Here is a 55,638-nt window from a genome sequence, read left to right on the forward strand (position 1 = left end):
CAGCACGAAGCCGCCTGATCAACGAAATCCAAAGCGGTAGAAACCGGGCGGTTACTTCATACCGGCTTTGATGGCCGACCATTCAGCGGGGGTCAGCTGTTCCTGACCCGTAATAACTTCGCTTGCACCTCCGACAGCACGGTTCGTACCCAGCACCGCACCCGCCACCGCCAGATAACATGCGCCTGCACTGGCCGCGCCGCAGTCGTCGTCGGTGGCCACAGATTACGTCCCGCAGGGATGGCCATCACCGCAATCCTCGCAGGGGCCGAGGCCGTCTACTTCACCAAGCAGAACCTCGGAAAGATCGGATTCCAAGATACCGTCCAGCTTATCAAAAACGACCGCACCAGCTATTGGTGCAGCCGCCAGGAGGCCCCAAACCCATACAGGACGCAACAGTCGGATATTTCTACCCCATCAGGATGGAGGGTTTTCAAATAGAATGATCAATCCACAAAGCGTGAAAGCCCCCTCGATAGGAAACCTGCTCCTCTACATCTTCTATTAAATGTGACATGTGTAAATGTGAGACCCCAGATGGCTCCGATACACCAAACCGTTCAAATAATGTTATCCCAGTCTCCGCAGTCCGCTCAGCAAACCCAGAAATGTCCACGTTGCGATACAGCAATTTATTCCACCTATCCGTTGATAAGACGATCCCGACTTCGGACCCCCAAAGGTTTGGCTCTGTAATGATACAATAAGTCCGGACAATTTCAGGAAAAGCACCCGAGGAAAACACCATTTCTCTGCCCTCATTGCTGATCGCTTCCATCTTGCAAATCAAGCACTGGACGCAGAATGCTCGAATGGCACGATTTTGATAAGAATCTTCAATAAGTTTATATGGGAATGGCAATTTCCAAGAAAAATAGTCAGGAGTCGCCTCTTTTATAGGCATACCTCCAATAGATTCAGCTGAAGAAGCCCAATCGAACAGGTTATTCATAAACGACCTAAGATCTGCGGCATGCCCGCCAAAGGCATCACTCACGGCAGAATCCGATCCGCTGGAAGATTTCCAAGATTTTTACCGGCAAGATCAACTTTAATCCTGGGATTTCCCCTCGCATCAAAAACCTCAAGATGATTCTTGTGTAATCCGTCAAGATAGAACTGATCGCCTTTACGAATCTTACTTCCATCTTGCAGAACGATGTCCGCATCAGCCTTATAAACTCTCTGCCCCTGATAGACCTTAGCAGTCCTGCTCGAGGCGGACTTAAACACACGACCCGTTATTGTATCAAAAAACGCATTGATATTATGAACAGGCACACTTGGTAAGTCTGCGCCAACCGATTTTGGAACGCTGACTGTCCTATTTGTTGCCACCTCCTTCGCGGCAATGACGGCTCCGCCTTTGGTAATGATGGCAACGCCTTGGACGATAGTAACCGTTGCAACGCCAGTTTCAACCCAGCCGATCAGCTGTCTTGCGTCTTCAGGCTTCATACCGGCTTTGATAGCCGACCATTCAGCGGGGGTCAGCTGTTCCTGACCCGTAATAACTTCGCTTGCACCTCCGACAGCACGGTTCGTACCCAGCACCGCACCCGCCACCGCCAGATAACATGCGCCTGCACTGGCCGCGCCGCAGTCGTCGTCGGTGGCCACAGATTACGTCCCGCAGGGATGGCCATCACCGCAATCCTTGCAGGGGCCGGGGCCGTCTACTTCACAAAGCAAAACCTCGATACCGCCAGCTTCACCGACGCAATCCAACGCATCCAAAACGACGATGACGCATTCTGGTGCAAACGCGCAGCGGCAAGCATCGTCCAGGACGCAACTGGCGCATACTTCTGCGCAATCAGAATGGAAAAATATCAGTCAGAGGAAGGCGGGGAGTGAAAATTACGTCAAGCCATCGGACAAACCAAAATTATCAAGAAAATCTGATAAATACTGGCGTTGAAAATCGTTGACCTCTGCCCCCACCATTTCTCGGATAATTGCCGCGAACCTTGCCAACTCAAGCCCTTCGATCTGCTGAAGGGATGCGCCAACACTTTCCATCAAAGCAACAGCATAGTCGCTGTTTATCTGTGAATCATCAGCCGTTTCCAGCTGAAACAACAGTTCGGAAAGCGTTCCCGTCAAAGCCCTTTCTAGTGAATCTGTCATTCTGGCACCACCCTCACGGTTATGTTCGAAACATTCAGATCGTTAAACATTCTGGTCGCACGATCCGCTTGCGCTTGCGTCGGTACTTCCCAACGTCCAGTTAGGCCATTTTGTTGTAGAGCCTCAGATTGCCGAAGAACTTGGTCTTTTGCTTTTTGCGTGGTGACGACGGACAACTTTCTGTCGATCAAAACGTCGCCATCAACACCATCGAAGCGCACAGACGTCGTCTGTCCGTCGGACGTAGTTCTTGATAGCGCCGGTGCCTGACCCTTGTGGGTTTCAATATTTGAACGAGACCCCATAGCGCCTTCATCATAAGCCCGAGCCCTCGGGCTCATACTGGCACCTTCATCTACCCAAGCAACCTTCTCGTTAGCCAAGCTACCGATTGGTCTATTTGTTGCCACTTCCTTCGCGGTAATGACGGCTCCGCCTTTGGTAATGATGGCAACGCCATGGACGATAGTAACCGTTGCAACGCCAGTTTCAACCCAGCCGATCAGCTGTCTTGCGTCTTCAGGCTTCATACCGGCTTTGATAGCCGACCATTCAGCGGGGGTCAGCTGTTCCTGACCCGTAATAACTTCGCTTGCACCTCCGACAGCACGGTTCGTGCCCAGCACCGCCCCCGCCACCGCCAGATAACATGCGCCTGTACTGGCCACAGGAATGGCCGTCGCCGCCCTGCTCGCGGGGGTCGGGGCCGTCTACTTCACCAAACAGAACCTCGACACTGCAAACTTCAACGACGCAATCGGGCTGATCCAGAACGATACCCGCGCCTTCTGGTGCGACCGCGCAGGGGTCGTCACGCCAATCCAGGACGCAACGGGCGGGTACTTCTGCCCAGTCCGAATGGAAAAGTATCAGGCGCCAGAGAAAGGTGATCAATGACACACACCCTAGTCAGGCGGCAGACTGTAGCCAGAGGTCCGCCATGCTGCACGCCTATCTGCCCGACAATGGCGGCCTTCGCCCGCTGACCGGCGAGGATCTGACCCCGGCGCTGTGGGTCGATCTGTATCGCCCGCTGGATCGCCAGACCCGCCAGGTCGAGGAACTGGGCATCAGCGTTCCGACGCTGGCCGATATGGAAGAAATCGAAATCTCGAACCGGCTGTATCGCGAAGACGGCGTGGAATACATGACGGCGGTGCTGCCCGGCGAACTGCCCGATGGCAGCCGCGTCGCCATGCCAGTCACATTCATCCTGACGCCGCAGCGGCTGATTACCGTGCGCCACCACGAACCGCGCCCGTTCAAGACCTTTCCCGACCGCGCGGGCCGGGCAACGATGGGCTGCGCCAGCCCCGACCGGCTGTTTCTGGGCCTGATCGAAGACATCGTGGCGCGGCTGGCCGATATTCTGGAACATGCCGGCAAAGAACTGGAACAGACCACATCCGACGTTTTCCATAACGGCGGCCATGCGCGCACCGAGCAGTTGCAAGCCGCGCTGGTGCAGGTCGGGCGCACATCGGATCTGATTGCCAAGGTGCGGCTGGGGCTGCTGTCGCTGGAACGGGTGCTGGCGTTTTATGTCGTCGCCGCGCCCGGACGGCCCGACAGCGGGCGGATCAAACCAGTGGTGAAATCCTTGCAGCGCGATATTCAGGCGCTTGAGGTTCACGCCGACTTCCTGTCCTCGCGCATCGGCCTGACAGCGGATGCCACGCTGGGGATGATTAACCTGCAACAGAACAACGCCGTGCGGATGCTGTCGGTGGTCGCGGCATTGTTCCTGCCGCCCACGCTGATCGCCAGCATCTACGGGATGAACTTTGAACATATGCCGGAACTGGCCAGCCGCTGGGGCTATTACATCGCGCTTGGGTTGATGCTGCTGACCAGTCTGGCGACATGGCTGTTGATGCGGTGGAAGCGCTGGCTGTGACGGCGCGTCCGGCTGTCATATTTCTGTCGCATTTGCGTCATTCTTTTGTCATACCTCGCCGGTAGGCCGTGCAGGTCAAAGCAACTCCGACGGGGAAAACAGATGACACGGATGTTTACGGCATCGGCCATCGCGCTGATCGCTTCGCTGACAGCCGCCGAGGCGCGGACCGAAATTCAGTGGTGGCACGCCATGGGCGGCGAGCTGGGCGAAAAGCTGGAGGCCATCGCCACCGCCTTTAACGAAAGCCAGCAGGATTACACCATCACGCCCGCCTATAAGGGCACCTATCCCGAAACCATGACCGCCGCGATCGCCGCATTCCGCGCGCAGCAACAGCCCGCCATCGTGCAGGTGTTCGAGGTCGGCACCGGCACCATGATGGCCGCCGAAGGCGCCATCGTTCCGGTTTACCAACTGATGCAAAACGCGGGCGAGCCGTTTGACCCGGCCAGCTATCTGCCCGCCGTCGTCGGCTATTACACCGATACCGATGGCAACATGCTGTCGCTGCCGTTCAACAGCTCGACCCCGATTCTGTATTACAACAAGGACGTGTTCGAAAAGGCCGGGCTGGATCGCGACACCCCGCCCAAAACCTGGGCCGAGGTCGAAGCATTCTCGAAACAGATCAAGGAATCCGGCGCGGCAAGCTGTGGTTTCACCACCGGCTGGGTGTCGTGGATTCAGACCGAAAACTTCAGCGCATGGCATAACCAGCCCATCGGCACCGGCCAGAACGGCTTTGACGGGCTGGATTCGCGGCTGTCGCTGAACGGCCCGGTGCAGGTCAAGCATTGGGGCAACCTGAAACGCTGGGCCGATGAGGGCATCTTCAAATATGGCGGCCCGGTGGGCGGCAATGACGCCCCGCCGATGTTCTATTCGCAGGAATGCGCGATGATTATGAACTCCAGCGCCAGCCGCGCCGGGGTCATCGCCAATGCGACTGACTTCGAACTGGGCTTTGGCATGTTGCCCTATTACGACGACGTCGAGGGCGCGCCGCAGAACACCATCATCGGCGGCGCAACCCTGTGGGTGCTGTCCGGCCGCCCCGAGGCGGAATATACCGGCGTGGCCAGGTTCTTTACCTATCTGACCAGCCCCGAGGTGCAGGCAAGCTGGCATCAGGACACCGGCTATCTGCCGATCACGCAGGCCGCCTATGACCTGTCGCGCGAACAGGGCTATTATCAGGCCAACCCCGGCGCGGAAGTCAGCCTTGAGGAAATCACCCTGAACGAGCCGACCGAAAATTCCAAAGGTCTGCGCTTTGGCAATTATGTTCAGATCCGCGGCGTGATCGACGAGGAATTCGAACAGATGCTGTCGGGCAGCAAGGATGCTCAGGCTGCGCTGGACGCGGTGGTATCGCGCGGCGATGCGCTGCTGCAAGAATTCCAGGCCCAGAACCAGTAACACGACAGCGGCGCCCGCGATATGCGGGCGCCTCCTTTCGGGACCAGCCATGAAACGCACCGTTTTCAACAACCAGCTTTTGCCGTGGCTGCTGCTGGCCCCGCAACTGGCGATTACCTTTGTGTTTTTCCTGTGGCCCGCCGCGCAGGCCGTCTTTCAGAGCTTTCTGCGGCAGGATGCGTTCGGCATCCGCACCACCTTTGTCGGGCTGGCCAATTACCGCGCGCTGCTGAACAGCCCGGAATATCTGAACTCGCTGCAAGTCACGGCGATCTTCGCGGTATCGGTCACGGCGCTGTCGATGCTGACCGCGCTGCTGATGGCGCTGGCGGTGGACCGGATGATCCGCTCGACCCGCATCTATACGACGCTGCTGGTCTGGCCCTATGCGGTGGCCCCGGCGGTGGCGGGCATCCTGTGGTGGTTCATCTTCAACCCCACGGTCGGCATTCTGCCCTATGTTCTGGGCGGCATCGGTTACAACTGGAACCACGTCAGTTCGAAAACCGATGCGATGATCCTTGTGGTGATCGCAAGCGCGTGGAAACAGGTCAGCTACAACTTTCTGTTCTTCGTCGCCGGGCTGCAATCCATCCCCGCATCCCTGCGCGAGGCGGCGGCCATCGACGGCGCAGGCCCGGTGCGGCGGTTCTTTGACATCACCTTTCCGATGCTGTCACCCACCACGTTTTTCCTGCTGGTGGTCAATATCGTCTATGCCATGTTCGATACCTTTGCGGTGATCGACGCCACCACGCGCGGCGGCCCTGCACAGGGCACCAATATCATGGTTTACAAGGTCTATTTCGACGGCTTCATCGGCCAGAACATGGGGTCCAGCGCCGCGCAATCGGTGTTCCTGATGCTGATCGTCATCACCCTGACCATTATCCAGTTCCGCTGGGTCGAAAAGAAGGTCGCCTACTGATGGTCGAAAACCGCCCCGGCCTGAACCTGCTGGCCCATCTGGTGCTGATCCTTGGCGTTGCCGCCGTCGCGCTGCCGGTATGGATCGCCTTTGTCGCATCCACCCATACCGCGACCGACTTCATGTCGGGCACGATCCCGATGTGGCCCGGACCGCATCTGGCTGAAAACTATGGCAGAATGTTGGATCGTGGCGTATCCACATCGGGCACGCCGCCGGTGGCCTCGATGATGTGGAACAGCCTTGTGATGGCGCTGTGCATTGCCATCGGCAAGATCATCATTTCCGTGACCTCGGCCTTTGCCATCGTCTATTTCCGCTTTCCGTTCAGGATGCTGGCATTCTGGTGCATCTTCATCACCCTGATGCTGCCGGTCGAGGTGCGGATCGTGCCGACCTTCAAGGTGGTGGCCGATCTGGGGATGCTGAACAGCTTTGCCGGCCTGTCGATCCCGCTGATCGCATCGGCCACGGCGACGTTTCTGTTCCGGCAGGTGTTCCTGACCATCCCGGACGAGCTGACCGAGGCCGCGCGCATCGACGGCGCAGGCCCGATGAAGTTCTTTCGCGACATCCTGATCCCGCTGTCGCGCACCAATATGGCGGCGCTGTTCGTGATCCTGTTCATCTATGGCTGGAACCAGTATCTGTGGCCGCTGCTGATTACCACCGATGCGAAATATTACACCATCGTCGCCGGTATCCGCCGCATGGCCGATGCGGTGGACGGGTTGCCGCAATGGCATCTGGTGATGGCAACCGCGATGCTGGCCATGCTGCCGCCGGTGATCGTGGTGGTCACGATGCAAAAGCTGTTCGTCAAAGGTCTGGTCGAGACGGAGAAATAACATGGCATCCATTACCCTGACCGATCTTGGCAAGGTTTATACCGGCGGCACCCGCGCCGTGGGCGATGTGAATATCGACATCGCCGATGGCGAGATGATCGTGCTGGTCGGCCCCTCGGGCTGTGGCAAATCCACGCTGCTGCGCATGGTGGCGGGGCTGGAAACCATCAGCGAAGGCACGGTGAAGATCGGCGACCGCGTGGTGAACAACGTCGAACCCGCCGACCGCGATATTGCGATGGTGTTTCAGAACTATGCGCTTTACCCGCATATGACCGTGCGCCAGAACCTCGCCTATGGGTTGAAAAACCGCCGCACGCCCCGCGCCGAAATCGACCGCCGCGTGGATGAGGCCGCCGCCATCCTGCAAATCGGCCCTTTCCTTGATCGCAAGCCCCGCGCCCTGTCCGGCGGCCAGCGTCAGCGCGTCGCCATGGGTCGCGCCATCGTGCGCGAACCGGCGGCGTTTCTGTTCGACGAGCCGCTGTCGAACCTCGATGCCAAGCTGCGGGTGCAGATGCGGCTGGAAATCCGCGAATTGCAGCGACGGCTGCGCACGACCAGCCTGTATGTGACCCATGACCAGCTAGAGGCGATGACGCTGGCCGACCGTCTGGTGGTGCTGAACGCGGGCCGCGTGGAACAGATCGGCACACCGATTGACGTTTACCGCCGCCCCGCCTCTGCCTTTGTCGCCGGTTTCATCGGCAGCCCGGCGATGAACCTGATCCCCGCCCGCGCCGTGCCGCACCTGCCCGGCAGCGCCCATGCCGGCCTGATCGGCATCCGCCCCGAGGATCTGGCCCCAACCCCCGGCGGCCCGATCGAGATGACCATTTCAGCGGTCGAGGAACTGGGCGCGCAGCGTCTGGTCCATGGCCGGGTCAATGGCGAGCTGCTGACCGTCACCCTGCCCCCCGGCGCAGAGCTGCCCCCGGTGCTGCACCTGTCCGCCGCCCCCGAAGCACTGCACCTGTTCGATGCAGAAACGGGCCAGCGCATCGGCCGGGACGGGGGCTGAACCGGGTTGGGCCGGATGGCAGGATCACCTTTCACCTGCCTGAACGCGACACTGGTTGCCTTCAATCAGGGGCGCCCCCTCACAAGATGACGGCAAGGCGATACGGAAACTGTCAGCCTGCCCGCCGCCGCCGTTGCAGCGCCCCCTTGGAAAGCCGGTCAAGCAGCAACGCCACCGCGACGATGGCCAAACCTGCGCGCAGGCCAAGGCCCATTTCCATCCGCGTCAGACCGCGCGTCACCTCGGCCCCCAACCCTCCGGCACCGACAAGACCTGCCAGAACCACCATGGCCAGCGACAGCAGGATGCACTGGTTCAGACCGACCAACAGCGTGGGCATGGCGGCCGGAAGCTCGATCTTCCACAGAATGGTGCGAGGCCGGGCGCCAATCGCCTCGCCCAATTCTTTCAGGTCGTTCGGCACGCCACGAAAGGCCAGCGTCGTCAGGCGCAGCATCGGCGGGATGCCATAGACAATCGTGGCAATGATGGCGGGAACCTTGCCCAAGCTGAAAATCATCACGGCCGGAATCAGATAAACCCACGGCGGCACGGTCTGCATCACATCGAGGACCGGGCGCAGGGCCGCTTCGACCCAGGGGTGTCGTGCGGCCATGATGCCAAGGGGAAAAGCGATGGCCACAGCAACTGTCACGGCGACGACGACCAGCGCGATGGTCTGCATCGAGCCAGTCCATAGCCCCATCAGCCAGCAGAACCCCAAACAGCAGGCCGACAGCACAGCAACGCGATAACCTGCGACGAAAAAGGCCAGCACAGCGACCACAGCGATCAGCGCATAGGGCGGCAGCAGCAACAGCACGCCCTCGATGCTGCCCAGCACCGTCTCGATCAATCGGGATACAGATGCAAAGAAGCCATGGAAGTTTCTGTTCAACCATTCGACAAGGGGGGCGAGGAAGGCTCCGGGATTAAAGGTCATTTCGCCCTCGCAAGGTTTTGGGTGACGCGATCCAGCACCATCGTCAGCACGACAATCGCGATCGACGCATTGATCGAAGTGGCGATGTCCAGGGTGCGGATAGCGCCGTAGATCGTCTGGCCAAGGCCCCCCGAACCGACGATCCCCGCGATCACCACCATGCCAAAGGCCATCATCAGGCTTTGATTCACGCCCGCCATGATCGAGGGCATGGCGAAGGGCAGCCGGATTTTCCAGAACATCTGTGCAGGCGTCACGCCGCTGGCATGGCCCAGTTCGATGAACTCATTGGGCGTCTGGCGAATACCCAGCGAGGTCAGCCGGATTGCTGGCGGCATCGCCACGATGACAGTCGCGACCAAAGCCGTCGCCGGACCAAAGCCCAAAAGCGCGATGGCCGGCAGCAGGTAGATATAGGGCGGCATGGTCTGGATCAGATCCAGCACCGGCACCAGCGCCCGGTCAAGCCTTGGCATCAATCCGGCCACCACGCCAAGCGGCAGGCTGATGGCCAGTGCGATGACGCTGGCCGCAACGACCAGCGCCAGCGTCTCCATGGTTTCGGGCCACAGCCCCATGGCAGCGCAGGCGACCAGCGCGATGACGGTGGCAATCCCCGCCCAAAGGCTCAGCACGCGCCAAACCAACAGCCCGGCGATCACGGCGGCAAGGTAGAACGGCGGCAGCATCAGCAACCACAGCACGCCGCCATACAACCCTTCCAGAACAGCGCGGGCACCATCGAAGATAAAGGCAGCATGATCGGTCAGCCAGAACAGCGCATTGTCAACGGCGGTGTCAAACGTGGTGACGAAATTCTCCATGACGCCCCCTTAATGCGCGGCGACGGCGGCATCGCCGCGCACACCCAGCAACAGATTGCGTATGGTGACGATGCCAACAGGCTTGCCGCCGTCCTCGACGCAAATCGCATCGCTGCCGGTCCGGGTGATCTGGCCAATCAGCGTGTCGATATCCGCCTCGGGCGAGCAGCGCGGCAACCCTTCGACGGCGCCCTGCCATTGTTCGTGCGGGACCATGACCGAATGCGCCTTGACCAGATGCAGGCGCGAGATACCGGCAACGAAATCGGCAACATACTGGTCGGCCGGATTCATCACGATCTCTTCGGCATTGCCGGTCTGGATGATGACCCCATCCTTCATGATCGCGATGCGATCACCGATCCGCATCGCCTCATCCAGATCGTGGGTGATGAATACGGCCGACTTGCCCAGATCCTTGGTCAGTTGCCGGAATTCATCCTGCAACTGCCGCCGGATCAGCGGGTCCAGCGCGGAAAACGGCTCGTCCATCAGGATGATTTCGGGATCAGAGGTCAGCGCACGCGCCAGCCCGACCCGCTGCTGCATACCGCCCGACAGTTCTGAAGGGTAGCGCAGCTTCCAGTCCGACAGGCCGACCTTGTTCAGCGCCGCCTCGGCGGCACGGTTGCGTTCGTCGCGCGGCACACCCTGCACCTCTAACCCGAAGGCCGCATTTTCCAGCACGGTGCGCTGCGGCAACAAGGCTACGCTTTGGAAAACCATGCCGATATGACGGGCGCGGGTTTCGCGCAGGGTGGCGGCGTCCATGGCGGCGATGTCGCGCCCCTTGACCAGAACCTTGCCCAGGCTCGGCTCGATCAGCCGGTTAAGCAGTCGGATCAGCGTGGACTTGCCCGACCCCGACAAGCCCATGATGCAAAAGATCTCGCCCCGCCGCACCTGAATGCTGGCATCAGAGACCCCGACCACGCAGTTGAACTCTTTCAGAACGTCCTGCTTGCCGATGCCCCGCCGGGTGATTGCCCTGATCGCCTCTTGGCTGCGGTTGCCGAATACTTTCCAGACCGACTGACAGTCGATAAGCACCTCGGTATTTCCCATGTCTTTCCCTGCCGCCTTACCTTCTGGTTACTGCCCGTGGTGTTTCGGGGCGGCCCGTGGGGCCGCCTTTCAGCCTTAGTAGGATTTGATGTTTTCCCAGCGTTTCAACAGATCCTCATGCGCGACGGTCCATTCGGCCACGGCCTCGTCCATGGTCTTGCCGTCGTTCACGGCGGCATTGATCCGGGCGATCTCGGCAATCGGAACATAGACGCTGGCAATAATTTCCCGCGCTTCGGGGTTCGCCTCGGCGAAACCTTTCTGGCCGATCCAGTAATAGCTTTGCGGCGGGGCAAAGATGCCCTTCGGATCGTCAAGAAACTTGGTGTCGAATTGCAGGGCCATCCATGTCGGTTCCCACAGCATGACGGCGATCCAGTCCTGACGGTCCACGGCAGATTTCAGCGCGGCAGTCATGGCCGCGGTGCTGCCTTCGACCAGTTGCAGCGTCAGCCCGTATTGATCGACCGCATCGGCGGCCTCGCGCATCAGCCCGGCCCCCGGTTCGATACCGATGATCTTTCCGCCAAAGCTGTCGGCATGTTCGTTCAGCTGTTCGACGGAATCGATCGGAACATATTTGGGCACGGCAATGCCCTGATAAAGCCCGTGCGACACAGGCGACAGCTTTTCCAGCCGGTTCATGTTTCTCTGCCAATAGTCGTGGGCGACGTAATCGGTCTGCGAGGCCATGATCTGGATGTCGCCCCTGGTCAGCGCGGCATAGGCGATCCCCCATTCGGAAAACTCGGTTACTTCGACGGTGTAACCCTTGTCTTCCAGCACCTTTCTGGTGATCCCGGTGATCGGGGTCAGGTCTTCCCAGATGATCGTGCCCATCTTGATGGTCCTGTCCTGGGCCAGGACCGGCGATGCAAGCCCCAGCGCGACCGCGCCGGCAGCAAGTGCCTTGAATATTTTACGCATAAGAGCCTCCGCTGTTTGTTTATTGGTTTCCGGCGAACCGGCTGGCGAACATCATCATTCCCCGGCCACGGCTGACGCCCTGGCGCATGGCTCGCCTCCGTTTCCAAAAGAATGAAAGGGATGGCCGGGCTTCAGGACGCCCCCACATCCCATAACAAGGATTTATCCAGCCTCGTCCGTTTCCGGGCAAACGAGAATTTGCTTCTATGCCGCATTAGCTAAACTGCGGCAAAACGCCCCGATCAGCCCGCATCAGCGCGCAATGAGCCTAAAAGATGGGCTACAAACCCCGCCACTGCGGGATGTTCCATGGATTTCTGTTTGCAATTCAGGAAATTCCCGCGCCCGGCGGTGATCGGTGCGGGATGGGCAAAGACCAGATGGCCCTGCGCTATGTCACGCTGAACCATGTGATGCCAGCCCAGCATCACCCCTTGACCCCGCAGCGCGGCATTCATCAGCAGGCTGACCTTGTTCGTCGAAAGGCTGGATGGCCCCTTGTTCCATTCTGCCCCTTGCGCCCGGAACCACTCGGCCCAGCCCAGCGGCTGCCAGCCGATGGCCTCGGCGCTCCAATGCCGGTCGTCCAGATGCAACAGGTTCACGCCGTTCAGGCTGACCGCATCATCAAACGGGCCGTGGCGGTCCAGAAATTCGGGGCTGCATACCGGCTGCGCGATTTCCGGGAACAGGAAATGCAGTTCTTCACCAACCTCGCAGCGTTCGTTACCGCAGAGGATGGCAATATCCACATCGGCATAATTGCGCAGCGCGTCATCGGCGTCAGACGCCAGAACCGCAAAGCCCACTTCGGGATGAGAGGCGCGGAAACTGTCGATAAGCGGCTGTAGCCAGAACAGCGCCATCCCGTCCGTCGCCGAGATGGTAACGGTTCGCGGCCCTTCCTCTCCGGTCAGCATCGTGACGGCGGCGCTGATCGTGTCCAGCCCCGCCGTCACGGCAGTGAACAGGCCCGCCCCCTGTGGCGTCAGTTCCAGTGCATTGTGTTTGCGGACGAACAGCGGCACGTCCAGCGCCCGTTCCAGCAGGCGGATCTGCTGACTGACGGCGCCTTGGGTGACGTTCAATTCCTTGGCAGCCAGCGTAAAGCTCAGATGTTTGGCGGCCACCTCGAATGTTGCGAATGACCCCAGTGATGGCAGATAGCGACGCTTGCTTGGCGGCATGGCTTCCCCTTTGACAACGGGGTTATTCTAGCCTTGCCTGCCATTCTTTCCAGCGCATATAGGCGTTTGCGCCGATCGTATCGAAAGGGTGCGGCGGCAGACGGCCCGGCTCGGTCTCGGCTGCGAAAAAATCGGTCACGTCGCTTGTCCGACCACAGGCCAGTTCTGCCGCACCGATTCCGGTCAATGTGCCGCGTGCGGTGCCCAATCCGTTCTGCACACAGGCAGCGTAAAGCCCCGGCTCCAGTTCGCGCATGACCGAAACGGCATTCCTCGACAGGCACAGGTGCCCCGACCAGGCATGTTCAAAGCGCACCCCCCGCAGCATCGGAAAGCGGTCGTCGAACTTTTTGCGCATGGCACGCACCAGCCGGGCAAGATCATTGGCGCTTGTCTGCATGTCGGGCCGGTAATACCCGCCTTGCCGGATAATGATGCGATGGCCGCCTTGCGCCGCGCCAATCCGGCGCACCGTGGTCCCCATCGGATCGGCAGGGGTGGCACCCCAGCATTCATGCCCGCCAAGTGCCCGCAACGCTTGGGGCGACAGTTCTTCGGTCATGCAGCCATTCAGCATGATGTGCATCAACCGGCCACGCCCAAAGCCAAAGCTTTCGAGATGTCCGTTATTTGCCATGACAAGCTTTTGCGCCCGCACCCTGCCCTGCGCGGTCGCCACCTCCCACCCTTGCGCCATGCTTTCGATGCTCAGCACCGGCGACCGCTCATGGATGCGCACACCGGCACGCTCAAGCCCGGCGGCGATCCCCTGCACATAGCCCGCAGGTTGCAACATGGCCGTGCCAGGCGTGAAAAGCCCGTTCTGGTAATAGGTCGAGCCGGTGATCTCGGTCATCTGCCGGGCATCGAGAACCTCATGCACCTCGCCCATCTGGCGCAGATGGGCGGCATAGCTGATATTGGCTGCGATGCCCGGTGCCGAAGCGGCGGCGTTGATCTTTCCCGACCGTTGGAAATAACCGGCGGGGACAGCATATTCCGCAACCGCCTGCGCCGCAAAGTCGATAGCGTGACGGTTCAGTTGCGTCAGTTGCCGGTTATAGCCGTCACCCGAACCGGCGTAATCGCTGGATGTCAGCTCATGCGGAAGATCAATCATAAAGCCCGAGTTGCGCCCGGTGCCGCCTTCGGCCACCTGTGCGGCATCCAGAATCACGACGTCCAGATCAGGGTCGATCTGTTTAAGACGCCGCGCAGCCGACAGGCCCGCAAAGCCGGCACCGATGATCGCAATATCGCACCCCGTGGCCCCCTCCAGCCGCGCCCGTGGCGGGACCGGGGGCAGGATAACGCTCCACCCTGCCGGGCCATTGAAGACCGGGGTGCGTATGGCCTTGTGCCGCGCCATCAGTCCAGCGACGTGTCGGAATGATCGGTCAGGTCCAGCCAGATGGTCTTAAGCTGGGTATATTGATCGTGCGCATGAATGGAATTGTCGCGCCCGCCAAAGCCGGATTGTTTATAGCCGCCAAAGGGCGTGCTGATGTCCCCTTCGCCAAAGCTGTTCACCGTCACCGTTCCCGCGCGCAGCATCCGCGCGCCCCTTAAGGCGCGCTTGCCATTGGCCGAAAAGATCGAGGCGGCAAGGCCATATTCGGTATCATTGGCAACCGAGATCGCCTCTTCGAAACTGCCGACCGGAACAACCGTCAGGATCGGGCCAAAGATTTCCTCGACTGCCAGCGCGGAATCCCGTGCCGCCTGAACCACGGTCGGCTCGATAAAGCCCTCGGATACGATCTGCCCACCCAAAAGGATTTTCTCGTTTTTGGCGATGTTCAGATAGGTGCTGACCTTGTTGAAATGCGCCTTGCTGACCAACGCGCCGATACGCACCTGCGGGTCCAGCGGATCACCAACGATCCATTCGCGGGCATGGGCGATCACGCGCTCGATCAAGGCGTCCTGAATGTCGCGGTGGACAATCAGCCGCGACCCGGCGGAACAGTTCTGCCCCATATTCCAGAAGGCGCCGTTGACGACATGTGCGGCGACGGCATCCAGATCCTCGGCGTCGTCCAGCACGATACAGGGGTTCTTGCCCCCCAGTTCCAGCACCACTTCTTTCAGGTTGCTGTCCGCCGCGTAATGCAGAAAGCGCCGCCCCGTCCCTGTCGAGCCGGTAAAGCTGACCATATCCACGTCGGGATGTCGGCCCAGCGGCTCGCCCACGTCCTCGCCAGAGCCGGTAACGACATTCAGCACGCCGCGCGGCAACCCGGCCTCGGCCGCCAGTTCGGCCACGCATAACGCGGTCAGCGTGGTCTCGGCGGCGGGTTTGACCACGACGGAACAGCCAGCGGCAAGCGCGGGGCCAATTTTCCACGCCAGCATCAGCAACGGAAAGTTCCATGGCAGCACCAGACCCACCACGCCCACCGGCTCGCGCACAATCATCGCGATATGGTCATCCGAGGCCGGGGCCACCTGATCGTAGATCTTGTCAATCAGTTCGGCATGCCACCGGATGACATGGATCGTTTCCGGCACATCGACGGTTTCGCAGTCATAAATGGTTTTGCCCGCATCAAGGCTTTCCAGAACTGCCAACTCGCGCGCGTTTTGTTCCATCAGCCTGGCAAGGCGCAACAGCACTTTCTTGCGTTCGGCAGGGGGAATGCGCGACCAGCGGCCATCCTCAAAGGACTCGCGCGCCCTGGCAACGGCAAGGTCCACATCCTCGGCCCCGCAGGCGGCGATCTCGGTCAGCGTCTCGCCGGTGGCGGGGTTCACAGTGGGAAAAGTCCTGCCCGAGATGGCAGGGCGGAAAGCGCCGTCGATAAAGGCATTCTGCGGCAAATCCAGCGACTGCGCGATAGCCTTGTATTCCCGAGTGGTCAGAAGATCGCCCATAGTCAGTTCCCTTCCGTGATTGCCTTGATGGCTGTTTTCAGTGTGCCGATCACCTGTTCCAGCGCGCGCTTTTCGTCCTTGTTCAGCCCGCGCAGCGGCGGACGCACCGGCCCGGCAGACACGCCCGAAACCTCGACGCCGTGCTTGACGCACTGGATGAACTTGCCGCCCTGTTCCAGCACCCGCATCAACGGCAGCATTGCCGACATGATGCGACGGCCCATATCGAAATCGCCCCGCACGACGCAGGCCTGATAAAGCGCCACATGTTCGTGGGGCAGAAAGTTGGAGCCGGCGCAAATCCAACTGCGCGCCCCCCATGCAAAGAACTCTAACGCCTGATCGTCCATGCCGCAGGACATCTGGATATGGGGATAGTCGCGTGCCAGCAGATGGACACGGTTAATATCGCCCGAGCTTTCCTTGATGCCGATGACATTCCTTGAACGACCGACGCGGTCCAGAAACTCTGGCCCCATCTCGACGCTCATCCTGCCGGGATAGTTGTAAAGGATGATGGGCAGATCCGCGGCACGGTCGATGGCCAGCGCATTCAATGCGTTCTCGCGCTCGGTCGGGACGGAATAGGGCGGCGTGCCCAGCAAAATCGCATCGGCCCCCATCTCGCGCGCGCCCTGCGCCAAAGCGATGGAATCGGGGGTGCGCATAGCCCCGGTGCCGACAATGACAGGCAACCGCCCCGCGCTGCGTTCGGTGATGAAACGGGCAAGCGTCAACCGCTCTTCGACGGTTTCGGCATAGTTTTCGCCGGTGGAACCGCCCGAAATCAGCCCATGGACCCCTGCCGCGATCAGCCGCTCGACAAGATCGGCCAGCGCGTCCAGATCGAACGATCCATCCTGTTTGAACGGCGTGATAAGCGGCGTATAGATGCCTTCCAGCTTCATGCGGGGGATCATGTCGCTACCTCCTGTCGAAAGATCGTCCTTGGCAACAGGGGTAAGTCCGCCTCGCCCGCACCGCAAAGGAGAAGTTTAACGGGTCAGGCATTAGAAAAACTAAGTGAGCTTTCCGCGATCTTCGCCCGATCCGATCTTTCGATCTTCTTGATGTCAGGCTGCCAAGGGGAAACGGGCAGGTATGATATTCCAAGGCCAGTATCTGCAAGCTGCGGCGGCGACCGGCCTGCACCGGCAGGACCGCAAGGCATCGCAGCAACAAAGAACCGGCAGATCAGCGGAAAGGCCGATCCTGCCATATGGCGGTTAATTGACAGCCCCTTGGGATCAAACCGTATCCAGATACAGTTCGACTGTTTCTTCGTCTGACAGTTCGGCCATATAGTGCAGTTCCTGCCGCTTGGTCATGACGAAATTGTCGATCAGATGCGCCGAAAAGATGCGGCGCATTTCGGGGCAGTCGGCAAAGGCGTCGATGGCGGCGGCCCATGTTTCCGGCAGTTGGTCCATCTGCTTGTCATAGGCGTTGCCACGAAAGGCCGGGGGCGGCTCGGTCTTGTCCTCAAGCCCGTTCAGGGCCGCGCCAAGAACCGCCGCGATGGTCAGATAGGGGTTCACGTCGCCCCCCGCCACGCGATGTTCGATCCGCCGCGCCTTTGGCCCCGATGACGGAATGCGGATCGCGCCGGTGCGGTTTTCATAGGCCCAGCCGATGCCGGTGGGCGCATGAGCGTTCGGCACCAGCCGGTCATAGCTGTTTTCATGCGGCGCAAACAGCAGCGTCGATCCGGGCATGGCGCGCAGGCAACCGGCGACGGCATGGCGCAGCTCGGCCGTGCCATCGTCGCCGCCGTTGTCAAAGATATTGCGGCCATCTTTGGTCAGGATCGAAAAATGCATGTGCATCCCGTTGCCGGACCACATGTCATAGGGCTTGGCCATGAAGCTGGCGGCAAAGCCGTATTCCCGCGCGATGCCCTTGACCAGCATCTTGAAGAACCAAGCGTCATCAGCGGCCTTCAGCGCGTCGCCCTGATGCATCAGGTTGATTTCAAACTGCCCCGGCCCGGCCTCGGATATGGCGGTGTCGGCGGGAATATCCATCGACTCGCAGGCATCATAAAGGCGGGTGAAGAACTGATCGAAGGCATCCAGCGCCTTGAGCGACAGCACCTCGCCGCCGGTGCGCCGCTTGCCCGAACGCGGGCTGGGGGGCACGCGCAACTGCCGACCGGAATCGTCGATCAGATAGAACTCCAGCTCGGTCGCGACCACCGGCACCAGACCGGCGGCATCGTATCGTTCGACCACGCGGGCCAGCGCCTGACGCGGATCGCCCTCATACGGGCGGCCATCGGGGTGGAACATCCACAAAGGCAGCAGCGCGGTCGGCGCATCCAGCCAAGGCATCGGCAGAAAGCCGCGTTCCGTCGGCAACAGCACCCCGTCAGGGTCGCCCGACTGAAACACCAGCGGGCTGTCCTCGATGTCTTCGCCCCAGATGTCGAGGTTCAGCACCGAATAGGGAAACTTGGTCCCCTCGGCCAGAACCTTGTCGGCAAAGCGCGCCGGAACCCGTTTCCCGCGCGCCACCCCGTTCAGGTCGGCGGCGGCGATGCGGATGGTGCGCACCTCGGGGTGATCCCTCAGCCAGTCCATGATGTTACCTTATCAGTTGCGGGCGGTATCTGATCCGCCGTGCTGCCCCCGGAAGATGCCGGTTCAGACGCCGGTTGACCAGCCCGAACAGCGAAATCAGCAGCAGAGTCAGCAAGATGAAATAAGCCGCCACAATCGGATAGGCGACAAAGGGGTTGAAGGTGCGTTCCGCGAAATAGCGCGCATAATACAGCGCATCGCCCTGTTGCTGAAACGCCGGAAAGCCGGAAAAGAACACCAGCGTCGTGGCGTGAAACAGAAAGATCGCCTCGTTCGTGTAAGAGGGCCACGCCAGCCGCATCATCGTCGGCCACAGCACGCGGCGGAATTTCGTCCAGCCGGACATGCCATAGGCATCCGCCGCCTCGATGTCGCCCTTGGGCACCGACATCAGCGCGCCGTGAAAGATCTGCGCGGAATAGGCGGTGGTGTTCAGGATCAGCACGATCAGCGCCCCGGCCCATGCCTTGGTCATCCAACTGGTCTGAACGGTGATCCCGAACAGATCAATTCCGGCGCGAGGCAACAGAACCAGCGCCTCATAGGCCAGAAAGAACTGGATGAATAGCGGGCTGCCACGGAACAGAAAGATAAAGCCCTCGGCCGGGGCACGCAGCCACGGGCTGGTGCTGGCCTTGGCCAAGGCGATGACATTGGCCAGAAAAAAGCCGGTCAGCAGCGCGAAAAAGGCGAAATAGACGTTCCAGATCAGCCCCGACCCGATCAGCACGACCTGCTGACACAGATCAATGTCAGCGCGGGGCAACAACCGTTCGCCCATACCGATGGACCGCAGGGCATAATCGGTGATGGTCTGGGTGCAACTGCTCATGCCGCGGCCCCCTTGCGCATCGCTTCGCCCGCCATCGTGGCCTGCCCGGTGGACAGGCGGCGGTTCAGGCTGGTGATGACCCGCTCTGACACCCAGGTCATCAGCAGATAGAACACCAGAATCGCCAGAAAATAATACAGCCGCCAGTCGGGGTGCGGATAGGCAAAGGCGCTGGTTTTCACCCCGCCCAGATCACGCGCCCAATATACAATGTCCTCGACCCCCAGCAGGAACAGCAAGGGCGTGGCCTTGATGAGAATCATCCACAGGTTCGACAGGCCGGGGATGGCATAGGTCCACATCTGCGGCACCAGAATGCGGCGCGTGACCTGACGCTGGCTCATGCCATAGGCTTCGGCGGTTTCCAGTTGCGCGCGCGGCACCGCCTGCATCGCGCCATACAGCACATTCGCGGCAAAAGCGCCGAACACCACCGAAAAGGCAATGATCGCCAGCAGCAGGCCATACGCCTGATGCACCCAGTCGGCGGCACTGGACAGCGGCACCTTGGCGGCGGCGCAGACCAGAAATTCGTTGCCCTGCCGCACCGGGATCGACGGATCGCAGTAAAACCGGCTTTTCACATATTCGATGCCCTGATCCAGCGCGATCGGCACGAACAGAAAGAACACAATGTCAGGGATACCCCGCACCATCGAGGTATAGATCCGCCCGAACCAGCGCAGCGGCGCAAAGCCTGAACGGCTGGCCATCGCGCCCCCAAACCCGAACAGCAGCGCCACCGGCGCCGTGATCGCCAGCAGCAACAGCACCGTGCCAAAGCTGGCATAGAACAGCAGATGCTTGCCCGAAGTCAGGTAGCACGACAGCCAGACCAGACCATCCAGCGATTTCGGATCGGCGCAGTATTGAAACATATGTCCCCGCAGACACCGCCCGGTTCAGGCCGGGCGGTGCGATCAGCCCATGGCGCGATTATTCAAAAGTTCCGGCGGCTTCGCCGAACCATTTGGTAATCATCGCGTTCAGCGTGCCGTCGGCCTTCATCGTTTCGATGGCGGCGTCGAATTTCGCCTTCAGCTCGGTGTCGGATTTGCGCATCCCGATGGCGATGCCCTTGCCCACGACAACCGTTTCCCCTTCTGCGACCCAGACCAGTTGCCCGCCGGATTCGTTCACGAAGGGGGCCAGAAAGTCCTTGTCGGCGAACACGGCATCAGCCTCGCCGTTGCGGACGGCGGCGATGGTTTCATCGCCCGTGGCATATTCCAGCAGCGTCGCACCGCTTTCGGCGACATAGCCCGCCTGAATGGTATTGGTCTGCGCCGCGACGATCCCGCCCATATCCGCATCGGCGGTCAGCGCGGCATAGGCGGACGGAGGCGGCGGAGTATAGGGTTCGGAAAAGGCGATGACCTGTTCGCGTTCGTCCGAAATGTTCATCCCGGCCATGATCGTGTCATAATTGCCCGAGACGAGGTTCGGAATGATCGAATCCCAGTCGTTGCGAACCCAGGTGCAGTTCAGCTCGGCGCGTTTGCACAGCTCGTTGCCCAGTTCGACCTCGAACCCGTCCACCTGCCCGGCATCATTGACGAAGTTATAGGGGGGATAGGCGCCCTCGGTGCCCATACGAACCACATCCTGCGCCATCGCCCCCCCGGCGGTCAGCGCCAGTGCGGCGGCTGCAAACATCAGTTTTTTCATTTTTCACTCTCCTGTTGGGATCAGGCCACCATGGTGGCGCTGAGAAACTGGCGCAGCCGTTCCGATTGCGGTGCGCCGAAAAGCTGGCCGGGCGGGCCTTGTTCTTCGATCAGGCCCTGATGCAGAAACACGACATGATCCGACACATCGGCCGCCAGCCGCATGTCATGGGTGACAAGAATCATGGTGCGATGTTCGGCGGCCAGATCCTTGATGACCTTGACCACCTCTTGCTGCAATTCCGGGTCCAGCGCGCTGGTCGGTTCGTCCAGCAACAGCGCATCGGGCTGCATGCACAACGCGCGGGCAATGGCGGCACGCTGTTGCTGGCCGCCCGACAGTTGCGCGGGCCATGCCCCGGCCTTGTCGCCGATCCCGACCTTGGCCAGCAAGGCGCGGGCGCGCGGTTCGACCTCGGCCGGGTTCTGGCGCAGCACGGTGACAGGCGCTTCCATCACGTTTTGCAGGATGGTCATGTGCGACCACAGATTGAACTGCTGAAACACCATCGACAGATTGGTGCGCAGCCGCGTCACCTGCGCACGGTCGGCAGGCGTGCGATCCCCGCCCTGACCGCGCCAGCGCACCGCATCGCCCTTGAACAGGATGTCGCCCTGCTGGCTTAGCTCAAGCAGATTGCAACAGCGCAGCAAGGTCGATTTGCCCGAGCCGGACGACCCGATCAGGCTGATGACCTGCCCCCGGCGCGCAGTCAGGGAAACCCCCTTGATTACCTCAAGCGGGCCATAGGATTTATGAAGATCCCGGATTTCAATGACCGGAGAATCGGAAAGGGCGTCAGCATTCATATCCATCGTGTCGCCATGTGGCGGCATTTGGATTTTGATTGCAACGGTTTCCTGACGGCGCACTGGCGGCATTTTCAGCAATTGCCGCCAGACCCGGCACCGATGCCGCCCCCGCTGGCAGGACGGGCAGTCAGAGAATCTCGACCCGGTAGCGTTCGATCACCGTATTCGCCAGCAGGCTTTCGCACATGCGGGCGACCTCGGTTTCGGCAGCGGCGGGATCGGTGGCGGTCAGGTCCAGTTCGATGACCTTGCCCTGCCGGACGCCGCTGACGCCCTTGTGGCCCAGACCGGCCAGCGCATGGCGGATCGCCTCGCCCTGGGGGTCAAGAACGCCGTCTTTCAACATGATGGTCACGCGGGCTTTCATCGCGGGGCGTCCTTTCAGTTAATCAGCGTCGGTTTGGTCAGCCCCGCGCCATTCGCGGGCATCAGACCCAGACGGCGCGCCACCTCGGTATAGGCATCGGTCAGATTGCCCAGATCGCGGCGGAACACGTCCTTGTCCAGCTTTTGGTTGGTTTTCACATCCCACAGCCGGCAGGAATCGGGGCTGATTTCATCGGCGACGATCAGGCGCATGAAATCGCCGTCCCAGATGCGCCCGACCTCGATCTTGAAGTCGATCAGCTTGATACCGACGCCATAGAACACGCCCGACAGGAAATCGTTGACCCGCAGCGCCAGCGATACGATGTCGTCCAGATCCTGCTGCCCGGCCCAGCCAAAGGCGATGATGTATTCTTCCGACACGAACGGATCGCCCAGTTCGTCGTTCTTGAAACTGTATTCCACGATGGGCCGGGGCAGCGGCGTGCCTTCCTCGATACCCAGCCGTTTCGCGATCGAGCCGGCGGCGAAATTGCGCACGATCACCTCAAGCGGGATGATCTCGACCTGACGGATCAGCTGTTCACGCATGTTGATGCGGCGGATAAAGTGGTTGGGGATGCCGATATTCGTCAGCCCCTGCATGAAATATTCCGACAGGCGGTTGTTCAGCACCCCCTTGCCCTCGATCACGGCCTTTTTCTGGGCATTGAAGGCGGTGGCATCATCCTTGAAATATTGCACAAGGGTGCCGGGTTCCGGGCCTTCATACAGAATTTTCGCCTTGCCTTCGTAGATTTTCTTGCGCCGAGGTGCCATTGGCCGCCCGTCCTTTCGACCGTGCTGTTCCTGCGGCTTATCGCAGATGCGGCGAAAGGGGGCAATACGGGGTTGCGGCACCGTCCCCGCGCGGGCATATCTGCATCAACTCAGTGTAATCTGCCGAGGGGAAGGGCAATGACCACTTTCGACGACCGCGAACGCGCCTATGAAACCAAATTCGCGCATGACGCCAACCTGCGCTTCAAGGCAGAGGCGCGGCGCAACCGCCTGCTGGGCGAATGGGCCGCCGAACTGCTGGGCAAAACCGGCGACGAGGCACAGACCTATGCCATGACCGTCGTGACCGCCGATTTCGAAGAACCGGGCGACGAAGACGTTTACCGCAAACTGGCCGCCGATCTGGACGGCAAGGCAGACGAACGCACGATCCGCACGAAAATGCAGGATCTGATGGATACAGCCCGCCAGCAGGTCGCGGCAGAATCGGAATAATCCGACACACCGGATCACCCGGCAAACCACAGACAACCCGGCAACGGCCCCAGGGCCTTTGCCGACCGATTTCTGAAAACCAGACGCGCTTCCTGTTTGCCCAAATACGCACCTTTGGGCACGCCCCCGCCAGCCAGACCAAGGCCGGTGGTTACAGGCCAGCCGCCGCCTCGGCGCGGGGGTAATAGCGCGCCATGGCCAGCGCCCGCGTCAGGTTCAGCACCATCAGCGCCGCCCACAGCCCGTGATTGCCGAATGCCGCAGGCAGCAGGATCAGCGCCGGCACATAAACCGCCACCGACTGCACCATCGCCGCCCGCATCTCGCGCGTCAGGGTGGCACCGATAAAGATGCCGTCCAGCATCCAGCTGCCCACACCGATCAGCGGCGCAATCGCCAGCCATGGCAGAAACGCCCGCGCCGACTGCCGCACATCGGGCGCAGTGGTCAGCAGGTCGATGATCCACGGCCCGGCCAGCAGAAACACCGCGCCCAGCATCAGCGCCCCGCCAAAGCCCCATTGCGCCGTCATCTGCGACGCGCGACGCACCCGCCCCGGCTGCCGCGCCCCGACCGCCTGCCCGACAAGGCTTTCGGCGGCAAAGGCAAAGCCGTCCAGCGCATAGGCGGTGATAGCCAGAAACTGCAACAGCACCTGATTGGCCGCCAGCGCCACCTCGCCCTGCCCGGCTGACAGGAACATAAAGCTGGTAAAGCTGAATTGCAGCAGAACCGAGCGGACCATGATGTTCCCGTTCACCTGCATCAGCCGCGCCATGCTCTCGGCCGCGAACAGCCCGCGCACCACAACGCGGCGCAGCACCGGGCGGGCCAGCCACAGCCCCAGCAGCAGCCCCGACCACTCTGCGATCAGCGTGGCCGCGGCCACCCCGCCGACGCCATAGCCAAGCCCCAGCACGAACCACAGATCCAGCGCCACGTTCAGCCCGTTCTGCACCAGTTGCAGCGCCAGCACCGCCCGCGTCCGCTCAACCGCGATCAGCCAGCCGGTGATCGCATACAGCGCGATGGTCGCGGGCGCGCCCCAGATGCGGATCGCCAGATAGTCGCGCGCAAGGGCCTCGACCTCGGGCGGGGCGGGGGCGATACGAAAAGCGGCCCAGAACAGCGGTATCTGCAACAGGATAAACACCAGCCCCGCGCCCAGCCCGATGGCCAGCGCCCGTGCCAGATGCGCGCCGGTTTCGGCCCGGTCGCCCGCGCCATGGCTTTGCGCGATCAGGCCGGTGGTGCCCATGCGCAGAAAACCGAACACCCAATACAGCGTGCTCAGAATCACCGCACCCAGACCCACCGCACCGATGGGCGCCGCCTGCCCCAACTGCCCGATCACGCCGGTATCGACCAGCCCCAGCAAGGGCACGGTGATGTTGGCAATCACGATGGGCAGCGCAATGGCCAGCACCCGCCGATGGGTCAACGGCTGCGGCGGCGATGGCGGCGGCACGATCTCAGCCACTCTGCCGCATCAGGAAATGCCCTGTCGCCTGCGCAAACAGGCGCGAGCGGTTGTCCTGCCACGCCTCGACATGAACCGAGGCATAGCGCCGCCCCGACCGCACCACCCGCGCCCGCGCAAAGGCGTCGCGCGGCAGGCCGGATCGCAGGTAATCCACGGTAAAGTCGATGGTCTTGGGCAGGCGCGGCAGGCTGTCGGGCACGGCGGCATCAGGGGCGATCCGGCCCGATTCCAGATCCTCCCACATGGCGGTCCAGGCCAGTTCGATGATGGCCGTCACCTCCAGAAACGCCGCCGTGACGCCGCCGTGAATGGCGGGCAACAGCGGGTTGCCGATCAGCTTGTGGTCAAAGGGCAGAACGGCGGTCAGCTCATCCCCGCGCCGGTCGAAACGGATGCCCAGCCAGTTCGCATAGGGCACCCCGCCGACCAGCCCGGCCAGGGCACTGTCGCGCCGCGATTTGATCTGCGCCAAAGGTTCGTTGCGATCCGCCATCCTATTGCCCCACGGTAAAGGCCCCCGTCGCGGCCGCGACGGGGTTATCGGCATCGTCATCCATCGCAAAGGCGCGGACAAAGGCGACGCTGCGGGTCATGTGGTAACACTCGGCCCGCGCCGTCAGCCTCTGCCCCGGAACGGCCGGGCGCATATAGTCGATGCGCAGGTCGATGGTCGCGGTGGATTGCGGCTGGTTGGGGTGACACATGACCGCCGCGCCGCAACAGGTATCCATCAGCGCCGACACGACGCCGCCATGCACCACCCCGGTGCGCGGATCGCCGACCAGATGTTCGGCCCAGGGCATCGAGATAACCGCCCGCCCCTGCCCCAGATCGTCGATACGGATGTCCAGCGCCTGCACATGGGGGATGGATTCGAAAAACTCTCGGGCAATGCGCACCCGCGCGCCCTGATCTGGTCCTGCCGGGGTCGTCATGGCCACCTCGTTATCACGTTAGCGAATTATCGCTGCCCACGGCACAATCTCAAGCCCGTTTCCCGACGCAGTTGGTTGAGGTTGACGCCGCGTCGCGCTAGAATCCCTGCGGAGACATGCACGGGATGCAAAGATGCCGGACAGCGAACTCATCACTTTCAAGGATATGTGCGCGCGGTTTGACGTGACCCCCCGCACGCTGCGCTATTACGAATATATCGAACTGCTGAACCCGAAAAAAGTCGGCAGATCAAGATTTTATGGCCCACGAGAGGTGGCGCGCATGACCCTGATCCTGCGTGGCCGCAAATTCGGATTTTCGCTGGAAGATATCCGGCAATGGCTGGACATCTATCAGCTTAAAGGGTCCAAGGAACAGTTCCAGCACTTCCTGAAACTGGCCGATGACCAGTTGGACGTGATCGACCGGCAGATGGCCGATCTGCAATCGGCGCGCGCCGATCTGGTCGCGCTGCGCGACGAAACCCGCGAATTGCTGTCGCAGGCGACCGCAGCGGTCTGAACATACGACCGGCAGGGCGTGACGCTGCGTTCTTCTTTACGTGAACGTCAACTTGTCGCAATCTGATTTCATGGACCCGATCAACATCGGGGTGGAGGAAGGCCCCGTCATGACAGACGAATTGATGACGATCCGTCAGATGTGTGATGCGTTCAACGTAACGCCGCGCACCCTGCGTTTCTACGAGGCGCGGGAACTGATTTTCCCCGAACGGCGCGGCCAGCACCGTTTGTATGACCGCCGCGACCGCGCCCGGCTGACGCTGATCCTGCGCGGCAAGCGGTTCGGCTTTTCGCTGGAACAGATCGCGCAACTGCTGGCGCTGTATGAACCCGGCGCCAACCACACCCAGATCGCCGCCACGATTCCGGTCGCGCGCCAGCGGCTGATCGACATGCAGCAGCAATATATCGAACTGGAAAGCGCCATAGACGAGCTGAAGGCTCAGATTGCCGACGCCGAAGCACGGCTGGCCGCGATGCCCAAGACAACAGGATAAACCCATGCCGATCTATCACGCCCCTACCCGCGACATGCAATTCATCCTGCACGATGTGCTGAACGTGTCGCAGGCCGGTCTGCCCGGCTATGACGATCTGGATCGCGACTTTACCGAAGCCGTCCTGGATGCCGCCGGCAAGCTGGCGCAGGATGTGCTGACCCCGCTGAACGCAACCGGCGACCAGCAGGGCTGCGTGCTGGAAAACGGCGTGGTGCGCACGCCTGAGGGCTTTGACGCCGCGTTTCAGGCGATGAAGGACGGCGGCTGGACGGCGCTGGATTGCGACCCCGAATATGGCGGTCAGGGGATGCCCTATATCATGGGTCTGGCCACGGGCGAGATGTTCGTATCGGCCAACATGGCCTTCAACATGTATCAGGGCCTGACCCATGGCGCCTATTCCGCCATCCACACTCACGGCACGCCCGAACAAAAGGCGATGTATCTGCCCAAGATGGTGTCCTGCGACTGGACCGGCACCATGAACCTGACCGAGCCGCATTGCGGCACCGATCTGGGCCTGCTGCGCACGCGCGCCGAACCGCAGGATGACGGCAGCTATCTGATTACCGGGCAGAAAATCTTTATCTCGGCCGGCGATCACGACCTGTCGGAAAACGTCATCCATCTGGTGCTGGCCAAAGCCCCCGGCGGCGGCGAAGGCACGCGCGGCATCAGCCTGTTCATCGTGCCCAAGTTTCTGGTGAACGAGGATGGCAGTCTGGGCGAGCGCAACGGCGTCAGCGTCGGCAATATCGAACACAAGATGGGCATTCATGCCAACTCGACCTGCGTGATGAACTATGACGCGGCCAAGGGCTGGCTGCTGGGCGATCTGCACAAGGGGATGCGCGCCATGTTCACCATGATGAACGAAGCGCGTCTGGGTGTCGGCCTGCAAGGCTATGCCGTCGCCGTGGCCGCCTATCAGAACGCCGTTGAATACGCCAAAGATCGCCTGCAAGGGCGCGCGGTGACGGGGGCTGAAAACCCGTCCGGTCCGGCTGATCCGCTGATCGTGCACCCCGACATCCGCCGCAGCCTGATGGATCAGAAATCCTTCCTTGAAGGCGCACGGATGTTGGCCTTCTGGGCGGCGCATCTGATTGACAAGGCGCATAGTGGCGATGCGGATGCCGATGGTCTGGTTGGCCTGCTGACCCCGGTCATCAAGGGTTTCCTGACCGACAAGGGCTTTGATACCGCCGTTCTGGCGCAGCAGGTTTACGGCGGCCACGGTTATATCGAAGAACACGGGATGAGCCAGTTCGTCCGCGACGCCCGTATTACGATGATTTACGAAGGTGCGAATGGCGTGCAGGCGCTGGATCTGGTGGGGCGCAAGCTGGCCACTGATGGCGGCAAACATGTCTTGGCGTTCTTTGAAATGGTCAAAGCCTTCTGCAAGGAAAACGGCGATGGGCCGCTGGCGGCCGATTTCATCGAACCGCTGAAGGCCGCATCCAAGGACCTGCAAGCCGCCACGATGTTCTTTATGCAGAACGGGATGAAGAACCCGAACGCGGCACTGTCCGGGTCGTATGACTTCATGCACTTGTTCGGCCACACGGCGCTTGGCCTGATGTGGGCGCGCATGGCGGTGGCGGCGCAGGCGGCACTGGACGCGGGCACCGGGGACGCCGATTTCATGAACACCAAGCTGGCGACCGGGCGTTACTATATGGCGCGGCAATTGCCGATGACCCGCACCCTGCTGGCGCGGATCGAAAGCGGTGCCGATCCGGTCATGGCGCTGGACGCCGACCAGTTCTGAGGCCGGTTGGATGAGCCTTGCGCCAGCCCTCCCCCCCTCTGCCGCGCGCGCGCCGCGACGGTTCGGGCGTGTGGTGCTGGCGCTTGTGGCGGTTGCGTTGCTGGGGGCCTGTGTCCCCGGCCCGGCAATCCGCAGCACGACGCTGTATCCCATCGCAGCTTCGCCGCTGCCAGGGGATGAGCGGCAGGCGCTGGCCCGCCGCGCCTTCGCCTATGACCAGTTGCTGATGCAGGGCAATCCGCCCGCCCTGCGACAGTTCCACCCGCCGCGGATGGCCGATGCGCTGGCCGCAGACAATGAGCGTGCGCTTGCACGGATGATTCAGGCCAGCGATCAGGCATTTGGCGATACGGTGCCGGGGGTGCTGGTGGTCGGGCGGATGCGGGTTGACCGGGCCGGGATCGGCACGACGGATGACGGCACGCCCTTTGCGCTGATCCCCACCCTTACGCTGATCGCCTTTGGTCGCCCCGGCGGCAGCGGGGCATCGACCGTGGTGCAGGGCGTCACCCTTGCCTTTCATCAGGACGGGCAATGGTATTTCCTGCGCCTGACCAGCGCGCAAACGAATGAAGCCCTGCGCCGCGCCTATCCACAGTTCCGAGGCGTCCCGTTGCCCTATCCGGCAGGTGACGCGTGATGGGCAGAACGACCAAATCGCACCGCCGCTGGCACCACACAGCGACAACGCCCCGGCCCCGATCCGCCCGACCGGCGTTTTCTTGGCCGTCGATATGCGTATTTAAACAAACAGGAAGCGGCGGAAGTGCGCCCCGGCCCCCAGACCTTCCGATCCGAATGGGATGTCTCACCGCTGACCGGGGCGGCTTCCCGTTTGACGGTCATCGGCTCGCCAGCCTGTTCCGCATCTGTGACCTTAGCGCGCAATTCTTAAGAAACCGTGTGCAGGCATCCTGTTTGTCTAAATACGCATTCCCCCGCTCTCTCTTGGCGATTGGTCTGATCTTGTTAAAACTGACCGCACCGGCCATGGCGCAGGACTGCGACGGTCTGGCCCATGCGCTGGCCGACTATGCCCGTATAAAACCCGCCGATGGCATCGCGCCGCTGTTGCCCTTTCTGCCCCAACGGCTGTTGCAGCAGATGGCGGCTGAAAGGGGCCAGAGCTTGCCCGAACTGTTGCTGGACATGGCCGCGCCGCCGCCCGAGCCGCTGCGCATCAGCATTGAAATCGCACCAATGGACCCCGATTCGGCACAGTGGCACAAAGCCACCGGGGGCGATGACTATGCGCTGTTGCCGATGCAGACGGTCGTGACCGGCGCGCAAGGCACCTGCACCACCCAGACCACCGCCATCGCCTTTGATGAAGGCCGGAACTGGCGGATTCTGGACATTGGCGATGACGTGAACCGTGCCAACTTTCTGACCCTTTATCCACAATTTGCAGGAATGCCTGCCCCGCACAGCACGATGCTGTGCGACCCGCCACAGGAGGAACCATGACAGACGCTTATATCTATGACGCGGCCCGCACTCCGCGCGGCAAGGGTCGCCCTGACGGGGCCTTGCACGAAGTCACTTCGGTCGCCTTGTCGGCGCGGCTGCTGAACGCCATGGCCGAACGCAATGGCCTGTCGGGCCACGCGGTCGAGGATGTGATCTGGGGCAATGTCACGCAGGTCAAGGAACAGGGCGGCTGTCTGGCGCGCTCGGCGGTGCTGGCATCGGACCTTGACGAAAGCATCCCCGGCCTGTCGATCAACCGTTTCTGCGCCTCGGGGATGGAGGCGGTGAATCTGGCCGCCAACCAGATCAGGGGCGGCGCGGGCGATGCCTATCTGGCCGGCGGCGTGGAAATGATGAGCCGCGTCCCCATGGGCAGCGACGGCGCGGCGATTGCCGTGGACCCCAGCCTGACCTTTCCGACCTACTTCGTCCCGCAGGGGATCAGCGCCGACATCATCGCCACCGAATACGGCTTTACCCGCGAACAGGCCGACGCTCTGGCCGTCGAATCGCAGCGCCGCGCGGCAAAGGCGTGGGAGGAAAACCGTTTCGCCAAATCCATCGTGCCGGTGATCGACCAGAACGGCCTGACCATTCTGGACCGCGACGAATACATGCGCCCCGGCACCACGGTCGAGGATCTGGCCAAACTCAAGGCCAGCTTTGCCGAGATGGGGCAGATCATGCCCGGTTTCGACAAGGTGGCGATGCTGAAATATCCGCATCTGGCGCAGATCAACCATATCCACCACGCGGGCAATTCCTCGGGCATCGTGGACGGGGCGGCGGCTGTGCTGATCGGGAACAAGGCGTTTGGCGAAAAGCATGGCCTGCGCCCTCGCGCCCGCATCCGCGCCACCGCCAAGATCGGCACCGATCCCACGATCATGCTGACCGGCCCGGTCCCCGTGACCGAAAAGATCCTGCGCGACAGCGGCATGAGCATTGGCGACATCGACCTGTTCGAAGTGAACGAAGCCTTCGCCTCGGTCGTGCTGCGTTTTATGCAGGCGTTTGACGTGGATGCGGCCAAGGTGAACGTCAATGGCGGCGCGATGGCCATGGGGCATCCCTTGGGCGCGACAGGTGCCATCATCATCGGCACCCTGCTGGACGAGCTGGAACGCCACGACCTGTCCACCGGGCTGGCCACGCTGTGCATCGCGTCGGGCATGGGCGCGGCGACGATTATCGAACGTGTATAAGGGGCAACGGATATGACCGATTTCACCATGAAAACCGGCGACGACGGCGTTGCCATCATCACCTGGGACGTTCAGGGCAAGTCGATGAACGTGCTGTCGCTGGACGGCGCACAGGCGCTGAACAGCCTGATCGACAGCGCGCTGGCCGATGAGGCTGTGAAAGGCATCGTCATCACCAGCGGCAAGCCTGATTTCGCCGCCGGGATGGACCTGAACGTGGTCGCTCAGATGAAAGAGGGCGGGGCGCAGGCCGTGTTCGACGGCATCATGACCCTGCACGGCGTGCTGCGCAAAATCGAGCGTGCGGGGATGGACCCGAAAACCCTGAAAGGCGGCAAGCCGATTGCCGCCGCCCTGCCCGGCACCGCGCTTGGCATCGGGCTGGAACTGCCGCTGTCCACGCATCGCATCTTTGCCGCCGACAACCCCAAGGCGAAAATCGGCCTGCCCGAAATCATGGTCGGCATCTTCCCCGGCGCGGGCGGCACGACGCGGCTGGTGCGCAAGCTGGGCGCGATGGGGGCGGCTCCCTTTCTGCTGGAAGGCAAGCTGTCCGACCCGAAAAAGGCCAAGGCCGCCGGGATCATCGACGAGGTGGTGGACGATCCGCTGGCCGCCGCCCGTGACTGGGTGCTGAACGCCAAGGATGCCGATCTGGTCAAGCCGTGGGACGCCAAGGGTTACAAGATGCCCGGCGGCGAACCCTATCACCCGGCGGGCTTTATGACATTCGTCGGCGCGTCTGCCATGGTGCATGGCAAGACCAACGGCGTCTATCCGGCGGCCAAGGCGCTGCTGAGCGCGGTTTACGAAGGTGCGCAGGTCAATTTCGACACCGCCCTGCGGGTTGAGGCGCGCTGGTTTACCAAGGTGCTGATGAACCCCTCGGCCAGCGCGATGATCCGCAGCCTGTTCATCAACAAAGAGGCGCTGGAAAAAGGCGCGAACCGCCCCGATGCGCCCGACCAGAAGGTGCGCAAGGTCGGCATTCTGGGCGCGGGCATGATGGGCGCGGGCATTGCCTATGTGTCGGCCATGGCGGGCATTCAGGTCGTGCTGATCGACGCGGCGCAAGACGCGGCCGAGCGCGGCAAGGCCTATTCCACCGGCCTGCTGGACAAGGCGATCAGCCGCAAAAAGGCCACCGAGGACAAAAAGACCGAGGTGCTGGCCCGCATCACGCCGACCACCGATTACGCCGCGCTGGCGGGCTGTGATCTGATCGTGGAAGCCGTGTTCGAAGACCCCGCCATCAAGGCCGAGGTCACGAAAAAGGCCGAGGCGGTGATCCCGGCGGATGCGATCTTTGCCACCAACACCTCGACCCTGCCGATTTCCGATCTGGCCAAGGCTTCCAGCCGCCCGGATCAGTTCATCGGCATCCACTTCTTTTCCCCGGTGGACAAGATGCTGCTGGTCGAGATCATCAAGGGCAAGCAGACCGGCGATGTCGCGGTGGCCAAGGCGCTGGATTTCGTGCGCCAGATCCGCAAGACGCCCATCGTGGTCAACGACGCACGGTTCTTTTATGCCAACCGCTGCATCATCCCCTATATCAACGAAGGCATCCGCATGGTGGGCGAGGGCGTGAACCCCACGCTGATCGAAAACGCCGCCAAGATGATGGGGATGCCGCTGGGGCCGCTGCAACTGGTGGATGAAACCTCGATTGATCTGGGCGTCAAGATCGCCAAGGCCACCCGCGCGGCCATGGGCGATGCCTATCCCGATGACGCGGTGGATGCGGTGATCTTCAAGCTGGCCGATCAGGGCCGGATGGGGCGCAAGGCCAAGGCCGGTTTCTATGACTATGACGAGGCGGGCAAGCGTCAGGCCCTGTGGTCTGGCCTTGATACCGCATGGCCGCAGGCCACCGACCAGCCCGAACTGACCGAGGTGCAGCACCGCCTGATGTTCGCCCAATCGCTGGAGGCGGTGCGGGCGCTGCAAGATGGCGTGCTGGAAGATATTCGCGAAGGCGATGTCGGCGCGATCCTTGGCTGGGGCTTTGCCCCCTGGACCGGCGGGCCGTTCAGCTGGCTGGATATGCTGGGCGCGGCGCGGGCGGCGGAAATCGCCGATGGTCTGGCCGCCCGTCACGGCGCGCGATTCGAAACCCCGGCCCTGCTGCGCGAGATGGCGGAAAAGGGCGACAGTTTCTATGACCGCTTTGGCCCGCAGGCCAAGGCAGCCTAAAACGACCGCCTTTTAACGAAAATATGGGCGCGGACATGGTTCCGCGCCCTTTGCCATGGAACTTTCATCCCGCTATCCCGTTGATCCGTCGCAAAAGCCGCCTATGCTGCGGGCGATGTTTCATGGCCGCACCACAGGCCCGTAACAAGGATGACAGGATGACCGAGGAAACCCGCCTTCGCGCTCAGGCTACGCTGGACGAAATCGAACAAGTCACAGCCGTTGTCTTGCCCGAACCCGCAGCCGAGGTTGTGCCGCTGACGCAGGCCACGCCGCCCGTGGCCGATGAAATCCGCAAGCGGATGGACGAAATCAACATCCACGACACCGGCTCGGTCGTGCATTTCGGCAGCCGCGCACAGGCGGGCTTGCAGGAAATCAGCCAAAAGATGCTGGCCGACGTCAAGAACAAGGACATCGGCCCCGCGGGCGAATCGCTGCGCGATATCGTGACGACGATCCGCGGCTTTTCCGTCAGCGAACTGGACGTGCGTCGCGAACGGTCGTGGTGGGAACGCCTGCTGGGCCGCGCCGCGCCCTTTGCCAAATTCGTGGCGAATTACGAACAGGTGCAGGGGCAGATCGACCGCATCACCACCGATCTGGAAACCCACGAACAGCGCCTGCTGGTGGACATCAAGTCGCTGGACGTTCTGTATGACCGCACGCTGGCCTTCTATGACGAACTGGCGCTGTATATCGCCGCGGGCGAAGAAAAGCTGCGCGAGATGGACAGCGCCATTATCCCCGCCAAAGAGGCCGAGTTGAAGGCCGCAGGCGAGGATCAGCAGGTGATGGAGGCGCAGGAACTGCGCGATCTGCGCAGCGTGCGCGACGATCTGGAACGCCGTGTCCACGACCTGAAACTGACCCGTCAGGTCACGATGCAGTCGCTGCCCTCGATCCGGCTGGTGCAGGAAAACGACAAATCGCTGGTGACAAAGATCAACAGCACGCTGGTGAACACCGTGCCGCTGTGGGAAACCCAGCTTGCGCAGGCCGTCACCATCCAGCGCAGTGCCGAGGCAGCGCGGGCCGTCAAAGGGGCCACCGATCTGACCAACGAGCTGCTGACCCGCAATGCCGAAAACCTGCGCCAGGCCAACACTGCGATCCGCACCGAAATGGAACGCGGCGTGTTCGACATTGAATCGGTGCGCACCGCCAATGCCGAACTGATCGCCACCATCGAAGACAGCCTGCGCATCGCCGACGAAGGCAAGGCCCGCCGCGTCGCCGCCGAGGCCGAGCTGCAAAAGATGGAGGGCGAGCTGCGCGACACGCTGGCCTCGGCCCGCGCCCGTCAGACCGCCCCCGCGCAGGGCTGATAACGGATGCGGCGCGGCGGCCTTTGGGGTGGACTGGCACTGGCGGCTTTGCTGGCGGGATGCGGCGCGCGCGCGCCCGAACCGGCCAGCGAACCGCCCGCCCCTGCCCCGGTGGCCGCGCCCACCCCGCCTGCGCCCAAGCCCGACCAGCCGGCCCGGCCCACGCAGGCGGAACTGATGCAGGCACGGGCCGATGCCGCGCGCCAGACCAATCAGGCCGCAACCACTGGCGCAACGGCGGCCAGCCGCAACATGCGGCTTTATCTGGCCACCGCCGAGGCCGGTCTGCTGTCGCGCGGCAAGCTGCGGATGGAGACCAACCCCCGCGATGCCCGCTTTGATGCCGCCACGCTGGCGCAGAACTTTTTCAGGATCGCGCTGCGCAACGAATATGCCCCCAATGGCCGCCGTCACCCGGACGGGCAGGAAACGCCCGCGCCGCTGCGCCGCTGGTCGCAACCGATCCGGCTGCAACTGGAATTCGGCGCTTCGTCAGATATGGCTGCCCGGCGGCGCGATCAGGCCGAAATCGGTGCCTATGCCGCGCGGCTGGCGCGGGCCTCGGGCCATCCGGTCAGCCTGACCGGCGAGGGCGGGAATTTCATCGTCCTGATCCTGTCCGAAAGCGAACGCCGCGCCATCGGTCCCCGGCTGGAACGGCTGATCCCCGGCATCCCTGCCGAAGATGTCGCCGCGATCCGCAACCTGTCGCCGCAGAATTACTGCGCCGCCTTTGCCTATTCGCGCAGCGGCGGGCCGAATTATGTGAACGCAGTCGCCATCCTGCGCGCCGAACTGCCCGCCCGCCTGCGCACATCCTGCATCCACGAGGAACTGGCGCAGGGCATGGGCCTTGCCGCCGACAGCCTGCGCGCGCGCCCCTCGATCTTTAACGATGACGAGGAATTCGCCCGCCTGACCCGGCATGACGAACTGCTGCTGCGCATCCTCTATGACCCGCGCCTGCGCCCCGGCATGACGCAGGCGCAGGCCGAACCCATCGTTCACCGCATTGCCGCCGAACTGCCGGGGGGTGCATGATCGACCCGCGCCCTGCCCGCATCCCGGCGACAGCCCCTGACACGCCCCGGCGTTTCCCTGACCGACCAACCTTCCACGGAGGCGACCCATGGTCCTCGACTTTCTGACCGGCGAATTCATTGATGTGATCGAATGGGTGGACAACACCCGTGACACCATGGTCTGGCGCTATGAAACGCGCGGCCGGGCGATCAAATACGGCGCCAAGCTGACCGTGCGCGAGGGGCAGGCCGCCGTCTTTATCCACGAAGGCCAGCTGGCCGATGTGTTCGGCCCCGGCCTGTATATGCTGGAAACCAACAACATGCCGATCCTGACCCGGTTGCAGCACTGGGATCACGGCTTTCGCAGCCCGTTCAAATCGGAAATCTATTTCGTCAACACGACGCGGTTCAACGATCTGAAATGGGGCACGCGCAACCCGATCATCGCCCGCGACCCCGAATTCGGCCCGGTTCGCCTGCGCGCCTTTGGCACCTATTCGATGCGCGTGACCGACCCCGGCGTGTTCATGCGTGAAATCGTCGGCACCGATGGCGATTTCACCCGTGACGAAATCGCATTCCAGTTGCGCAACATCATCGTGCAGGAATTTTCGCGCATGATCGCCGGATCGGGCATTCCGGTGCTGGATATGGCGGCGAACACCGATCAACTGGGCAAGATGGTCGCCAAGGCGATCGCGCCCACCGTCGCGGCCTATGGCCTGACCATCCCCGAATTCTATATCGAAAACATCAGCCTGCCCGATCAGGTGGAAAAGATGCTGGATCAGCGCACCAGCATGGGCATCGTCGGCGATCTGGACCGTTTCGGGCAATATGCCGCGTCAGAGGCCATGCTGAACGCCTCGCAGAACGCGGGCGGGGCGGGGGCCGGGTTCGGTGCGGCGATGGGGGCCGCGCTTGGCATGGGCGGGCGCGGGCCTTGGGGTGCCGTGCCCGCGCAGCAACAGCACACCCCGCAGGCCGGCGGCGCTGCGGCCGCACCGCCGCCGCTGCCGGGCAAGTCGGTGGAAACCGTCTGGCACGTCGCCATCGGTGGCAAGGCCGAGGGGCCGTATGGTCGCGGCCATCTGGGTCGCATGGCCGCCGAGGGGCAGTTCGGGCGCGATACCCTGGTCTGGACGCCGGGGCAGGATGGCTGGCAGCCCGCCGATGATGTGCCGGAACTGGCGCAGCTTTTCACCATGCTGCCGCCTCCGGTGCCTTCGGCCCCCAAGGCCGACTAAGCCGTGCCGACGCCGCGCAGCGAATACCGCTGGCCCTGTGAAAGCTGCGGCGCCAGCCTGCGCTTTCAGCCCGGCCAGCGGGATCTGATTTGCGACCATTGCGGCCATCGCCAAAGCATCGGCGAAGGCCCGGCCCGCGCCCCCGCGCGCCAGCCGCAAGGCGGGTCCGAGGGCGAAGATGCCATTCTGCTGGACCCGTCCACGGGCCGCGCCCTGCAATGGGATGCGCAGCACAAGGCCCCCGATCTGCGGGAAATCCCGCTGGAAAAGGGGCTGCGGCTGGATGCTGCCGGGGCCGACATCGTGCAGCAGGTCCGCACCTTGTCCTGCCCCAATTGCGGCGCCAAGGTCGAGGCCGACCCGGATCGCCACGCCACCGCCTGCCCCTTTTGCGCCACTCCGGTCGTAACCGACACCGGCGCGACCCGGCAGATCAAACCGCAAGGCGTGCTGCCCTTTGTCGTGACCGAGGAACAGGCCAAGGCCGCGCTGGACGACTGGCTGGGCAGCCTGTGGTTCGCGCCCTCGGGGCTGACCGCCTATGCGCGGCGCGGGCGGCGGATGACCGGGGTCTATTCCCCGTTCTGGACCTTCGACGCCGCCACCCGCAGCCAATACAGTGGCCAGCGCGGCGATGCCTATTACGAAACCGTTTACGTCACGCAGGAAATCAACGGTCGCCGTCAGCAGGTGCCGCGGCAGGTGCGACGGGTGCGCTGGTCGCGCGCCTCGGGTCAGGTCGCGCGGGATTTCAACGATGTGCTGGTGCTGGCCTCGACCTCGCTGCCGCGCCGGTTCACCGACGGGCTGACGCCGTGGGATCTGTCGCATCTGACCGAATACCGCCCCGATTATCTGGCCGGGCTGACCGCCGAGGGCTATACGATCCCGCTGGCCGAGGGGCATGGCATCGCACGGCAGGAAATGGCCGGGGTGATCGCCATGGACGTGCGCCGCGCCATCGGCGGCGATGAACAGCGGGTCGAACGGATCGCCACCGATTTCCGCGACGAAACCTTTAAACATATCCTGCTGCCGGTCTGGACGGCGGCCTATAAATACAACGGCAACAGCTATCGTTTTGTGGTGAACGGCCAGTCGGGGCGGGTGCAGGGCGAACGCCCCTATTCGGTGTGGAAGATCGCGCTGGCCGTCATTCTGGCGCTGCTGGTGATGGCCGCCGTGCTGTTCGTCGCGCAAGAAAGCGGCTATGTCCAGTTCAGCGGCGGCAGCGGGATCAGCATCGACGCGCCGGGCGGCTATGTGATCCGGGGGTATTAGCGGGCCGCGCGGCGAACATCCTGGGGCAACGCGACAGCAGCCGCTGCGGGACCACCCCGCTTAACGGTCGCGGCGCAGGGCCTCGTCTGCGATGCCCGCAGGGGCCGCCAGCACCGCGCCGATCCCCAGCCCGGTGCAGGTGGCCTTGTCGAAAAACTGACAGTTCCCGCAGCCCGCCAGCCCCAGCAGCGCAGGCAGGATCAACAGACGTGCGCGCCAACCCATGCAGCCCCCCCCTTTTTGCCCGATCCTTTCAAAAGGCTGCGGGCAAGGCAACGGGCGGCGGGCAGCGGCGGGCGAATCAATGCGCCAGCATCTCGGCCACGATCTGATCGGCGGTCAGATCGGCGGGGTAATAGGTGGGCCAGTTGCTCAGCTCGGTCAGCAACTGGTCGCGGTCATCGCCCCAATAGAGGTGATAGTGATCCGATGCCTCGGGCGCGATGCGGTGATCGCTGAACTGGATAAAGCGCGGCGCGGCATCATCGCCGCCGGTTTTCGCAAAGACATAGCGCACGCCGCGGTTGCCCTTTTCATAAGCCAGAATCACATAGCCATCATCGGCATATTGCCCGGTGACGGCCTGATCGCCGCGATGGAATGTCACACTGTCGCCCTGAATGGCGATGCGGTCTACATCGGTGCGATAGCCGGTGTCGTAATAGGCGCGGTAGTCCGCCGCCGTCTTGTCGCCATGCGCGGCCTTGTCGGCCATCACCGGGTCCAGCGCGCCGCTGGTCAGGTAGGGATAGACCGACTGCCACTCGCCCACCCAATCCGACAAGGCGCGGTGCTGCACCTGCCCGTCTTGGAAATAGCCCTTGTGGATCTGCTGCGCAGCATCGTCATGGCTGTGGTCATGGGTTCCATGGGCAAACCCCGGCCCGGTCAGCATCAGCCCGGCTGTGACAGCCGCGATCAGGAAGGTGGGATTGAGATAGCGCATTCCGGCCTCATATACGTTACGATATAACGTATCAAAACATATCCCGCATCCCGCTGCAATCCCCCCGCCGCAATCATGCGACTCTCGTGCGGGGCCTCTACCGCTCGGGCGTGTTAACCGCTAACATCCGGCAAATTTGGGGGTGAGCATGATCCTGTGTGCAGGCGAATCGTTGATCGACATGGTGCCGGATGGCGCGGGCGCATTTCTGCCGCTGCCGGGCGGGGCGGTGTATAACACCACGGTCGCACTGGGCCGTCTGGGTTGCCCGACCGCCTATTTCTGGCCGATCAGCCGCGATCCGTTTGGCGAACAACTGCTGCGCCCGCTGGCCGAGGCCGGGATCAGCACCGACCTGTGCCCACGCACCGACCGGCTGACCACGCTGGCCTTTGTCACCCTGACCGGGGGCGAGGCGCGCTATTCCTTTTACGACGACGGTTCGGCGGGCCGGATGCTGACCCAGGCCGACCTGCCGCCACTGCCCGGCGAGGTGACGGCGCTGTTCGCGGGCGGCATCAGCCTTGTGCCCGACCCGTGCGGTGCGGCGGTCGAGGCGCTGATCGCGCGCGAACACGCCCGCCTGCCGGTGATGCTGGACCCGAACATCCGCCCGTTTTTCATCAGCGACCCCGATGCCTATCGCGCACGGCTGAACCGGCTGCTGCCGATGGCGGATATTGTCAAACTATCCGCCGATGATCTGGACTGGCTGTTTCCCGATCTGCCGCCCGAGGATGCGGCCCGCAGCGTGCTGGACATGGGGCCGCGCATCGTGCTGCAAACCGGCGGCGAGGCGGGTGCCCGCGCGCATTGGCACGGCCCGACCGTTGCCGCCCCGGCGGTGCAGGTGCAGGTGGCCGACACCATCGGCGCGGGCGATACCTTTAACGCCGGGGTGCTGGCCAGCCTGTCGCAGCAGGGTGTTCTGACGAAACAGGGGCTGGCCGCGCTGACGCCCGATCAGTTGCGCGCGGCGTTGAGCCTTGGCGCCCGTGCGGCGGCTGTCACCGTATCGCGCGCGGGCGCAAACCCGCCATGGGCGCGCGAACTGGATCTGTAAAGAATTGCAAGGGCGGGCGTTACAGCGCCCCGAAGGCCCGCTTTTGCCGGTCAGACCAGCGCAGGTGCAGGCGCTGACCGTCTTCGGTGGCCTGTTCTGCCTGAACCACGCCGGCCTCATGCAGCCACGCGCGGCGGCGGCCATCGTCAAAGGGCAGAAGCAGCGTTTCATCGAACAGGGGTTCGTCCAGCGCCTCGGCCAGACGGGCGTCGATGGCGGCGATCAGATCGTCCAGCCCCTCGCCGGTCAGGGCGCTGACGGCCTGCACGCCCTCGGTCCTTGCATCGGTGCGGCGCAGCGCCTCGCGCGCGTCGGGCGGCAGGGCGTCGATCTTGTTCCAGACCTCGATCTGCGGGAATGTGTCATCCACGCCCAGATTGCCCAGAATATCGGCCACATCGGCGGCCTGTTCGGCGGTTTCGGGGTGGCTGATGTCGCGCACATGCAGGATCAGATCGGCCTCGAGCACTTCTTCCAGCGTGGCGCGAAAGGCGGCGACCAGTTCATGCGGCAGATCGCTGATAAAACCCACCGTATCCGACAGAATCACCTGCCGCCCCCCGGCCAGACGGATGCCGCGCATCGTCGGGTCCAGCGTGGCGAACAGCATGTCCTTGGCCATGACATCGGCCCCGGTCAGGCGGTTGAACAGCGTCGATTTCCCGGCGTTGGTATAGCCGACCAGCGCGACGATGGGATAAGGCACCTTGGCCCGCGCAGCGCGGTGCAGGCTGCGGGTTTTCACCACCCGTTCCAACTGGCGGCGCAGGCGGACCATCTGTTCGTCGATGGCGCGGCGGTCGGCCTCGATCTGGGTTTCGCCGGGGCCGCCGACAAAGCCAAGCCCGCCGCGCTGCCGCTCAAGGTGGGTCCAGGCCCGCACCAGCCGCGTGCGCTGATAGGCCAGTGCCGCCAGTTCCACCTGCAACACGCCTTCGCGCGTGCGGGCACGGTCGGCAAAGATTTCCAGAATCAGGCCGGTGCGATCCAGCAGCTTGACGTCCCACGCCTTTTCCAGATTGCGCTGCTGCACCGGACTGACCGGGCCATCGACCAGCACCAGTTCCGCCCCGGCCGCGCGCAGGGCGGCGCCCAGTTCATCCACCTTGCCACTGCCGAACAGGGTGGCCGGGGTGACAGCGCGCAGCCGCGCCACCTCGGCCCCGACGATTTCGGTGCCGGGCAGCGCATGGGCCAGCGCCACCGCCTCGGCCAGTGCATGTTCGGGGGTGCGGCGCTGATTGCGCGCCTGACCCAGATCCGGGTGAATCACATAGGCGCGGGTGGGCAAAGCCTCGGTCGAGGTGGGCTGCGCCAATCAGTCCTCGCCTTCATACAGGCTGATTGGCTGACCGGGCATGATGGTGCTGATCGCATGTTTATAGACAAGCTGCGACTGGCCGTCGCGGCGCAACAACACGCAAAAGTTGTCAAACCAGGTTATGACCCCCTGCAACTTTACGCCGTTGATAAGAAAGATCGTGACCGGCACTTTTGCCTTGCGGACGTGGTTGAGGAACGCGTCCTGAAGGTTTTGCTTGTCGCCAGCCATTGGTTTTTCCATTCGTGTTGTTGGCCTGTTTCCTTAACATTTAGGGCAAGCGAACGACCCATGCAAGCGGCACGGGCTGCACGACGTGCAGGTAAAAACTTGCATTATAGGCATTAATTTCCCCCTAAAGATGAATGCCGTAGCGTTTTGAACCTTTTGACTAATATTTCCCTATACTTTTAGCCATGACGGGATTATGGCGATTCCCGGCTATCATAGGGCCATGACACCCGGATCACCGGCACACGGCATTCGAGAGTCGATTCAGTTTGCGTTTCAGGAGTAGTCACGATGTCGAGAATCGTAAAATATCTGGCAATTGCTACAACAGCTTCGGTCATGGCGGTATCCGCTCAGGCCGCGACCATGGATCTTGTCCACGAGGGCGACGACCTGTGGGGGCAGCCGTCTTTGCATGAAGACGTGTTTGTCACCTATGGTGGTGTGCGCTGGGGCGTGGGTGCAGGCGTCATGCGCCTGATGGATACCGTCAGCGGATCGGCGATCATCGCCTTTTGCGTGGACGTAACCCGCCTGATTACCAACCAGCCGGGCGAATATCAGGTCAGCGACAGCTGGTTTGCCCCTGCCGTCACCGCCAACATTCAGGCGCTGTTCAACACCGCCTATGCCACGGTGGACAGCGCGGCCAGCGCGGCCGGGTTCCAGATGGCCCTGTGGGAAATCATCACCGAACAAGAAGGCAATGCGCTGAGCCGCACCGCGGGCGCCTTCAAGGTGCGCGGCACGGTCGAGGCCAATGCCTATGCCGACAGCTATCTGGCTGGCCTGACCGGCCCGGAAACGCAGCAATACCGGCTGACCTTTCTGGACAGCATGACCAGCGCACCGGCCGGCTATGGTCAGGATCTGGTCGCCGTCGCCCCGGTGCCGCTGCCCGCCAGCGTTCTTTTGCTGGGTGGTGCGCTGGCCGGGATGGGCGCGCTGCGCCGCCGCAAGAACAACGCCTGAGCCGCAACAGTCCGGCACAGCTTGCAACCAGAGGGGTGCCCGCCGGGCACCCCTTTTCGTTTCACCGCCGCCAGAAATCCGGCGTCAGCAGCGCCAGAACCGCCAGCGTTTCCAGCCGCCCGATAATCATCGCCCCGGCCAGCACGGCCTTGGTTGCCGGGGCCAGCCCGGACCAGCCGCTCCACGGGGCCGAGGCGATGCCGGCCGTTCCCTCGAAGGCGGGGGTCAGCGGGATCGCCCCGGCCAGCGGGCCGGTGTTGGTCAGCGCGGCGATGGACAGGATGGTGGCTGTGTCGAACTCGATCCGCTGCATCGACACCAGCGCCACGACCACCGCGATGCTGATTGCGAACAGCATGAAGAACAGAAACGCCAGATAGGCACCTTCGCCGCGCAACTGCCGCCCCATGCGCCCGCCCCCTGCGACGGAACGGGGATGGATGATCCGCTGCATTTCCCGTTCGCCGTGGCGGGCCAGCGCATAGACGCGCAGCAGCTTGACCCCGCCCGCCGTCGTGGCCACGCCGCCGCCGAACATCGCCAGCCCGGCCAGCATCAGCCCCGGCGCGGTCAGCCCCGACCAGGTGCGCGCGCCTTCCCACTGGACGCTGTTCCAGCCGGTGGTGGTCAGAAAGGACAGCGCGTTGAACATCGCCCCCCATGCCGCCCCCGCCGCGCGGGCCAGATCGGCCAGCAGCGAGCGCTCATCCGCCGCGCCGGTTTCGATCACGGCGATAAAGTGCCGGGCCAGCAGCACCACGGCAACCGCCACCACCACCCCGGCGGCGATGCGCAATTCGGGGTCGTCGTGCATCCGCTCGCTGGCGCGCAGCTCGCCCCCGCCGGGCCAAAAGCGCCGCGACAGCGCCGGGATCAGGAACAGGAACACCAGCATTTCCCCGATGATCCCCGAGGTCTGCCCCACCGGCCCGCTGACCGGCGTGATGCCCGAGGTCGCCAGCGTCCCCATCGCGCGGCACAGCGCCAACAGCGCATCGTCGCCCGCCAGCAGCAACAGCACCCACAGCGCCAGCGTCAGCGCCGCATAGACCGGCGCCACCGTTTCCGCCGCCCGCCAGACCCGCAGCGAGGGGTCGATGCGCGGCGCGTGCAGGGCCGCGCTGGACAACCGGACGCGGTGATCGACATCCAGACCCTGATCCTGCGGCGATGCCATCAGCTCGAACCCGCCAAGGCGCAGCGGGGCCAGAATGGCAATGGCGGCGATCAGGATGAACAGCCCGCCCAGCCAGCCGACCACCGCCCGCCACAGGTGCAACGGCGCAGGCAGCAGATCGGCGGAATACAGCGTCGCGCCGGTGGTGGTCAGGCTGGACACCATTTCCCACCAGGCGTTGAACAGGCCGGTATCCGGCTGGCTGGCGGCAAAGGGCACCGCCAGCATCACCGGCACCAGCGCCATGGCCGCCGCCATGGTCAGCAGATTGCCCCGCGCCACAGACCCGCGCCGGTTGCCCTGCACCGCCAGTGCGACCATGCCCGTCAGCGTCATGAACAGCAGCGAGGCATAGAAAAAATTGCGCGCGATGGCGTGCTGATCCAGCGTCAGCGCATAGGCGGCGGGCACCAGCATCGCCAGCGCGCCGATAAAGGCAATCGGCAAAATCAGCGGCAGGCGGATCAGCACAGCCATCACCGCCCCTCAGAAAAAGTCGATCGAGACTTGCAGCAGGCCCTCGACCTGCGGAACGTCTTTGGTCAGCACAAAGATCAGCACGATGTCGCCTTCCTCGACGCGCAGATCGGGCGCGGGCTTCATCACCCGTCCGCCCTTTTGCACCGCCCCCAGCAGGGCACCTTCGGGAAAGTCGATGTCGCGGATCGTCCGCCCGGCGATGGACGAGGTGGACAGCACCTGCGCCTCGATCACCTCGGCTTCGGCATCACCGATGGAATAGATGTCGCGCACCCGTCCGCGACGGATGTGGCGCAGGATGCTGGACACGGTGGTCGCGCGCGGGTTGATATAGGCGTCGATGTCCAGCGCCGCCATCAGCGGCACCAGCGTCGGATCGTTAATCAGCGCAATCGCCATCCCCGCCCCCGCCTGCTTGGCCCGGACCGAGGCAAGGATGTTCGTCTTGTCGTCATCGGTGATCGCCAGCACGGCATCGGCGCGCGGCACGGCGGCTTCGTCCAGCAGTTCGGCGGACAGGCCGTCGCCGTGCAGCACGATGGTGCGTTCCAGCGCATCGGCGGCATATTCGGCGCGGGGGCGGTCACGCTCGATCACCTTGGCGCGGATGCGTTCGGGCAAGGCTTCGATCCGGCGCGCGACCGACAGCCCGACATTGCCCGCGCCGATGATGACGATGCGTTCCTGCCGGGCGGTCGGCTTGCCGAATACCTCAAGCGTGCGCTGAATATCGGGGGCCTGCGTAAAGACATAGATCTGGTCGCCCGCGAACAACTGGTCGCCCGGTTCGGGCGCGAACAGCCGCCCCTCGCGCCGGACACCGGCCACCACGGCACTGAGGCTGGAAAACAGCTCGGTCAACTGCCGCAGGGGGGTATTCAGCGCCGGGCAATCGTCGTCCAGCACGATACCCAGCAGATGCACCCGACCGTCCATGAAATTCTCGGCGTCAAAGGTCGAGGGGGCCGACAGGCGCTGCATGGCGGCGGCGGCGACCTCTCGTTCCGGGCTGATGATGACGTCGATGGGCAGGTGGTCGATGCGATACAGGTCGGAATAGATCGCATCCAGATAAGCGGACGACCGCAGCCGGGCAATCTTGCGCGGGATGCGGAACACGGAATGCGCCACCTGACATGTGACCATGTTCACTTCGTCGGAATGGGTGGCGGCGATAATCAGATCGGCGTCGCGCGCCCCCGCCCGGTCCAGCACATCGGGATGACTGGCAAAGCCGGTGACGCCCTGCACGTCCAGCGCATCGGTGGCACGCCGGATCAGTTCGGCGCTGGTGTCGATGACAGTGACATCATTACGCTCGCCGGCCAGATGCCGTGCGATCTGCCAGCCGACCTGCCCTGCCCCGCAGATGATGATCTTCATGCAGCACCTCTGACCGTTCAGCCCTGTGGTAGGACAGACCGCAGGGGGGCGCAACATCGACCGACACCGCCCGCAGGCGCGAAACGGTTGCCGTGGCGGGGGGCCGGCGTGCTAGGCTGCGCCCTGCCATATGCCACATGCCAGAACCGGGGGCACCCTGCCGATGATCGACCTGACCTCTTCGCTGTTGCTGACCATCGACCTTCAGGCGCGGCTGATGCCCGCGATCCATGACGCGCCGCAGGTGCTGCGCAATGCCGCCCGGCTGGTGCAGGCCGCCGGGATGCTGGGCGTGCCGCAGGTGGTGACGGAACAAAACCCCGCCGGTCTGGGCGCGACGGTGTCCGAAATCCCGACCGCAGCGGCGCAGGTGCTGTCCAAGTTCAGCTTTGGCGCCTGTGACGAGCCGGGATTTCTGGATCACATCCCCACCGACGCGCAGGTGATCGTCAGCGGCTGCGAAACCCATGTCTGCGTGCTTCAGACCGTGCTGGGGCTGCTGGACAGCGGGCGGGATGTCTATGTGGTGGCCGATGCCGCCGGGTCGCGCAGCCCGGAAAACAAGGCCGCCGCCCTGACCCGCATGGCCCGTCAGGGCGCAGAGGTCGTGACAACCGAAATGGTGCTGTTCGAATGGATGCGCAGCGCGCGGCACCCGCAATTCCGCCAGATCGCCGCGCTGATAAAGTAACGCCGGGGGCTTGTGGTGCCGGTTGAGGGATTTGAACCCCCGACCCCCTGATTACAAATCAGACGCTCTACCACTGAGCTAAACCGGCAGCCTGCCTGCGCCGGATAGCGCGACTTCAGCCTTTGCGCAAGCCAAGGTTGGCCCGCGCCAGCAGCGCCACGGCGATCATGCCCACGCCCATGACCAGAATCGCGGCGGGGGCGGCGTTGCCCAGATCCTCGAGGCTGGCGCGTTCGTGGACGCGGGTGGCCAGCGTCTCATAGTTGAACGGGCGCAGCAGCAGGGTGGCGGGCAGCTCCTTGGCGCAATCGACGAAAACCAGCAGCAGCGCCGACCCGACCGAGCCTTTCATCAGCGGCAGAAACACCCGCCGCAGCACCCCGGCCGAGTTCTGCCCCAGCGACCGCGCCGCCATCGGCAGCGAGGGCGGGATGCGGGTAAAGGCCCCGTCCGCCGCCCCCTGCGCGATGGCGAAAAAGCGCACCAGATAGGCCAGCACGATGGCCGCAGCCGAACCCGTCAGAATCAGCCCCGGATCGGTGCCGGTCGCGGCCAGCACCGCATCCGCCACCCGGTGATCCAGCGCAGCCAGCGGAAACAGGATGCCCACCGCCAGCACCGCACCCGGCGCGGCATAGCCGATGGTCGTGACCGGCAACAGCAGCCGCGGCAGGCTGCGCCCCGACAGCCGCACTCCGTAAACCATAATCAGCGCCAGCGCGACGGTCAGCACCGCGGCCACCCCGCCCGCCGTCACCGTATGCCACAGCGCCCGCCCCAGCCCCGGCGTCAGCCAGCCCTGCGGATAGGCCAGCGCATAGTTCAGGATCACCCCGACCGGCAGCACAAACCCCAGCGCAAAGGGAAAGGTGCAGGCCGCCGTCGCCGCCCAGGCACCCGCACCGGTCAGTTGCTGGCGGATGATCGGGCGGGATTGGCGCGCGCTTTGATGATAGCGGGCCTCGCGGCGGGCAATGCGTTCCCACACCGCCAGCGTTGCGATCACGATCAGCATCACGCAGGCGATCTGCGCCGCGCCGCCGGGGTTGCGCGCCTCTAGCCATGTGGCAAAGATGCCGGTGTTCAGCGTATGCACCCCGAAATAGCTGACCACCCCGTAATCGGCGACCGCCTCCATCATGGCGATGGTGGTGCCTGCCGCGATGGCGGGGCGCGCCAGCGGCAGGCCGACGCGCCAGAACAGCCCCCACGGGCCGGTGCCAAGGGCGCGCGCGACCTCGTATGCGCTGCCCGATTGTTCATGCAGCGCGCTTCGGGTGAACAGATAGACATAAGGGTAAAGCGAGGCCGCCAGCACCAGCACCGCCGCCCAGCGCGACCGGATCGAGGGAAACCAGTAATCGCGGCTGCTGGTCCAGCCAAAGGCTTCGCGCAGGGCGATCTGCACCGGGCCGCTGTAATCCAGAAAATCGGCCAGCGCATAGGCGCCGATATAGGCGGGCACCGCCAGAGGCAGCAGCAACAGCCATTCCAGCCCGCGCCGCCCCGGAAACTGATACATGCTGACCAGCCAGGCCGCGCCCGTCCCCATCGCCGCCGCCAGAATGCCGGTGCCGACCGCCAGAATCAGCGTATTGGTGACATAGCGCGGCAATGTCGTGGCCAGCAGATGCGGCCAGATGTTTTCGGTCGGGTTCAGCGCCATCACCGCCACGGTAATGACCGGCATCAGCACCAGCGCCGCGATCAAGACCGCCGCCACCGACCACAGCGGCCCCGCACGGTGGCGCAGTTCCTCGGACATGGCAGGGGGTGTGATGCTGGCGCTGCTCATGCGCGATGGCTAGCGCAAAGCGGTTTCCCTGTCCACGAAGCGCGGCTAAGTTGCACGCCGGACAAGACGAAGGGGCTGCCACCATGCAGATGGTCTATCATATCGGCGTGCATGGCACGGACGGCGACAGAATGCTGAAAACGCTGCTGAACAATCGCGGCCGTCTGCTGCGCGACGGCACCGAGGTCGTCACCCCCAACCGCCATCGCGGCGTCTTTGAGGAAGCCCTTGCCGCCCTGAACGGCGGCCCGGCCACGCCGGAAATGGAACAGATCATGCTGGACGCGGTGCTGGACAGCGACGATCCGCAGCGCATCATCTGCACCAGCCCCGGCTTTCTGGGCGTGCCCTCGCGCGCGATCGGCCCCGAGGGGCTGTATCCGCAGGCAGGCGCGCGAATCGCTGCGCTGGCCAATCTGTTTCCGTCCGGCGGGGCGGAGTTCTTTGTCGCGATCCGCAACCCGGCAACGCTGATTGCCGATGTTCTGGCCCTGCACGGCGGCGATTACACCAGCCTGATGGGCGGGGTCGATCCGCTGTCGCTGTCATGGCTGACCGCCATGCAGCGGATGGCCGCCGGGGCGCAGGGGCGGCGCCTGGTCGTCTGGTGCCACGAAGATGCGCCGATCATCTGGCCTGACATCGTGCGGCTGGTCGGCGGCCTGCCTGCATCCGAGCCTCTGCCCGGCGGGCTGTTGTATATGCACGAGCTGCTGGGCGATCAGGGGTTGCGCGAATTGCGCGGCGCATTGTCCGGGCGGGAACTGCCGGTCAGCCAGCGGCGCGACCTGTATGCCGAGCATCTGCAACGCAACGTCCTGCCGCATATGGTGGAGCAAGAGATCACCCTGCCCGGCTGGACGCAGGATACCGTCGATCAGGTCAGCGCGCGCTATTATCAGGATATTCCCCGGATCGCGGCCCTGCCCGGCGTTGAATTCATCCTTGCCTGAGGCCGGCGACGCCGCGCCGGCCCATCCGTCGCGCCCGAAGGTGCGTATTTGGGCAAACAGGAAGCCGTGGTCTGTTTACCTGAAGCGCCGGTTTGGCGTCACGCCATGCCAAGCGCCTGTTTATACATTTCAAGGATCGCTTCTTCTTCGGCGATGTCGTCGCGGTCGCGTTTGCGCAGCGCGATGACCTTTTTCATCACCTTGGTGTCATAGCCGCGCGCCTTGGCCTCGGCCATGATTTCCTTTTGCCGTTCGGTCACGTCCTTTTTTTCTGCTTCCAGTTGCTCATACTGTTCGATGAACTGGCGCAGCTCTTCGGCGGCTACGGCGTAGTTGCGTTCGTCCTGCATCGGTTGTCCCTTGTGCCTGCTTGGTGGCGCAGGCATAGGCGCTCTGGCCGCGCCGCGCAATCGGTGAGGCCGGGACCGGGCGACAAGGAGGGGACCATGACCATATTCGACGCGCTGATCTGGGGGGGGACCGTGCTGACCGTGATCGGGTTGGCCGGGCTGATCTGGTGCATCCTGACCGCGATGCGGCTGCGCCGGGGCGGGGTCGGCGACGATGCGATCCGCGCCGGAATGCAGCGCGTGGTCGCCATGAACATGGCCGCGCTGGCCGCATCCACCATCGGGCTGATGCTGGTCGTGGCCGGGATCATGCTGGGGTGATTGACTGACATTCACTGTTCGCAATGTTAAATCGGCGCTTTGGATCAGAGAGGGTCATGCAGCCGGAATGGCCCTGTTCAGCATGGTGAGAAACAGATGAGAGCCTTGGTTCAGCGTGTCAGCCACGCATCGGTCACGGTGGATGGTGACGTGATGGGGCAGATCGGGCCGGGCCTGCTGGTGCTGGTCTGCGCCATGCAGGGCGACGATGACATCGCAGCCGACAAGCTGGCCGCGCGCGTCGCCAGGCTGCGTATTTTCCGCGACGAGGCCGACCGGATGAACAGATCGGTGCAGGACATCGGCGGTGCCTGTCTGGTGGTCAGCCAGTTCACGCTGGCCGCCGACACCCGCAGCGGCAACCGGCCGGGGTTTTCCGCCGCCGCGCCGCCGCAGCAGGGGCAGCGGCTGTATGAACGCTTTGCGCAGGCGCTGCGCGATCTGGGCCTGCCGGTGGAAACCGGGCGCTTTGGCGCGGATATGAAGGTGGCGCTGCTGAACGACGGTCCGGTCACGATCTGGCTGGACACGGCAGAGCGCGCTTGACTTTGCGCCCGTTATCCCCCATCTGCCACAAGTCGCCGCCCGCTGCCGCGTGAGCAGCCGCGTATCTTGCGCATCGGCCCGACGCTTATTTTTTTTCAAGTTCCCACGTCACGCAGGGTTCTTGCGGGTTCCTATCCGGCCCGCCCCTACGATGACCGCGCCACTGGGCGCCACATGCCCGCGCATCCGATGGGGGAGCGGGGCCGAAAGAATTATGATGACGACCGATACCCGCCCGCAGCGTTCGGGCAAACCGCGTTTCAACCGCAACAGCAACACCAGCAATGGTCCCGGCAAACCGGGCGGTTTCCGCCGTGGCGGCAAGCCGCGCCATGCCGCGCCCGAGGAAAAGTTCATCCGCCGGGCGATCCCCGACATCGACACACCCTTCACTCAGATGGGTATCGACGCGCGCGTGGCGATCAACCTGCCGGAAATGGGCATCGAAACGCCCTCGCCGATCCAGCGCGATGCGATTCCGCAGATTGTCGCGGGGCGCGATCTGATGGGGCTGGCGCAGACCGGCACCGGCAAGACGGCGGCCTTTGGTCTGCCGATGCTGACCCGCATTCTGGCGCAGGGCCGCAAGCCCGAACCCAAGACCTGCCGCGCCCTGATCCTTGCGCCCACGCGCGAACTGGCGACGCAGATCTATCAGAACATCGAAGCCTATGCGCATGGCACCGCGATCCGCAGCTTTCGCGTGGTGGGCGGCGCCTCGATCAATGTGCAGGTTGACCGGCTGGGCCGCGGCCTTGACGTGGTGATCGCCACTCCGGGCCGCCTGATCGACCTGATCGAGCGTGGCGCGGTCGATTTCAGCCGCACCGAATATCTGGTGCTGGACGAGGCCGACCAGATGCTGGACATCGGCTTTATCCACGCGCTGCGCCGGATTGCGAAACTGCTGCCCGCGTCCCGCCAGACCCTGCTGTTTTCGGCCACCATGCCGAAACTGATGGAGGAACTGGCCGACACCTATCTGAACGATCCGGTCCGCGTGGCGGTGAACCCGCCCGGTCAGGCCGCGAAAAAGATCGACCAGGGGGTGCATTTCGTAACGCAGGGCGACAAGGCGACGCTGCTGGCCGAATACCTGTCGAAACATCCGGGCGAGCTGGCCATCGTCTTTGGCCGCACCAAGCACGGCAGCGAAAAGCTGGCCAAGCTGCTGGAGAAATGGGGCTTTTCCGTTGGGGCGATCCACGGCAACAAAAGTCAGGGTCAGCGCGAACGCGCATTGTCCGATTTTCGCGCCGGCAAATCGCAGGTGCTGGTGGCGACCGATGTGGCCGCGCGTGGCATCGACATTCCCGACGTGGCGCATGTCTATAACTATGACCTGCCGAATGTGGCGGATAACTATGTCCACCGCATCGGCCGCACGGCCCGCGCCGGGCGCGATGGCCGCGCCGTCGCCTTTTGCGCGCCGGGTGAGTTGGGTGAGTTGCGCGACATCGAAAAGGCGATGAAGGCGCAGATCCCCGTCATCGGCGGCGAGCGCCCGCCCGAGGCAGCCTCCGCCCCCAAATCGCGCGGCAAGGCCCGCCCGGCAGGCCCCGGCGGGCAAAAACGCCCGGCCCGTCGCCCGTCGCGCGCGCCCAAATCAGCGCAAAAGGGCTGAGAACTGCCCAAAGGCCGGGGGTTTCACCCCCGGACCCCCAGGATATTTGGGGACCAAAGATACAGCCGTTCGACTAAGTATCAGGCCACCAGGGCTTCGGCGTGTTTCAGATCGACGCTGACAAGCTGGCTGACGCCCTGTTCCACCATGGTCACGCCGAACAGGCGGTCCATGCGTGACATGGTGACGGCGTGGTGGGTGATAATCAGAAAGCGGGTGTCCGTGCGGCGGGTCATTTCGTCGAGCATGTCGCAAAAGCGGCTGACGTTGGCATCGTCCAGCGGGGCATCCACTTCGTCCAGAACGCAGATCGGGGCGGGGTTGGCAAGGAAGACCGCAAAGATCAGCGCCAGCGCGGTCAGCGTCTGTTCGCCGCCCGACAGCAGGCTGAGCGTGGCCAGTTTCTTGCCCGGTGGCTGGCACATGATTTCCAGCCCGGCCTCTAGCGGGTCGTCGGATTCGACCAGCACCAGCCGCGCCTCGCCGCCGCCGAACAGGGTGGTGAACAGGGTGCTGAAGTTGCTGTTCACCGTGTCAAAGGCCGCCAGCAGCCGTTCGCGCCCCTCGCGGTTCAGGCTGCCGATACCGGCGCGCAATTTGTGGATCGCCTCGACCAGATCGGCCTTTTCACCGGCCAGACGCTCGCGTTCGGTTTCCAGTTCCTGCTTGTCCTGATCGGCGCGCAGGTTCACCGCGCCAAGGCTGTCGCGCTGGCTGCGCAGGCGGGCGATCTGATCCTCCAGCACGGTGGCCGGGGTTTCGGTTGCCGCATCATCCAAGGTGGCGCGCAGGGCGTCGGGGGTGCCGCCGTCGGTTTCCTCGGCGATGCGGGCGCGGGCGGCGGCTTCGCCATCGCGGGCGGCATCGCTGCGGGCCTGACGGCTGGCGCGGTCTTCGCGCGCGTCAGAGGCGGCGCGTTCAGCCTCGCGTTCGGCCTGTGCGGCATCGCGCAGCGCCGTGTCGGCGGCGTCAAGCGCAGCGCGGGCGCGGCTCTGGCGGCTGTCGGCCAATGTCTGCCGTTCGTTCAGCGAGGCGCGGCGGGCGGCCAGTTCGGCCGGCTGCGCCTGCGCCGTCACCAGTTCCGCCGCCGCCGCGTCGCGCCGCTGGGACAGTTCGGCGGCCCGGGTTCCGGCATCGGTCAGGCGCAACTGCCAGCCGCTGGTTTCCTTGGCGATCTCTTGCAGGCGCTTGATCCGGGCGTTCCCTTCGCGCCGCAATTCATCCAGCGCGGAGCGGCGGGACAGGGTGGCGATGCGCGCCGCCTCGACCCCGGTGCGGGCGTGTTCCACGGCCTCTGCCGCTGCGGCGCGGTCGGGCAGATCGGCCAGCGCGCGATCCGCCTGCGCCAGCCGCGCCCCGGCATCGGCGGCGTCGGCGCGGTGGCGGGCCAGTTCCGCACGGGCGGATTCCGCGCGCGAGCGGGCCAGCGACAGGTCCGATTCCGCGCGCGACGCAGCGCGGGCGGCATCGGACAGGGCGCGGTCGGCATCGCGGCGGGTGTCGCGGGCAGTTTTTTCGGCCCCGGCGGCGGCGGTCAGGGCAGCGCGGGCGGACTCATGCGTGGCGGCGGCGGTTTCGGCGGCGCGGGCAGCGGCCTCGGCCTGAGTGGTGATCGCCTTGAGTTCATTGACCTTTTGCAGATGCAGCACCGCAGATGACGAAGCATCGCCCGCCATGATCCGCAACCCGTCCCAGCGATACAGATCGCCGCCCGGCGTGACCAGCCGCTGACCGGGCCGCAGCGCCGTTTGCAGCGCGGCGACATCGCCATCGGCAATGCCGGTCTGCGACAGCCGCCGGGCCAACGCAGGCGGGGCGGTGACATGCGGGGCCAGCGGCGCGACGCCGGGCGGCAGCGGCTGCGCCGGATCAAGCGGCGGCAAGCCGTGCCAGCCTGTCCCCGCCTCGGTCAGCGCCGCGCGCAGGTCATCGCCCAAGGCCGCACCCAAGGCCGCCTCATAGCCGGGGGCGACGGTGATCTGATCCAGCACCGCATCGCCCCCGGCGCGGCCCCGGTCCACCAGCCGCCGCAGCGTTGCCAGTTCGGCGGCCAGCGCAGCGGCTTCGCCCTCGGCCCCGGCGCGGGCGGCACGGGCCTGCGATTCGGCGGCCTCGGCCTCGGCACGGGCGGATTCGGCGGTGGTCAGCGCGATTTCGGCATCCTCGGCATGGGTGCGGGCCTGCGCCTGCGCCGCCTCGGCCTGCTGCAAGGCGGTCTCGGCCACGGCCCCCGCCTCGGCGGCGCGGGTGGCGGCGGTTTCGGCCTGATCGGCGGCGCGGGTGGCACGGGCCAGCATGTCGCGCAGATCACCCGCCAACCGCTGCGCCGACTGGTGCTGCGCGTCCAGCCGCGCGCTGGCGCCGGTCAGTTCAGCCAGTTTCGATTCCATCGCGGTCAGCGCCTCGGCCGCCTGATCGGCGACGGTTCCGGCATCGGTCAGCCGTGTATCATGGCCCTGATGCGCCTTGTCGATTTCGGCCTTTTCCCACGCCAGACGTTCCACCATCTGCCCGGCATCGCGGTTCAGCGCCGCTTCGCGATCAATGTCGCGATCAAGCTGAGCGATCCGCTTGCCCAAGGCGTCAATGGCATCGGCGGCGCGGGATTCGGCCTCGTCCAGCGCCTCGGCCTCGACCAGAAGGCGCGACAGGACGGCGGCGGCGATCTGTTCTTCTTCGCGCAAGGGGGGCAGCGCCGCTTCCGCCTGTTCGCGCAGCGCGGTGGCAGCGCGGGCCGCAGATTCGGCGGCGGCGGCGGCGGATGTGGCCGCTGACAGCGCATCGGCAGCGGCGGCGCGGGCGGCCTCTGCCTCGGCCCAGCGGCGGTAAAGCAGCGCGCCTTCGGCCTGACGCAAGGCCGCGCCGATGTCGCGATATTTCGCCGCCGCGCGCGCCTGACGCGCCAGCGATGCGGCCTGCGTGGACAGTTGATCCAGCGTGTCATCGACGCGGGTCAGGTTGGTTTCCGCGCCGTTCAGTTTCAGTTCCGCCTCGTGCCGGCGCTGATAGAGACCCGAGATCCCCGCCGCTTCCTCCAGAATACGCCGCCGCGCCTTGGGCCTGGCGTTAATCAATTCGCTGATCTGCCCCTGCCGGACCAGCGCCGGGCTGTGCGCCCCGGTCGAGGCATCCGCGAACAGCATCTGCACATCGCGCGCCCGCACCTCGCGCCCGTTGATGCGATAGGCCGATCCGGCGTCGCGGGTGATGCGGCGCACGATGTCGATCTGGTCATCGGCGTTGAAGCCCGCCGG

General features: G+C 63.7%; 58 protein-coding genes and 1 tRNA gene (1 of these 59 only partly in view). 26 read left to right on the plus strand and 33 right to left on the minus strand.

Going from position 1 to position 55,638, the window contains the following annotated elements:
• Positions 1–436: 436 nt before the first annotated feature.
• Both Q4G14_RS03270 and Q4G14_RS03275 read right to left on the minus strand, forming a co-directional pair.
• On the minus strand, positions 437–1,000 hold the full coding sequence (locus tag Q4G14_RS03270) for a DUF3916 domain-containing protein (RefSeq protein ID WP_303360297.1): 564 nt from the start codon (positions 998–1,000) through the stop codon (positions 437–439).
• Positions 997–1,623: a hypothetical protein gene (locus Q4G14_RS03275; protein ID WP_303360298.1), complete on the minus strand. Its 627-nt coding sequence runs from the start codon at positions 1,621–1,623 to the stop codon at positions 997–999. Before Q4G14_RS03275 ends, Q4G14_RS03270 begins: the two co-directional genes overlap by 4 nt.
• 18 nt (positions 1,624–1,641) lie before the next feature.
• Here Q4G14_RS03275 and Q4G14_RS03280 point away from each other — a divergent pair, with 18 nt between their 5' ends.
• Positions 1,642–1,860, plus strand: coding sequence for a hypothetical protein (locus Q4G14_RS03280; protein ID WP_303360299.1), 219 nt, complete (start codon positions 1,642–1,644; stop codon positions 1,858–1,860).
• A 3-nt stretch (positions 1,861–1,863) separates the two neighbouring features.
• On the opposite strand, the gene Q4G14_RS03285 is transcribed toward Q4G14_RS03280, so the two are convergent.
• Both Q4G14_RS03285 and Q4G14_RS03290 read right to left on the minus strand, forming a co-directional pair.
• The gene (locus tag Q4G14_RS03285; RefSeq protein WP_303360300.1) at positions 1,864–2,133 is read right to left on the minus strand and encodes a hypothetical protein; all 270 of its coding nucleotides are present in this window, start codon (positions 2,131–2,133) and stop codon (positions 1,864–1,866) included.
• Complete coding sequence (locus Q4G14_RS03290) at positions 2,130–2,801, minus strand: hypothetical protein (RefSeq protein WP_303360301.1); 672 nt, start codon at positions 2,799–2,801, stop codon at positions 2,130–2,132. The genes Q4G14_RS03285 and Q4G14_RS03290 overlap by 4 nt, the downstream gene beginning before the upstream one ends.
• A gap of 4 nt (positions 2,802–2,805) precedes the next feature.
• On the opposite strand from Q4G14_RS03290, the gene Q4G14_RS03295 reads away from it, so the two are divergent.
• The 6 genes from Q4G14_RS03295 to Q4G14_RS03320 all read left to right on the plus strand — a co-directional run bounded on the left by Q4G14_RS03295 (position 2,806) and on the right by Q4G14_RS03320 (position 8,249).
• A complete protein-coding gene (locus Q4G14_RS03295; RefSeq protein ID WP_303360302.1) occupies positions 2,806–3,030 on the plus strand; it encodes a hypothetical protein in 225 nt (74 codons plus the stop codon).
• A gap of 43 nt (positions 3,031–3,073) precedes the next feature.
• Positions 3,074–4,030 (plus strand): magnesium transporter CorA family protein, encoded by a 957-nt coding sequence (locus Q4G14_RS03300; protein ID WP_303360303.1) that lies wholly within the window; start codon positions 3,074–3,076, stop codon positions 4,028–4,030.
• A gap of 102 nt (positions 4,031–4,132) precedes the next feature.
• The gene (gene ugpB, locus Q4G14_RS03305) at positions 4,133–5,452 is read left to right on the plus strand and encodes a sn-glycerol-3-phosphate ABC transporter substrate-binding protein UgpB (RefSeq protein ID WP_303360304.1); all 1,320 of its coding nucleotides are present in this window, start codon (positions 4,133–4,135) and stop codon (positions 5,450–5,452) included.
• A 49-nt stretch (positions 5,453–5,501) separates the two neighbouring features.
• On the plus strand, positions 5,502–6,380 hold the full coding sequence (gene ugpA, locus Q4G14_RS03310) for a sn-glycerol-3-phosphate ABC transporter permease UgpA (RefSeq protein ID WP_303360305.1): 879 nt from the start codon (positions 5,502–5,504) through the stop codon (positions 6,378–6,380).
• Entirely contained in the window at positions 6,380–7,228 is an 849-nt protein-coding gene (gene ugpE / locus Q4G14_RS03315) for a sn-glycerol-3-phosphate ABC transporter permease UgpE (protein WP_303360306.1), read from the plus strand. The genes ugpA and ugpE overlap by 1 nt, the downstream gene beginning before the upstream one ends.
• A gap of 1 nt (position 7,229) precedes the next feature.
• Positions 7,230–8,249, plus strand: coding sequence for a sn-glycerol-3-phosphate import ATP-binding protein UgpC (locus Q4G14_RS03320; protein ID WP_303360307.1), 1,020 nt, complete (start codon positions 7,230–7,232; stop codon positions 8,247–8,249).
• Between the two features lie 112 nt (positions 8,250–8,361).
• Here Q4G14_RS03320 and Q4G14_RS03325 read toward each other — a convergent pair whose 3' ends face one another.
• The 15 genes from Q4G14_RS03325 to purC all read right to left on the minus strand — a co-directional run bounded on the left by Q4G14_RS03325 (position 8,362) and on the right by purC (position 23,106).
• Positions 8,362–9,105 carry a proline/glycine betaine ABC transporter permease gene (locus Q4G14_RS03325; protein ID WP_303360308.1) on the minus strand — a complete coding sequence of 248 codons (744 nt, stop codon included), beginning with the start codon at positions 9,103–9,105 and terminating at the stop codon, positions 8,362–8,364.
• Positions 9,106–9,188: 83 nt separating this feature from the next.
• A complete protein-coding gene (locus Q4G14_RS03330) occupies positions 9,189–10,016 on the minus strand; it encodes a proline/glycine betaine ABC transporter permease (protein WP_303360309.1) in 828 nt (275 codons plus the stop codon).
• A gap of 9 nt (positions 10,017–10,025) precedes the next feature.
• The gene (locus tag Q4G14_RS03335; RefSeq protein WP_303360310.1) at positions 10,026–11,081 is read right to left on the minus strand and encodes a glycine betaine/L-proline ABC transporter ATP-binding protein; all 1,056 of its coding nucleotides are present in this window, start codon (positions 11,079–11,081) and stop codon (positions 10,026–10,028) included.
• Positions 11,082–11,156: 75 nt separating this feature from the next.
• Positions 11,157–11,921 (minus strand): glycine betaine ABC transporter substrate-binding protein, encoded by a 765-nt coding sequence (locus tag Q4G14_RS03340; protein ID WP_303360311.1) that lies wholly within the window; start codon positions 11,919–11,921, stop codon positions 11,157–11,159.
• 329 nt (positions 11,922–12,250) lie between these two features.
• Positions 12,251–13,195 (minus strand): LysR substrate-binding domain-containing protein, encoded by a 945-nt coding sequence (locus tag Q4G14_RS03345; RefSeq protein ID WP_303360312.1) that lies wholly within the window; start codon positions 13,193–13,195, stop codon positions 12,251–12,253.
• A gap of 22 nt (positions 13,196–13,217) precedes the next feature.
• Positions 13,218–14,564, minus strand: coding sequence for an FAD-binding oxidoreductase (locus Q4G14_RS03350; RefSeq protein WP_303360313.1), 1,347 nt, complete (start codon positions 14,562–14,564; stop codon positions 13,218–13,220).
• Positions 14,564–16,069: an aldehyde dehydrogenase gene (locus Q4G14_RS03355; RefSeq protein WP_303360314.1), complete on the minus strand. Its 1,506-nt coding sequence runs from the start codon at positions 16,067–16,069 to the stop codon at positions 14,564–14,566. Before Q4G14_RS03355 ends, Q4G14_RS03350 begins: the two co-directional genes overlap by 1 nt.
• A gap of 2 nt (positions 16,070–16,071) precedes the next feature.
• Complete coding sequence (locus Q4G14_RS03360; protein ID WP_303360315.1) at positions 16,072–16,989, minus strand: dihydrodipicolinate synthase family protein; 918 nt, start codon at positions 16,987–16,989, stop codon at positions 16,072–16,074.
• 327 nt (positions 16,990–17,316) lie between these two features.
• The gene (locus Q4G14_RS03365; RefSeq protein WP_303360482.1) at positions 17,317–18,651 is read right to left on the minus strand and encodes a glutamine synthetase family protein; all 1,335 of its coding nucleotides are present in this window, start codon (positions 18,649–18,651) and stop codon (positions 17,317–17,319) included.
• Position 18,652: 1 nt separating this feature from the next.
• On the minus strand, positions 18,653–19,480 hold the full coding sequence (locus tag Q4G14_RS03370) for an ABC transporter permease (RefSeq protein WP_303360316.1): 828 nt from the start codon (positions 19,478–19,480) through the stop codon (positions 18,653–18,655).
• Positions 19,477–20,358: an ABC transporter permease gene (locus Q4G14_RS03375; RefSeq protein ID WP_303360317.1), complete on the minus strand. Its 882-nt coding sequence runs from the start codon at positions 20,356–20,358 to the stop codon at positions 19,477–19,479. The genes Q4G14_RS03370 and Q4G14_RS03375 overlap by 4 nt, the downstream gene beginning before the upstream one ends.
• A gap of 58 nt (positions 20,359–20,416) precedes the next feature.
• Positions 20,417–21,148, minus strand: a complete 732-nt coding sequence (locus tag Q4G14_RS03380) for a transporter substrate-binding domain-containing protein (RefSeq protein ID WP_303360318.1) — start codon at positions 21,146–21,148, stop codon at positions 20,417–20,419.
• Positions 21,149–21,168: 20 nt separating this feature from the next.
• Positions 21,169–21,963: an ABC transporter ATP-binding protein gene (locus Q4G14_RS03385; protein ID WP_303360319.1), complete on the minus strand. Its 795-nt coding sequence runs from the start codon at positions 21,961–21,963 to the stop codon at positions 21,169–21,171.
• Positions 21,964–22,087: 124 nt separating this feature from the next.
• The gene (gene purS / locus Q4G14_RS03390) at positions 22,088–22,327 is read right to left on the minus strand and encodes a phosphoribosylformylglycinamidine synthase subunit PurS (RefSeq protein ID WP_303360320.1); all 240 of its coding nucleotides are present in this window, start codon (positions 22,325–22,327) and stop codon (positions 22,088–22,090) included.
• Positions 22,328–22,341: 14 nt separating this feature from the next.
• Positions 22,342–23,106, minus strand: a complete 765-nt coding sequence (gene purC, locus Q4G14_RS03395; RefSeq protein WP_303360321.1) for a phosphoribosylaminoimidazolesuccinocarboxamide synthase — start codon at positions 23,104–23,106, stop codon at positions 22,342–22,344.
• A gap of 138 nt (positions 23,107–23,244) precedes the next feature.
• Here purC and Q4G14_RS03400 point away from each other — a divergent pair, with 138 nt between their 5' ends.
• Positions 23,245–23,562 (plus strand): DUF1476 domain-containing protein, encoded by a 318-nt coding sequence (locus tag Q4G14_RS03400; protein WP_303360322.1) that lies wholly within the window; start codon positions 23,245–23,247, stop codon positions 23,560–23,562.
• A gap of 151 nt (positions 23,563–23,713) precedes the next feature.
• On the opposite strand, the gene Q4G14_RS03405 is transcribed toward Q4G14_RS03400, so the two are convergent.
• From Q4G14_RS03405 to Q4G14_RS03415, 3 genes are read right to left on the minus strand one after another with little or no spacing between them, the layout of a single operon-like run.
• Positions 23,714–25,042: an MATE family efflux transporter gene (locus Q4G14_RS03405; protein ID WP_303360323.1), complete on the minus strand. Its 1,329-nt coding sequence runs from the start codon at positions 25,040–25,042 to the stop codon at positions 23,714–23,716.
• Positions 25,035–25,538, minus strand: coding sequence for a PaaI family thioesterase (locus Q4G14_RS03410; RefSeq protein WP_303360324.1), 504 nt, complete (start codon positions 25,536–25,538; stop codon positions 25,035–25,037). Before Q4G14_RS03410 ends, Q4G14_RS03405 begins: the two co-directional genes overlap by 8 nt.
• A gap of 1 nt (position 25,539) precedes the next feature.
• The gene (locus tag Q4G14_RS03415) at positions 25,540–25,980 is read right to left on the minus strand and encodes a PaaI family thioesterase (protein ID WP_303360325.1); all 441 of its coding nucleotides are present in this window, start codon (positions 25,978–25,980) and stop codon (positions 25,540–25,542) included.
• 133 nt (positions 25,981–26,113) lie between these two features.
• On the opposite strand from Q4G14_RS03415, the gene Q4G14_RS03420 reads away from it, so the two are divergent.
• The 11 genes from Q4G14_RS03420 (at position 26,114) to Q4G14_RS03470 (ending at position 38,531) form a co-directional block, all read left to right on the plus strand.
• Positions 26,114–26,503, plus strand: a complete 390-nt coding sequence (locus tag Q4G14_RS03420; protein ID WP_303360326.1) for a MerR family DNA-binding transcriptional regulator — start codon at positions 26,114–26,116, stop codon at positions 26,501–26,503.
• A gap of 109 nt (positions 26,504–26,612) precedes the next feature.
• Positions 26,613–27,002, plus strand: coding sequence for a MerR family DNA-binding transcriptional regulator (locus Q4G14_RS03425; RefSeq protein WP_303360483.1), 390 nt, complete (start codon positions 26,613–26,615; stop codon positions 27,000–27,002).
• Positions 27,003–27,006: 4 nt separating this feature from the next.
• Positions 27,007–28,779 (plus strand): acyl-CoA dehydrogenase C-terminal domain-containing protein, encoded by a 1,773-nt coding sequence (locus Q4G14_RS03430; RefSeq protein ID WP_303360327.1) that lies wholly within the window; start codon positions 27,007–27,009, stop codon positions 28,777–28,779.
• A 10-nt stretch (positions 28,780–28,789) separates the two neighbouring features.
• Entirely contained in the window at positions 28,790–29,419 is a 630-nt protein-coding gene (locus tag Q4G14_RS03435) for a hypothetical protein (protein ID WP_303360328.1), read from the plus strand.
• Positions 29,420–29,745: 326 nt separating this feature from the next.
• Complete coding sequence (locus Q4G14_RS03440; RefSeq protein WP_303360329.1) at positions 29,746–30,246, plus strand: hypothetical protein; 501 nt, start codon at positions 29,746–29,748, stop codon at positions 30,244–30,246.
• Entirely contained in the window at positions 30,243–31,454 is a 1,212-nt protein-coding gene (locus Q4G14_RS03445; RefSeq protein ID WP_303360330.1) for an acetyl-CoA C-acetyltransferase, read from the plus strand. Before Q4G14_RS03440 ends, Q4G14_RS03445 begins: the two co-directional genes overlap by 4 nt.
• A 12-nt stretch (positions 31,455–31,466) precedes the next feature.
• Positions 31,467–33,650: a 3-hydroxyacyl-CoA dehydrogenase NAD-binding domain-containing protein gene (locus Q4G14_RS03450; protein ID WP_303360331.1), complete on the plus strand. Its 2,184-nt coding sequence runs from the start codon at positions 31,467–31,469 to the stop codon at positions 33,648–33,650.
• Between the two features lie 158 nt (positions 33,651–33,808).
• Positions 33,809–34,978 (plus strand): toxic anion resistance protein, encoded by a 1,170-nt coding sequence (locus Q4G14_RS03455; RefSeq protein ID WP_303360332.1) that lies wholly within the window; start codon positions 33,809–33,811, stop codon positions 34,976–34,978.
• Between the two features lie 6 nt (positions 34,979–34,984).
• Entirely contained in the window at positions 34,985–36,019 is a 1,035-nt protein-coding gene (locus Q4G14_RS03460) for a DUF2927 domain-containing protein (RefSeq protein ID WP_303360333.1), read from the plus strand.
• Between the two features lie 88 nt (positions 36,020–36,107).
• The gene (locus Q4G14_RS03465; RefSeq protein WP_303360334.1) at positions 36,108–37,250 is read left to right on the plus strand and encodes an SPFH domain-containing protein; all 1,143 of its coding nucleotides are present in this window, start codon (positions 36,108–36,110) and stop codon (positions 37,248–37,250) included.
• Between the two features lie 3 nt (positions 37,251–37,253).
• Positions 37,254–38,531: a zinc ribbon domain-containing protein gene (locus Q4G14_RS03470; RefSeq protein WP_303360335.1), complete on the plus strand. Its 1,278-nt coding sequence runs from the start codon at positions 37,254–37,256 to the stop codon at positions 38,529–38,531.
• Positions 38,532–38,591: 60 nt separating this feature from the next.
• On the opposite strand, the gene Q4G14_RS03475 is transcribed toward Q4G14_RS03470, so the two are convergent.
• Positions 38,592–38,756: a hypothetical protein gene (locus Q4G14_RS03475; protein ID WP_303360336.1), complete on the minus strand. Its 165-nt coding sequence runs from the start codon at positions 38,754–38,756 to the stop codon at positions 38,592–38,594.
• Positions 38,757–38,832: 76 nt separating this feature from the next.
• Positions 38,833–39,426 carry a metal-binding protein ZinT gene (locus tag Q4G14_RS03480; protein ID WP_303360484.1) on the minus strand — a complete coding sequence of 198 codons (594 nt, stop codon included), beginning with the start codon at positions 39,424–39,426 and terminating at the stop codon, positions 38,833–38,835.
• Positions 39,427–39,625: 199 nt separating this feature from the next.
• Here Q4G14_RS03480 and Q4G14_RS03485 point away from each other — a divergent pair, with 199 nt between their 5' ends.
• The gene (locus Q4G14_RS03485) at positions 39,626–40,540 is read left to right on the plus strand and encodes a carbohydrate kinase (protein WP_303360337.1); all 915 of its coding nucleotides are present in this window, start codon (positions 39,626–39,628) and stop codon (positions 40,538–40,540) included.
• Positions 40,541–40,559: 19 nt separating this feature from the next.
• On the opposite strand, the gene hflX is transcribed toward Q4G14_RS03485, so the two are convergent.
• The 3 genes from hflX to Q4G14_RS03500 all read right to left on the minus strand — a co-directional run bounded on the left by hflX (position 40,560) and on the right by Q4G14_RS03500 (position 42,433).
• Complete coding sequence (gene hflX, locus Q4G14_RS03490; protein ID WP_303360338.1) at positions 40,560–41,858, minus strand: GTPase HflX; 1,299 nt, start codon at positions 41,856–41,858, stop codon at positions 40,560–40,562.
• A complete protein-coding gene (hfq, locus tag Q4G14_RS03495) occupies positions 41,859–42,092 on the minus strand; it encodes an RNA chaperone Hfq (protein ID WP_020949330.1) in 234 nt (77 codons plus the stop codon).
• Positions 42,093–42,286: 194 nt separating this feature from the next.
• Positions 42,287–42,433, minus strand: a complete 147-nt coding sequence (locus tag Q4G14_RS03500; protein ID WP_303360339.1) for a hypothetical protein — start codon at positions 42,431–42,433, stop codon at positions 42,287–42,289.
• Here Q4G14_RS03500 and Q4G14_RS03505 point away from each other — a divergent pair.
• A complete protein-coding gene (locus Q4G14_RS03505; protein ID WP_303360340.1) occupies positions 42,432–43,064 on the plus strand; it encodes a VPLPA-CTERM sorting domain-containing protein in 633 nt (210 codons plus the stop codon). The two genes, Q4G14_RS03500 and Q4G14_RS03505, sit on opposite strands and share 2 nt — an antisense overlap.
• Positions 43,065–43,125: 61 nt before the next feature.
• Here the strand turns inward: Q4G14_RS03505 and Q4G14_RS03510 are convergent, their stop codons facing one another.
• Positions 43,126–44,718 (minus strand): potassium transporter TrkG, encoded by a 1,593-nt coding sequence (locus Q4G14_RS03510; protein ID WP_303360341.1) that lies wholly within the window; start codon positions 44,716–44,718, stop codon positions 43,126–43,128.
• A 9-nt stretch (positions 44,719–44,727) separates the two neighbouring features.
• Positions 44,728–46,104 carry a Trk system potassium transporter TrkA gene (trkA, locus tag Q4G14_RS03515; protein WP_303360342.1) on the minus strand — a complete coding sequence of 459 codons (1,377 nt, stop codon included), beginning with the start codon at positions 46,102–46,104 and terminating at the stop codon, positions 44,728–44,730.
• Positions 46,105–46,267: 163 nt separating this feature from the next.
• Here trkA and Q4G14_RS03520 point away from each other — a divergent pair, with 163 nt between their 5' ends.
• Positions 46,268–46,795 (plus strand): isochorismatase family protein, encoded by a 528-nt coding sequence (locus Q4G14_RS03520; RefSeq protein WP_303360343.1) that lies wholly within the window; start codon positions 46,268–46,270, stop codon positions 46,793–46,795.
• A gap of 13 nt (positions 46,796–46,808) precedes the next feature.
• Here Q4G14_RS03520 and Q4G14_RS03525 read toward each other — a convergent pair.
• Both Q4G14_RS03525 and Q4G14_RS03530 read right to left on the minus strand, forming a co-directional pair.
• Positions 46,809–46,883 (minus strand) — tRNA-Thr (locus Q4G14_RS03525).
• 27 nt (positions 46,884–46,910) lie between these two features.
• The gene (locus tag Q4G14_RS03530) at positions 46,911–48,560 is read right to left on the minus strand and encodes an iron ABC transporter permease (RefSeq protein WP_303360485.1); all 1,650 of its coding nucleotides are present in this window, start codon (positions 48,558–48,560) and stop codon (positions 46,911–46,913) included.
• A gap of 113 nt (positions 48,561–48,673) precedes the next feature.
• Between Q4G14_RS03530 and Q4G14_RS03535 the strand changes: the two genes are divergently transcribed.
• Positions 48,674–49,543, plus strand: coding sequence for a hypothetical protein (locus tag Q4G14_RS03535; RefSeq protein ID WP_303360344.1), 870 nt, complete (start codon positions 48,674–48,676; stop codon positions 49,541–49,543).
• Between the two features lie 98 nt (positions 49,544–49,641).
• Here the strand turns inward: Q4G14_RS03535 and Q4G14_RS03540 are convergent, their stop codons facing one another.
• Complete coding sequence (locus tag Q4G14_RS03540; protein WP_303360345.1) at positions 49,642–49,893, minus strand: DUF2312 domain-containing protein; 252 nt, start codon at positions 49,891–49,893, stop codon at positions 49,642–49,644.
• Between the two features lie 96 nt (positions 49,894–49,989).
• Here Q4G14_RS03540 and Q4G14_RS03545 point away from each other — a divergent pair, with 96 nt between their 5' ends.
• The 3 genes from Q4G14_RS03545 (at position 49,990) to Q4G14_RS03555 (ending at position 52,384) form a co-directional block, all read left to right on the plus strand.
• A complete protein-coding gene (locus Q4G14_RS03545) occupies positions 49,990–50,214 on the plus strand; it encodes a hypothetical protein (RefSeq protein ID WP_303360346.1) in 225 nt (74 codons plus the stop codon).
• Positions 50,215–50,310: 96 nt separating this feature from the next.
• A complete protein-coding gene (gene dtd, locus Q4G14_RS03550) occupies positions 50,311–50,760 on the plus strand; it encodes a D-aminoacyl-tRNA deacylase (protein ID WP_303360347.1) in 450 nt (149 codons plus the stop codon).
• A gap of 217 nt (positions 50,761–50,977) precedes the next feature.
• Positions 50,978–52,384, plus strand: a complete 1,407-nt coding sequence (locus tag Q4G14_RS03555; RefSeq protein ID WP_303360486.1) for a DEAD/DEAH box helicase — start codon at positions 50,978–50,980, stop codon at positions 52,382–52,384.
• A gap of 80 nt (positions 52,385–52,464) precedes the next feature.
• Here Q4G14_RS03555 and Q4G14_RS03560 read toward each other — a convergent pair whose 3' ends face one another.
• Positions 52,465–55,638 carry the 3' portion of a chromosome segregation SMC family protein gene (locus Q4G14_RS03560; protein WP_303360348.1) on the minus strand. Its footprint extends 273 nt past the window's final position, so 3,174 of the gene's 3,447 nt are visible here — the last part of the coding sequence; the start codon falls outside the window, past its right edge — the gene reads right to left on this strand; it ends in the stop codon at positions 52,465–52,467.

Origin of the sequence: Paracoccus sp. (in: a-proteobacteria), assembly GCF_030538755.1 — a bacterium.
Classification (GTDB): domain Bacteria; phylum Pseudomonadota; class Alphaproteobacteria; order Rhodobacterales; family Rhodobacteraceae; genus Paracoccus.

What these genes read in the sequence shown, in the direction of transcription:
- purS (WP_303360320.1), bottom strand. Translation starts at nt 22,327, where the DNA reads ATGAAAGCCCGCGTGACCATCATGTTGAAAGACGGCGTTCTTGACCCC.
- Q4G14_RS03280 (WP_303360299.1), top strand. Translation starts at nt 1,642, where the DNA reads ATGGCCATCACCGCAATCCTTGCAGGGGCCGGGGCCGTCTACTTCACA.
- Q4G14_RS03355 (WP_303360314.1), bottom strand. Translation starts at nt 16,069, where the DNA reads ATGGGCGATCTTCTGACCACTCGGGAATACAAGGCTATCGCGCAGTCG.
- ugpE (WP_303360306.1), top strand. Translation starts at nt 6,380, where the DNA reads ATGGTCGAAAACCGCCCCGGCCTGAACCTGCTGGCCCATCTGGTGCTG.
- Q4G14_RS03485 (WP_303360337.1), top strand. Translation starts at nt 39,626, where the DNA reads ATGATCCTGTGTGCAGGCGAATCGTTGATCGACATGGTGCCGGATGGC.
- Q4G14_RS03545 (WP_303360346.1), top strand. Translation starts at nt 49,990, where the DNA reads ATGACCATATTCGACGCGCTGATCTGGGGGGGGACCGTGCTGACCGTG.
- Q4G14_RS03420 (WP_303360326.1), top strand. Translation starts at nt 26,114, where the DNA reads ATGCCGGACAGCGAACTCATCACTTTCAAGGATATGTGCGCGCGGTTT.
- Q4G14_RS03300 (WP_303360303.1), top strand. Translation starts at nt 3,074, where the DNA reads ATGCTGCACGCCTATCTGCCCGACAATGGCGGCCTTCGCCCGCTGACC.
- Q4G14_RS03465 (WP_303360334.1), top strand. Translation starts at nt 36,108, where the DNA reads ATGGTCCTCGACTTTCTGACCGGCGAATTCATTGATGTGATCGAATGG.
- Q4G14_RS03410 (WP_303360324.1), bottom strand. Translation starts at nt 25,538, where the DNA reads ATGGCGGATCGCAACGAACCTTTGGCGCAGATCAAATCGCGGCGCGAC.
- Q4G14_RS03345 (WP_303360312.1), bottom strand. Translation starts at nt 13,195, where the DNA reads ATGCCGCCAAGCAAGCGTCGCTATCTGCCATCACTGGGGTCATTCGCA.
- Q4G14_RS03430 (WP_303360327.1), top strand. Translation starts at nt 27,007, where the DNA reads ATGCCGATCTATCACGCCCCTACCCGCGACATGCAATTCATCCTGCAC.
- Q4G14_RS03555 (WP_303360486.1), top strand. Translation starts at nt 50,978, where the DNA reads ATGACGACCGATACCCGCCCGCAGCGTTCGGGCAAACCGCGTTTCAAC.
- Q4G14_RS03360 (WP_303360315.1), bottom strand. Translation starts at nt 16,989, where the DNA reads ATGATCCCCCGCATGAAGCTGGAAGGCATCTATACGCCGCTTATCACG.
- Q4G14_RS03295 (WP_303360302.1), top strand. Translation starts at nt 2,806, where the DNA reads ATGGCCGTCGCCGCCCTGCTCGCGGGGGTCGGGGCCGTCTACTTCACC.
- Q4G14_RS03425 (WP_303360483.1), top strand. Translation starts at nt 26,613, where the DNA reads ATGACAGACGAATTGATGACGATCCGTCAGATGTGTGATGCGTTCAAC.
- hfq (WP_020949330.1), bottom strand. Translation starts at nt 42,092, where the DNA reads ATGGCTGGCGACAAGCAAAACCTTCAGGACGCGTTCCTCAACCACGTC.
- Q4G14_RS03400 (WP_303360322.1), top strand. Translation starts at nt 23,245, where the DNA reads ATGACCACTTTCGACGACCGCGAACGCGCCTATGAAACCAAATTCGCG.
- dtd (WP_303360347.1), top strand. Translation starts at nt 50,311, where the DNA reads ATGAGAGCCTTGGTTCAGCGTGTCAGCCACGCATCGGTCACGGTGGAT.
- Q4G14_RS03330 (WP_303360309.1), bottom strand. Translation starts at nt 10,016, where the DNA reads ATGGAGAATTTCGTCACCACGTTTGACACCGCCGTTGACAATGCGCTG.
- Q4G14_RS03350 (WP_303360313.1), bottom strand. Translation starts at nt 14,564, where the DNA reads ATGGCGCGGCACAAGGCCATACGCACCCCGGTCTTCAATGGCCCGGCA.
- Q4G14_RS03535 (WP_303360344.1), top strand. Translation starts at nt 48,674, where the DNA reads ATGCAGATGGTCTATCATATCGGCGTGCATGGCACGGACGGCGACAGA.
- Q4G14_RS03500 (WP_303360339.1), bottom strand. Translation starts at nt 42,433, where the DNA reads ATGACCGAAGCTGTTGTAGCAATTGCCAGATATTTTACGATTCTCGAC.
- Q4G14_RS03505 (WP_303360340.1), top strand. Translation starts at nt 42,432, where the DNA reads ATGGCGGTATCCGCTCAGGCCGCGACCATGGATCTTGTCCACGAGGGC.
- Q4G14_RS03385 (WP_303360319.1), bottom strand. Translation starts at nt 21,963, where the DNA reads ATGGATATGAATGCTGACGCCCTTTCCGATTCTCCGGTCATTGAAATC.
- Q4G14_RS03475 (WP_303360336.1), bottom strand. Translation starts at nt 38,756, where the DNA reads ATGGGTTGGCGCGCACGTCTGTTGATCCTGCCTGCGCTGCTGGGGCTG.
- Q4G14_RS03435 (WP_303360328.1), top strand. Translation starts at nt 28,790, where the DNA reads ATGAGCCTTGCGCCAGCCCTCCCCCCCTCTGCCGCGCGCGCGCCGCGA.
- Q4G14_RS03520 (WP_303360343.1), top strand. Translation starts at nt 46,268, where the DNA reads ATGATCGACCTGACCTCTTCGCTGTTGCTGACCATCGACCTTCAGGCG.
- Q4G14_RS03370 (WP_303360316.1), bottom strand. Translation starts at nt 19,480, where the DNA reads ATGAGCAGTTGCACCCAGACCATCACCGATTATGCCCTGCGGTCCATC.
- Q4G14_RS03540 (WP_303360345.1), bottom strand. Translation starts at nt 49,893, where the DNA reads ATGCAGGACGAACGCAACTACGCCGTAGCCGCCGAAGAGCTGCGCCAG.
- Q4G14_RS03415 (WP_303360325.1), bottom strand. Translation starts at nt 25,980, where the DNA reads ATGACGACCCCGGCAGGACCAGATCAGGGCGCGCGGGTGCGCATTGCC.
- trkA (WP_303360342.1), bottom strand. Translation starts at nt 46,104, where the DNA reads ATGAAGATCATCATCTGCGGGGCAGGGCAGGTCGGCTGGCAGATCGCA.
- Q4G14_RS03375 (WP_303360317.1), bottom strand. Translation starts at nt 20,358, where the DNA reads ATGTTTCAATACTGCGCCGATCCGAAATCGCTGGATGGTCTGGTCTGG.
- Q4G14_RS03455 (WP_303360332.1), top strand. Translation starts at nt 33,809, where the DNA reads ATGACCGAGGAAACCCGCCTTCGCGCTCAGGCTACGCTGGACGAAATC.
- Q4G14_RS03445 (WP_303360330.1), top strand. Translation starts at nt 30,243, where the DNA reads ATGACAGACGCTTATATCTATGACGCGGCCCGCACTCCGCGCGGCAAG.
- Q4G14_RS03510 (WP_303360341.1), bottom strand. Translation starts at nt 44,718, where the DNA reads ATGGCTGTGCTGATCCGCCTGCCGCTGATTTTGCCGATTGCCTTTATC.
- ugpB (WP_303360304.1), top strand. Translation starts at nt 4,133, where the DNA reads ATGACACGGATGTTTACGGCATCGGCCATCGCGCTGATCGCTTCGCTG.
- Q4G14_RS03285 (WP_303360300.1), bottom strand. Translation starts at nt 2,133, where the DNA reads ATGACAGATTCACTAGAAAGGGCTTTGACGGGAACGCTTTCCGAACTG.
- purC (WP_303360321.1), bottom strand. Translation starts at nt 23,106, where the DNA reads ATGGCACCTCGGCGCAAGAAAATCTACGAAGGCAAGGCGAAAATTCTG.
- ugpA (WP_303360305.1), top strand. Translation starts at nt 5,502, where the DNA reads ATGAAACGCACCGTTTTCAACAACCAGCTTTTGCCGTGGCTGCTGCTG.
- Q4G14_RS03450 (WP_303360331.1), top strand. Translation starts at nt 31,467, where the DNA reads ATGACCGATTTCACCATGAAAACCGGCGACGACGGCGTTGCCATCATC.
- Q4G14_RS03320 (WP_303360307.1), top strand. Translation starts at nt 7,230, where the DNA reads ATGGCATCCATTACCCTGACCGATCTTGGCAAGGTTTATACCGGCGGC.
- Q4G14_RS03340 (WP_303360311.1), bottom strand. Translation starts at nt 11,921, where the DNA reads ATGGGCACGATCATCTGGGAAGACCTGACCCCGATCACCGGGATCACC.
- Q4G14_RS03460 (WP_303360333.1), top strand. Translation starts at nt 34,985, where the DNA reads ATGCGGCGCGGCGGCCTTTGGGGTGGACTGGCACTGGCGGCTTTGCTG.
- Q4G14_RS03480 (WP_303360484.1), bottom strand. Translation starts at nt 39,426, where the DNA reads ATGCTGACCGGGCCGGGGTTTGCCCATGGAACCCATGACCACAGCCAT.
- Q4G14_RS03380 (WP_303360318.1), bottom strand. Translation starts at nt 21,148, where the DNA reads ATGAAAAAACTGATGTTTGCAGCCGCCGCACTGGCGCTGACCGCCGGG.
- Q4G14_RS03335 (WP_303360310.1), bottom strand. Translation starts at nt 11,081, where the DNA reads ATGGGAAATACCGAGGTGCTTATCGACTGTCAGTCGGTCTGGAAAGTA.
- Q4G14_RS03530 (WP_303360485.1), bottom strand. Translation starts at nt 48,560, where the DNA reads ATGTCCGAGGAACTGCGCCACCGTGCGGGGCCGCTGTGGTCGGTGGCG.